This is a genomic window from Chryseobacterium sp. HNCC26DJ241 (genome assembly GCF_057180505.1).
On sequence record NZ_JBXUGL010000020.1, the window covers coordinates 1 to 57671 of the forward strand.

A 57671-nucleotide genomic window follows, 5' to 3' on the forward strand; every position below is an offset into this window, starting at 1 on the left:
TTATAATGCTAAACTATTTTTCGTCCTCAGGAATTATTAGATTTTGGTAATTTTTATTTCCAGCCCTGAATTTATCATGCATTCTCAGTCTTAATTTTCTCGGTTTGTGAACAGTAAGACTATCACCAAAACCAAGTAAAAGCCGTTCCAGCTCAAAATTAATTTGTACACAAATTTTAAATAATGTTCCTTCTTCCGTTTCTTCTACAATTTCTTGGCTTTTATGTAGAGGTTTTGTTTTTACATAAGGCGCATTGGAAGCGTCTACAAAGAAAACCACATTTCTCGGAGCCATTGTTTCCGAAACCGTAACTCCTACTATATCTTTGAAATATTCGTCACCATCAAGATTTTTATCGGTATATTCGGTATGTTCTTCTATTTCAATGTTTTCCATTCTATCCAAAGCAAGATTATACATTTTACCTTTATGAAGGCAAATCAAAAACCAGCGGTTGTTATATTCCTTTAACAATTGCGGATGTACAACAAAAGTACTAAATTCTCTTGCTGTGAAACTTTTGTATAAAATATTCAAAACTTTCTTATTTAAAATTCCTTCATACAGAATATCAATATGTTCCAAACCCTTCAATTGCTCATTTTTATCTAGATGAATAATAGACTTCTGGCTGTTTATATGGATTGAATCTTCCAATTTTTGGATCACCCCGTTCATTTCCTTGAACATCGAAAAATCTTTAAACTGCTTCAAAATCTGGATGGCATTGTTCATGGCTTTCAGATCACTTTCATTCACCGAAATATTATGAATACTGTAATCCGGATCACTGTATCGGTAATATTTTCGATCATAAACCTCAATAGGAGCTTCATACCCGAATTTTTCACTGCGCATATTTTGCAAATCAAGTTGTACCGTTCTTTTGCTTACATAAGATTCTTTTCCCTCAAATTCAAACAGCGCTTCAGAACATTCATCTATCAAATCTTCTAAAGTATATTTTCGGTATTTATTTTTAAGACATTTATCTAAAGTCTTATAACGGATCAGAGCATTTTTATTAGATGACATAGTTTTAATTTTTTTTGGTGTGTCCCTTCGTTTCCGAAGCATTCCCCTCGCTTACTTCGGGTCGGGCTTTTACAGGCTTCACTTCGTTTCGGTGCTCCACTTCGTTTTGCACTGCTCCTTTCAGTCGCACCTTTCATATCCCTCACACGAAAGTTTGGCGTTCCAATTTTTATTCATAATCGACGCTCGCTTCGCTCGCGCTATTTTTTCAATAAAAATATAAAAATATTTTTTCTACGCAAAAAGATTGCATACTTTAGATATTACTTTGCATCAACAAAATGAAAGAACAAATGGAATTTAACGGAAATCACTTAATCGAACTAGGATATAGACCTGCAAAATGGTTTAAAGAGGCGATTGCACATATCAACGAAAATAAATTAGATGAGAGTCAAATCAAAATATATTTGGAACAATTCAAACAACCCGAATTGATTCCTCTTCATGAAAATCCGAAAGACTTTATCATCAACATCAGAGCAGAACATGAAAGCGAAAATGATAACGTAGAAAAAGTGATTGATACCATGAAAGTTTTGATGAAAACTCCGACTCTGGAAAAAGGAGCAATCATGCCCGATGCTTGTCCGACAGGTCCAGCTGGTCATATTCCGGTTGGTGGAGTTGTGGTGGCGAAAAACGCCATTCATCCCGGATTTCATAGTGCAGATATTTGTTGTTCCGTTATGCTTACAGATTTTGGAAAAGCAGATCCGAAAGAAGTTCTAGATGCAGCTCATTCCGTTACCCATTTCGGATATGGAGGAAGACCAAGAGGTGAGCAAATGGAAATGTCGCAAGAACTGATGGACGCTTTCAGAGAAAATTACTTTTTGAATGATGAAAAATTAATAAGCATCGCACGTTCTCATATGGGAACTCAAGGTGACGGAAATCACTTCCTGTTTGTCGGAATTTCCAAAAACACCGGAAATACAATGTTGGTGACACATCACGGTTCAAGAGCACCGGGAGCAGCATTATATGATAAAGGAATGAAGATGGCAAACAAATTCAGAATGGAAATTTCCCCTGAAACTTTGAAAGAAAATGCATGGATTCCTTATGAAACAGAAGAGGGAAAACAATATTGGGAAGCATTACAATTAATAAGAACATGGACGAAAGAAAACCATACTTCTATTCATGATGCAGCATTAAATAAATTGGGAATCGAAAAAGAAGACCGATATTGGAACGAACATAATTTCGTTTTTAAAGATGGAGATTTGTTCTACCATGCAAAAGGAGCAACACCTTTGGATGATAAATTTCTACCGGATATTACAGGACCAAGACTGATTCCTCTGAATATGGCAGAACCGGTTTTAATAGTAAAAGGAACAACCAACGAGAGAAATTTGGGTTTTGCACCACACGGAGCCGGAAGAAATTTCAGCAGAACTCAGCATAAAAAATCTTTGGCTCATAAAACCATTGAAGAAGTTTTTGCTGAAGAAACAAAAGGATTAGATGTCCGTTTCTTCACCAACGAAATTGATATTTCTGAACTTCCAACTGCATATAAAAATGCAAAAAATGTAAGAGCACAAATTGAAGAATACGGACTTTGCGAAGTTTTGGATGAGGTGATGCCTTACGGATGTATTATGGCAGGAGATGTTCAGAAGAATGCGCCTTGGAAGAGAAAGAAAAAATTTAGAAAGGCATAGAATTTCTTTTGTCTTGAAACAAAAGAAACAAAAAATCAAGACTGGAATTTTCGGCTAAAAATGAATTCTGTTCTCTAAAAATTCTAAAACTCGTGCGGATTAACTATTGTTGTTTCAACTCAATACTAATCCCGCACTCAGACAGTAGAATTTTCTTAACGTTCACAGATTTCATTTTTTTAACGCCTCAACTTCCTAGGTCAGGAAAATGTGCTTTAATTAAGATAAAAAACAAAACAATGACACCAAAAATAATAGATAAATTAAAAGAAGTTGAAGCAAGACGTAATGTAGAAATACTTCTTGCCGTAGAATCCGGGAGCCGAGCTTGGGGTTTTGCTTCTCCCGACAGCGATTATGACATCCGTTTTATATACCGCCACGAAAAAGACTGGTATCTTTCGCCTTGGGATAAAGACGAAACCATAGAATTTATGACGGAAGACGATTTGGACGGTTCGGGTTGGGATTTACGGAAAACTTTTCATTTGCTTTTGAAGTCAAATGCTGCTTTATTAAGCTGGTTCTATTCGCCTGTCGTTTATGTAAAAAATGAAAAATTCTTTGAGCTTTTCAAACCTTTAGCTGATGAATGTTTTTCCCCAATAGCAGTATCTTATCATTACCTCAGTATGAGCAAAAAATACCTTGAAGCGTGTCGAAGTGATGAAGTAAAACTGAAAAGCTATTTTTATTGCCTTAGAACCGCTCTTACCGGAAAATGGATATTGGAAAAAGGAACGGTTCCGCCTGTTTTGTTCAGTGATTTGTTGGTTTTGGTAGATGATTTTACACTAACCAAAATAGAAAATTTGGTTGCTCTAAAATCTACCAAAGGAGAAAGCTATTACCATCCGAATGATTGGGAACTTTTTGGATTTTTAGAAAAAATGATATTGGATAATGAAGAAAGAGCAAAAAACCTGAAAGGTGGAAATTCAGATAAAAATGAGATGGAAAAGGTTTTTAGAGAAATATTAGTAAAAACTGTTTAAATTAATTTCAAAATTAACCACAAGAGTCACAAAAGACCATCATAAAGTTAGTATCAGAATATGTAAAGTTCTCAAAAGAATAAAAATCGAAGATTTTTTAAAAGCTATTGTGTTCTTTTTCATTTAAATAAAAGTTCAGGAAATCTTTTGTGTCTTTGTGGTTAATAAAAATTTATTAAGACTTTAAATTAAAAAAGAAAAACATATATTAAAATGAAAAACCTCATCGCACTGTCTCCCATCTACACGAAAGACAGCAACAACCTGAAAAAAGCATCGCTCAATTCTCCTTATGAATTGAGCCGTTTTAATGCAAAATGGAATGTTCCGGAAGAATTTCGGGGAGATGTAATTGCGGTGTATGGCGAAGATATTTATGCAGAAATTGTGGCAGAGCAATGCAATTTAACGTTGCTAAAACCCGACGATAATTGGCTTTCAAAAATTTCGGAGGAATTTACCAAACGGAAAATTTCTTACGGAAAATTAAAAAATTTCGTGAATGAAGAAAATATTTTCGTCAAGTGTTCTGATTTTAAAAGTTTTAAAGCCGGAGTTTACGAAAAAGTAACCGACATCAAAGGTTTTGAAACTTTGAATTTAGAAAGTATGGTTTTTACGTCCGAAATTGTAGATTGGGAATTGGAGGTAAGATGTTTTGTTTTAAACAGTGAAATAAAAACACAATCGTCTTACTGGCGAAACCATACTTTCGACACCAATCCGCTTTCTGAAACTGAGCAAAAGCAATTGTTTGAATTTTTTAAAGATTTTATTCAGCAATATTCTGAAACGCTGCCTAAAGCGGTGGTTTTAGATTTCGGGATCATCAAAGGAAAAGGTTGGGCTTTGATTGAAGCCAACCCGGCTTGGTGTTCCGGTTTGTATGCTTGTGATGCGGAAAAAGCGTTGAAAGTGATTGTGGAAAGTTGTATAAAAAAATTAAGCGATTACGGGAATCCGTAGTCGTTTTTTATTGAATTGAGAATATATTTGTAAATTGAATAATTATTACTAAAAAAAAACAAAAACTATGAGAATTAACAGAGGTTCTGAATGGAGAAAATGGGACTTGCATATACATACTCCAGCATCTTTTTTTTGGAAAAGCTTCCCTAAACTCTCAGAGATAACTGAAGAAAAAATTAAAGAAGATGAATTTGAAAAATTTATAAAAGCAATAAATACTTCTGACATAAGTACTTTTTGCATAATGGATTATTGGACATTTGACTGGTATATTGAATTCAGAAAATATATTCTTAAATATCCTGATAAATTAAAAAAATCAGTATTTCCTGGTATGGAACTTAGAATTGAAAGTCCAACAAACTATAGATTAAACATTCACGTAATTTTATCAGATGAATTAACTGAACAACAGTTAATTGATTTTAAATCAGAATTAACCATAAGGTTAATTTCAAGAAAGCTTTCAAACGATTCATTAATAGCTTTTGCTAAAACTCTCGATTCAAGCAAAGCAAAGCATCATGGATATGACTGTCCTACAAAACTATCAGACGAACAACTCTTGGAATTAGGTTGTAAAACAGCAGAAATAACTAAAGAATCATTACAAAAATCATTTTTACAAATTCCTGAAGGAGCTGGTTTTATAATTATGCCTTATGATACAAGCGATGGTTTAGAAAATTTAGATTGGAAGATACATCCACATGATGATAACTATTTTATGCAAAGTTCTCATATTTTTGAAACAAGAAAACAAGAAAATGTTCAGTTGTTTTCAGGAATAAAAAATTCTCAAAACGAACTTTTTTTTGATAATTTCTTTAAAACATTGGGAGAAAAAGCCAAACCTTGTATTTCAGGAAGCGATGCACATAAATATGAAGATTATGGTATTTATCCTTCAGAAAAAATTACTTGGATTAAATCTCAACCTACGTTTGAGGGATTAAAGCAAATAATTTACGAACCAATAGAAAGAGTAAAAATTCAGAAGGATGAGCCTGATTCTAATAAACTCGACCAATTAATTATTGATCAGGTGAAATTCAGTAGTTCTATAAAACACTTTTGGAGAAATAAAGATGAGAACAAGGAAGTCGAGATTTCAAACTTAGAAAATCTAATACATAAACTTGAGGAAGCAAATAATTCTGATTTGCTAAGTGAAGAGGAAAAAAGTAAAAATAATGATTTTATTAATTTAGATATTGAAGATAAACTTAAAGAAGAATATTTAGAGAATATTATTTTAATTGTTGAAGATAATAAATATAGTTATTTTAAATTCCAAAAATTCACTCCGGAACCTATTTATTTTAATAAAAATCTAAATGTAATAATAGGAGGGAAATCTTCTGGAAAATCTATTTTATTATATAATATAGCCAGAACACTTCTTAACACTGAAAAACTAGGGAAAATTTTCAAAGAAGAAGGAAAAGAAAATGAATTCAATTTTAGAATAAAAAGTGATGCAAATCCAGAACCTGACACAAATTATAATTTTGAAATAAAAACAAAAGTTCCTGATATTTCACAAACCAGATTTGATTATGACGGAAATAGTATTCTCTCTGAGGTTATTTACATTCCACAAAACTATTTGATAAAATTAGCAGAACCAGAGTATTATAAAAAAGGAGAACCTCTTAACAAACTAATAAGAAATCTTATTATAGAAAAAGAAGAATTCAAAACGATGTACAATGATATTTTTATTGCCCACGTTAAAAGAAATGATGAGATTAGAAATACTTTAATAAAAAATTATTTTGAAACCAAAGAAACAATTGATGAGTTAATTGTTAATCTTGGAGGTAAAGGGAATAAGGAAGATATAGAAAAAGTAATTAAACATAACGAAGGGAAAATTTTAGAATTAAAAGAAAAAACAGGATTAGGCAAAGAAGAAATAGAGCGTTATCAGCTAAAGCAAAAAGAGTTTGAAAAGATAGAAATAAAAGAATCAGATTTACACAGTGACAAATCCACTATCAAAGAATTCAATAGAAAAAGTATTGAGAGTTTGAAAAATTTAGTAAAAGATATTGAAACTTTAGAAATTAAAACTCCTCAAATCCAATCAGATTTTATTAATCACTATCGAGAATTAAAAGACATACTATCTTCCATAGAAAACTATAATAACAATATTGACACAGATGATAAAGATAATAATATATTCCAAACTCAATTAGAAATTATTCAGAATGAGAAAGTAAAGAAAGAAGAAGAACTGAAACCATATAAACAAAATGAAGAAACTGAAAAACAAATTAAATTGTACGAAGATTCAAATAAAATTGAATCACAAAAATTAAACAGTATCATAGAAGATGAAAAAAATATAGAGCAAAAAAGAAAAGATTTGTTGGATATTAAAAAACAAATATTTAGACTCTACAAAGAAACCTATTTAGAATATGAAAATGTTATTAATCTTTTAAAGCCAAGAACTGAGTCATTTAGAGAAGATAATCTAGAGATAAAAGGAAAAGTTAAATTTAATTTTACAAAACTAGAAAAATCGATGCGGGACATAAGTAATGGAAAATCAAAATCATACGATAATTGGGATATTTTTGATAAAAATCTAAAAGCAACGTCTTCATACCCTATAAAGAGTTTCATAAACGATATTAAATCTATTTTTGAAGCTATTGACAATGGAAGTTATAAGCTACTTAGTAGTTTTTCAAAAGAATATGCAATGGAAGTATTATTAGACGATTATTTTTATGATTATTGGGAAGTTACCTATAAAGGTGATAAAATAGGAAGTATGTCAACGGGAAAAGCAAGTTTTGTTATCTTAATGATTATTATTGGATTGAGTGAATCTCAAGCTCCAATATTAATAGATCAACCTGAAGACAATCTAGACAATCGTTCAATTTCTGATGATTTAGTGAAATATCTTAAGAAAAAGAAAAAAGAAAGACAAATTATATTAGTTACACACAATGCTAATATTGCTGTGAATGCCGATGCTGAAAATATAATCGTTGCTAATCAAAGAGGACAAAATGATAAGGATAAAAATTCTGACTGTACTTATCAGTTTGATTATATTAATGGTGCATTAGAGGACATAAAACCATTAGATACGAGTATAAAAAGTTTACTTCCAAATATGAGTATTAGAGAGCATATTAAAGATATTTTAGAAGGAGGAGAAATAGCTTTCAAAAAACGCGAAGAAAAATATGGATTCTAAAATAACCATCCAAACCCTAAAATCCCGCAACCTCATCCTCCTCGAAGCCATCTCCGGAAGCCGTTCTTTTGGGCTTGCTACGGAAAACTCGGACACCGATATTCGTGGAGTGTATTATTTACCGAAAGAAGAATTTTTCGGGCTCAATTATATTCCGCAAGTTGCCAATGAAACCAACGATGAGGTGTATTACGAAATCGGACGTTTTGTAGAACTGTTGCAGAAAAACAACCCGAATATTCTGGAAGTTTTAGCCACTCCCGAAGACTGCATTTTGTACAAACATCCGATAATAGAAAATCTAAAATTAGAAGATTTCCTTTCCAAATTATGCAAAGACACCTTTGCTGGTTATGCCATTTCACAGATTAAAAAAGCAAAAGGACTCAACAAAAAAATCCTGAATCCAATAGATAAAGAAAGAAAATCCATTCTCGATTTCTGTTACATTTTGCAAAATCAAGGTTCGGTTCCATTAAAAAAATGGCTTTCGGAACACGGAAAAGTTCAGGAAAACTGTGGCTTGGTAAATATTGACAATACCAAAGGAATGTTTGCCCTTTTCTACAACGAATCGGGAGATTTGGGCTATAAAGGAATTATCCAGAATGAAGAAGCCAATCAGGTTTCCGTTTCTTCTGTCCCGAAAGATGAAAAACCTGTTGCATATTTGTTTTGCAATCTGGATGCGTATTCTACCTATTGCAAAGATTATCGGGAATATTGGAAATGGGTTTCCGAGCGAAATGAAGACCGATATAATGTAAACCAAAATCACGGACAAAACTACGACAGCAAAAATATGATGCATACGATTCGTTTGCTTCAATCCTGCGAACAGGTTTTTAAAACAAACTCTCTGAATATCCGTGTAAAAAACCGAGAGGAGCTTTTAGACATCAAAGCCGGAAACTGGTCGTATGAAAACGTGATGCAAAAAGCAGAAAATTTGATAAAATCCATAGAAGATCATTATTCTGTTTCCACTCTTCCTGATTATCCTGATTTGAAAAAAACTGAAAAAATTCTGGTGGAGATAAGGGAAAAAATATACGGTATTTGAAATATGAATAATAGAAATCGAGGCAAAAAAACAGAAGACGATGCTCTATTTGGTTCAGATAAAGAAATTAATAAGCTGAAAGAAGCTGCACAAGATATGCAGTATTTGCTCAGTAGAAATTATCCTGAAAAAGCAAGTTCAGAATTGGTCGGAAGCAGATACAAGCTCAAAACCAGACAAATTCAAATGCTTCGTGGTGCTTCTGCGTCAGAAAATCAAATAGAAAACAGAAAACTACGCCAAATAAAAATACACGATTTAGAAAGTAAAACAGTTTATTTAGACGGTTTCAATGTGCTGATTCTTTTGGAAAGTTTACTGTCAATGGCTTATATTTTCCAAGGATTAGACGGTTGTTTTCGTGATCTTTCTGGGGTTCATGGTACGTATAAAAGAGTTAATCAAACTCACCGATCTATAGATTTGGTTGCTTCCTTTTTCAGTGCGGCAAAAATTGAAAAACTAATCTGGATTTTTGATCAACCGGTTTCTAACAGCGGAAGAATTAAACAACTTATTTTAGATTTTTCAAGAGAAAATAATCTTAATTGGGAGGTTGATCTTCAGAATAATCCGGATAAATTTTTAGTGGAAAATGCCGAAATTATAGTTTCTTCAGACGCTTGGGTTTTGGATCATTGTAAAAAATGGTTCAATCTTATAGAGTTTTTGATAGAAAAAGAACAGCTTTCTGCTAATCTGGTAAAACTGTCTTAAATGAATTTGTTTGAAAAATATATTCCATTATTTTCTGATGAATGGAAGGAAAAATATCAATTAATTTTAGCTGAAGAACACCTCGAAAGTTTAAGTGAAAATATTCGGAAATTTAAAGATCATGCTTTAGATTGGGATGTTCCTTTTTTTAATGAAGAAGTAAAAGCTGACCGCAGCGAAAGTTTCAGCCTATTCATCGCTATTTTAGAAAGCAATGATTCTGATGAGATGAAAGTCTGGAAATTGGAGGCAATTTCTTTTGAACACTGGCTTTTGGTTTTGGGACAACGGCTTACTTCGGCAAGTGAAAGAAACGAGAAAGCAATTCCACCCTTGAAGAAAAAACTGATTGAGAGTTGTTTGGTTCCATACAACAGCGAAATTACGGTTGCGCAGAGAGCTTGGGAAAAACATATTGACAGACTGGAAGATGAATTTTGGGGCAAAATAAAAGGAAACAATAAAGAAAAACAGGAAAAAATGATGGAGAAAATTCACTTTATCATTGATAATAAAACCTGGTGGAATGTTTTCTTTCATTACAAACACGGATTGGTTTATGAAATCAGAGAAAAAGACGGTCATGGAATCCGCTGGAGTCAAGAGGGAACAAAACTGATCGGTTTTTTGGAAACTTTTATCAATGAATAAATTTCTGCGTAAAAAGATTGCGCACTTAGAATATAATTTTGTACCAACAAATTGAGAGCAATGGAATTTTCTAATCAAAAATTTTCGCAAAACGAATGGGAAATATGCCTTAAAGTATTGGATGCTTTAAAGGATGACCCTTTTCATAACCCCGACAATAATACCTTTTCGGGATTGATTACAAAAATTCATAAAAACGCAAAAAAACAAAACCGTCAGGAAAGCTATTCGGAAATGAAAACCCACGATTTGGAAATCAATTCTAAATCTGTATTGATGAAAAAGGCTTTAGCAGGAGTATCAGCTTTCTACGATGACCAAAAAGACGAAACACAACTTACAAAACTGCAAATTCCAAAAAATTGCTACTGTTGCAACCAAAGCTATCAATACGCCCATTCTTTTTACACAAGATTATGCCCGAAATGTGCCGAAGAAAACTATGAAAAACGCTTTCTTTCAGCAGATTTAACAGGGCGAAATGTAATCTTGACGGGAGGTCGGGTAAAAGTAGGCTTTGCAACTGCCTTGAAATTATTGAGAAACGGAGCCAATTTAGTTTTAACGACCCGTTTTCCCGCTTTGGCATTGGAAACTTTGCAACAGGAAACCGATTATAACAATTGGAAAGACAGACTTTGGGTATATGGTTTGGATTTGAGAAATTTAAAAGCAATTCAGGAATTTATACATTTTTATAAAACCAATTTTGAGACGCTGGATATTCTCATCAATAATGCAGCACAAACCATTAAATATCCTGATGAATATTATTTGCCCATCATAAAACGGGAAAACGAAATGTTGGTTGAATTTAAAAATAATCAAAACTTAATTCCCAACCAGACGGAAATTTCCACAGAAATAGGAAAGTTGGAATATGCTCAAAATGAAGAAACCATCACTTTGACACGTTTCGGGCAACCTGTAGATAACCGTGACAAAACAAGCTGGAATTCTACCCTGGAAGAAATTTCTATGTACGAATTGGTAGAGGTGAATTTGATAAACCATATTGCTCCCTACTTTCTGATTAAAGAATTAAAACCTTTGATGAAAAATTCAATATTCAAGGAAAAGTTTATCATTAACGTAACATCTTCGGAAGGAATTTTCAGCTACGAAAACAAAACGATTTTTCATCCGCATACCAATATGACGAAAGCAGCTCTTAATATGATGACGCTTACCTCAGCAAAAGAATTTGAAAAGGATCAAATCTATATGAGTGCTGTAGATGTAGGATGGATTTCCACTGGTGCAAAGGAAAGTCTCAGAAAAAAACAATTTGAGCAGGGGTATATTCCACCATTGGATTCTGTGGACGGAGCTGCAAGAATTTTACATCCGATTGTAGAAGGACTCAAAGGAAATTATTTTAGTGGAGTTTTATTGAAAAATTACAAAATACATAGTTGGTAAAATATGGAAAGCATTAGCTCAGCTGGAAGAGTACCTGCATTGCACGCAGGAAGTCATGGGTTCGAGTCCTATATGCTTTCCAAAACGGAGACAATAGTAATAAAATTGGAAAAATACATTTCTGCCAGAATGAGTTGCAAGTTCGAATCTTGCTTGTCTCCCAAAGAAAACGTTAGTTCAAATGGAAGAACGCTTGGTCGACAACTAAGAGGTTGCAGGTTCGAGTCCTGCTGTGTTCACAAAACGGAGTGTTATAATTTAATTGGAAAAATGCACCGAAAACCCGTTATACAGGTTCGAATCCTGTTGACACTCCATTTTAATAAAAAAAGATTAATATGTTAAAAAATATTTTTAATTTTTTTCGAAAAGAAAAAAAATATTTCCCCGAAAAAAGCAAAGAATTTACTGAAGTACCAAAAGTAAGTACAGAAAAAGTGTATTTCAAAACAACTACAAAATCTAGAGAATCTGCCAAAGAAGAAATTGTAGATCTTACATCTTTGGTAAAAAATTACAAAGAATATTGTTTGGAAAAAACCAGCAATCAGCATAATATGAAGGTTTCTAATTATAAAATTCTTGACAAAGATGGTGTTGTAGAAACATTTAAAATTACAGATGATGCTTTTATTTTTCATAACGAACATCAAGTAATACGCATAGAAAGTGAATACTTTGTAAAATACATACAGCAGGAATATAATCCTTTAACCCAACTTTTAGAAAATGCATACGATTAATGACATAAAAATATACAAGATATATTCTGCTGAGGATTTTAAAAACATTGCAGATAATGAAAATGCACAGATAGAAATTTATTTGAAAAATGGGGTTTTTGATTCAACGGAAATTAAAGGAAGTCTTTATTTAAGAGGTGAATATTGTATTTTTCCTAACTTGAAATCCATTGGAGGGCATCTTTCTGTGGACGCACTTTTTTGTTCGCTAGAAAATTTAGAAAAAATAAACGGAAATTGCACTATTCATAATGAAGCTAACCTCAATCAACTCAAAGAAATCAGAGGGAATCTGAAATGTATAGTCGACTTCAATTTCAAAAATTTAGAAAAAATAGGAGGAAACTTACAATCCAAAAAAGCGAAGGTAACAGCAAAAAGCAAGCATCTAAAAGAAATCCGAAAACCTATCGCCATAAATTATCAGTATGAAGTTGATAAGCTGCCTAAAGATGGAATTTTTGATATAGAAGTATATGGAGAAAACATCATATTTCCGCATCAATACATCTCTGGAAAAATAATTTTGAAATGCCAGAAAGTAGATTTTCCTAATCTAGTAAGTTTATATGGTAGCCTGTTCTGCGATCCCAGACTGAAAGAAAAAGAAAAATCAACCCCATATTTTCCCCTATTAGAAAACATTGTGGGAACAATAGAAATTAAAAATTCGACTGTAGTTTTTGAAAAATTAATTACCGTAAAAGGAAATATCAGTTTAGAAAAATCTGAAATAGAATTTCCTTTATTGAAAAAATCGGGTTCTGTAAAACTTAATTCTTGTGCTATTGATAGTTTTCCCGAATTAGAGGAAATAAACGGTAGCCTAACAAACAATGGCTACACAAATGCAAAAAAGTATTATTTCCCAAAATTAAAAAAGATAAAAGGAAGATTTTTTAAAAATGAAATAGAAGCTCCATATTTGGAGGAAGTTGGAGATTTGTCATCAAACGAAAATTTCGAACTGAATTTTTTGCAAAAAATAAATGGTAATTTTAATATTCCAAAATATTTCAAATCCGATTCGCTCAAACATATCAACATATTAGAAATAAAGAATAGTGTTTTTTATTCCCCCTCATTGGAGTCCATAAACTATTATTTGTACAAGAAAGAACAGCATTATGAAGCTTTAGCAAAAAATATTTATTTTCAGATAACTGATCAACTTTATGTATCCAAAAATTCGTTTATAATTTCTAGATTTGGCTTCGAATTGGGTTTAAAACAAAATAAATTTCCGATTAAAGAACTTATAAGGGTTTTAAAAATGAGACATAGCAGTTTTCAAAATTTTGAAACCCGAGAATTAAAAAGAGAATGGCAAAGAGAAGAACATCCTGAATTTGAGAAAATTATTGGGAAAATTAAAAAGTTATGGAATCAAATGGAAGCTATTTCGTTTCAGGAATTTTTTACTTCTGAGAATAGAAACTTCAGGTTATTTTGTTTCAATTATATTGGTGTAGGAACTTTAATGAAGGAACTGAACGCTGAAAAAATAAATTCTAATAGTATTGATGTTAGCTATATAGAATATGATATAAATGGAAATAGAAAGCCAATAAAGAAAACGAATATTTACGAAGTATATAAAATTGAAAACCAAAAACTGGGAATTTGGAGTTGGAATTCAAGAAACAATTTTTCTTATGCCGTAAAATGTTGGTGTCCATCTACCCAAAAAGAACACTGGCTTTGGATAGAAGAACAGTATAAAGATAATGCATTAACAGCAATTGCATCTACATTTAGGGTACACGAAAATATTATTCCGCACATCAAATGCTTAAAAAGACAAGGCGATTTGCTTTTTTGTGAAACGGAGAAAGAAATAATTCCAAAAGGTTTTACAAGACCGCTTACAGCAAAAGAATATTTCAACCTTTTGGAGGTAGAAAGCTAAATAAAGAAACAATAGTTTAATTTGGAAAAACGTTCCACTCAAAGGAAAGTTGCAGGTTCGAAGCCCGCTTGTTTCTATTTAAAGATTCAAAAAATTAGACGAAATAGTAGTTTAATATGGAAAAACACTTTTAGCTAAAAAGAATTACGGGTTCGAATTCCGTCTATTTTCCTTTTAAAGAAATGAAACAAAAATGAACACTTATATAGACATTGGTATCAACCTTACCAACAAACAATTCTACAACGAACAGGAAGAAATCATCAATCGAGCTCTTGCTAGTGGAGTTCACTGGATGATTCTCACAGGAACAAGCATACGAAGAAGCAAAGAATCCGCAAAAATTGCTGAAGATTATCCCGAAATTTTATTTTCTACGGCAGGAATCCATCCACACGATGCAAAATCTTTCAACCATGAAAGTATTAACGAACTTAGAAAACTCTTAAAACAAGATCATGTAATTTCCGTTGGAGAATGCGGACTGGATTTCGATCGGGATTTTTCACCCAGACCCGTTCAAGAAAAATGTTATCAAGCCCAACTGGAATTGGCAATAGAAACTCAAAAACCTCTTTTCCTCCACGAAAGAGCAGCTTTTAAAAGATTTAACGAAATTACAGATGAATATCTCCCAAAACTTCCTGAAGCTGTGGTTCATTGTTTTACAGGAACATTAGATGAAGCAAAAATCTATCTGGATAAAGGGTTTTATTTAGGATTTACAGGAGCAATTAGTGATCAGAACAGATTTAAACATTTGGAAGAGGTGATAAAATATACTCCACTTGACCGAATGATGATAGAAACCGATGCACCTTTTATGTTGCCTAAAAATATGCCGAGAATGCAAAACCGTAGGAATGAGCCTACATTTCTTCCTTACGTTGCACAAACCATTGCACATCTAAAGAAGATAAGCCTCTCCGAAGTTGCGGATGAGACTACAGAAGTTGCAAGAAACTTTTTCAGAATATAAGAAAAGACATTTTTTATGAAAAATGATTGAATAAAAAAAAGACTGTCCCAAAAGACAGCCTTATTATTTTTATCCTAATTGTTCCGGATTTTTATTTTCCTGAACCGGAGCTTCAGAATTTTGCTTTGGTTTTTGACCTTCCGGTTTTGGAGGTCTTGGTAAAAGCACTTTACGGGAAAGTTTCATTTTCTTACGATCATCATATCCCATGAATTTTACTTCTACTTCGTCACCTTCTTTGTATGGAACTTTATCAAGTCTTTTCCATTCAATCTCAGATATGTGAAGAAGACCTTCTGTACCTTTAGCCAACTGTACAAATGCTCCGAAATCCATTACTTTCACTACCTTTCCTTTGTAAATTTCTCCTACTACCGGAACAAAAGTAATTTCGTTGATTTTAGCAACAGCTTCGTTGATTTTCGCTCTGTCAGTTCCTGCAATTTCGATACGTCCGATCTCGCCTTGTTCTTCAATAGCGATCACTGTTTCAGTATCTTTCTGTAATTGTTGAATGATTTTTCCACCAGGTCCAATTACAGCACCGATGAAATCTTTCGGAATTTCCATTACCACCATTTTCGGAGCGTGAGGTTTTACGTCTGCTCTTGGTGTTGCAATAGTTTCTGTGATTTTATCTAAAATGTGTAATCTTCCATCTCTTGCCTGCATTAAAGCCTTTTCCATGATATCCATAGAAAGTCCCTGAATTTTGATGTCCATTTGGCAAGCTGTAATACCTTCTGCTGTACCCGTTACTTTAAAATCCATGTCTCCCAAATGATCTTCATCTCCTAAGATATCGGAAAGTACCGTCCATTTTCCGGATTTTTTATCTGTAATAAGTCCCATTGCAATACCGGAAACAGGTTTGGTAATTTGCACACCTGCATCCATTAACGCTAATGTTCCAGCACAAACGGTTGCCATTGAAGAAGAACCGTTAGATTCCAAAATATCGGAAACAATTCTGATTGTGTATGGATTTTCAGCCGGAATAACAGCTGTTAAAGCTCTTTGAGCAAGATTTCCGTGTCCTACTTCTCTTCTTGAAGTTCCTCTTAAAGGTCTTGCTTCACCGGTTGAGAATGGAGGGAAATTATAATGAAGGAAGAATTTTTCATCGTGCTGAGTGATTACACTGTCAATCATATTGGCATCTTTGATGGAACCTAAAGTTACTGCCGTCAAAGACTGGGTTTCTCCTCTTGTAAAAATGGCTGAACCGTGAGCTCCCGGAAGATAATCAATTTCTGACCAAATCGGACGGATTGTTTTAGGATCACGACCGTCAAGACGGATATTTTCTTCCAATATCATCTGGCGCATTGCCTCTTTTTCTACATCATGATAATAGATTTTTGCGAAAGGAGTTACTCTTTCCAATTCTTCTGCATTATCTACATATTGTGCTAAAAATTCATCCAGAACGGCTTTGAATTTTTCTCCTCTTTCTTCTTTGTTTGATGGAGTTTTAGCTACTTCATATACTTTGTTGTAGCATTCTTTCCATACTTTTTCACGGATGGCTTCATCGTGAACTTCGTGAGAATATTCTCTTTTAGGAAATGCTTTTCCTACTTTTTCAGCTAATCTTTCCTGAGCTTCGATCTGTTTTTTAATTTCTACATGAGCAAATTGAATAGCTTCCAGCATTTCCTGTTCAGAAATTTCTTTCATTTCTCCTTCTACCATTACAATGGAGTCTTTTGTAGCTCCCACCATAATGTCGATATCAGCTTTTAATAAATTTTCATAGCTTGGATTAACAGATAATTCTCCGTCAATTCTTACTACTCTTGCTTCAGACATTGGTCCATCAAAAGGAATATCTGTAATAGCAATAGCTGCAGAAGCTGCCAAACCAGCCAGAGCTTCCGGCATTACTGCTTTATCATAAGAAATTAATGAAATCATTACCTGTACTTCTGCGTGGAAATCTTCAGGGAAAAGCGGACGTAATACTCTGTCTACCAATCTCATTGTAAGAACTTCATCATCAGAAGGTTTTGCTTCTCTACGGAAGAAATTTCCCGGAATTCTTCCACCTGCGTAGAATTTTTCTCTGTAATCTACTGTTAATGGTAGAAAATCTACTCCCGGATTTGCTTCTTTAGCGGCAACTACGGTTGCTAAAAGCATGGTTCCGCCACATTTTACTACTACGGATCCGTCTGCCTGTTTTGCCAGCTTCCCCGTTTCAATAGTGATTTCCCTGCCGTCTGCAAGTGTAATCGTTTCTGTAAACGCTTGAGGTATACTCATAAAAAATTGTAATTCAGTGTACTCCGTATTGAGTACGTTATTATTTAAACTCTTTAAATTTTCGGTTGCAAATTTAGTGTAATTATTTGATTTATATGAAAAACGTTGAATTTTTAGAGCAGATTAAAACTGAATTGAATTTAGAAAAACTAATCCTCTCCATTATTTTTCAGGTTTTCAATCTGATTTTGCAGTTCGTTGATTTTATCTTTTAGAATTTTGATTTCATGCTTATTATTAGAAACCTTGCTTTTCAGCATTACAGTTTTTGCTCTTTCGTTATGGTCATTTTCATCATCGTCATCATTAATTTCTTCTACATCTTCTTGGATTTCGTCAATATCTTCTTGGATTTCGTCAATATCTTCCTGAATTTCTTCAATATCTTCCTGAATTTCTCCTACATCTTCTTTCAAAACTTCAATATGTTCTGAACTTTTGTTTACAGACATTTGGATAAAAATTGCTAAATAAATAGCTTCAAGGGAAACCACAGTAGTGAGCACCAGTAGCATGTGGTCAAACTCAACGATTTTGAAAATAGGAAGTACAAAACAAATAATGAAAAAAACAGTATGGAAAATAAGCGAAGGAATAGAGCCTATCCATCTGATAACTCCATTAGCTATATCTTCCAGTATAGAAAGTTTTTCCTGATTTTGTTTTGTGATTTTCATGAGCCTGAATTTAGATAAAATTTTTGAAAGACATTTAAACAATATAAAAAAAAGCGTAAATGTTGTATTAGTTACTATGTTGATTTGAGGTAATTTTGATAAAGAAACAAAAAGGCTATGAAAACTTAAATGATGAAAAACATTATTTGATAATTTTTTTCTAACAAAAAAGCAACTCGAAAGAGTTGCTTTGTTTTTGACATACTGAAGGTTATTTTCTCAAACCAAGTTCAGCAATGATTGCTCTGTATCTTGCAATATCTTTATTTTTAAGATAATCCAACAATCTTTTTCTTTTTCCTACCAGTTTTACCAAAGATTTTTCTGTAGCATAATCTTTATGATTACTTTTCAAGTGGCTAGAAAGATGATTGATTCTGAAAGTGAAAAGCGCAATTTGTCCTTCAGCGCTTCCTGTGTCTTGTGCAGATTTTCCATGTTTTGCGAAAATTTCTGCCTTTTTTTCTGATGTTAAGTACATGCCAATATTATTTAATGATTATTATGTATCGCCTGCAAAGATATGATATTTTTTTGATATTTATCCGCTTGATTTCTATTTTTTAGAAAAAGAAATGATTGTCAATGGCTTTAGTCTTGTTTTTTTGAAAAAAAGAGTGATGTAATAATTTTCTTAAGTTAAAGCAGTATTATGTAGTAAATATAATTTGAAGCCTATAAATTGTTAAAAAAATCTTAAATATTATAATGTGAATTAGAGAATTAGATGTATTTTTGCAGTGGTAAACGTGAATGAAAAAAATCTTAATTTTTGCTGGTGCCTTAGCTTTATTATTTGTAGGTATTACTAAACTTAATGCTCAGAAGAGTGATGTTATAAGACCTTCAGAAATTAAAGAAAAGAAAACCGTTTATTTCAATCCGGAAGTGTATCCTGACGTAGAAGAAATTAAGGAACCTACCAATCTTGCATTTTTCAGTGCAGTTTCTGATAAGATCAATGATTATAATAATAATAAAATGATCCGTGCTGATGTTCCGATGGAGTTCGACAGTGTGGATGCTCATACCATTGAAGAATACTGCAAAAATAATGAAGCAGATTTCGCTATAGTTCCGAAGGTAAAATATTTTAAGGTGGGATTAGGAAAATATGTTTTTTCCAATCAGGTAGTGGTAAGTATGAAGTTGTACGATTCAAAGGGACATCTGATTACAGAAACAGATTATGATACGTACAAAAAAAATATGAGATTGCTGGGATCTGCCGAAAATTCCATAAAAATAGGAACCAGTGGAGCCATGAAACGCATCCTTAAAAATCTTAGGAAAATGAGAAATTCCGAAGAAGCTGCTTTTTAATCCTTTAATTTAATTTTAAATAGTCTTTCACTTCTTCAATTTTGAAAAATTGAAGTATTTTTGTGATGCTAAAATTTTAGACATTTGAGTACTACAGATGAATTAGTTTTTAATCCGGCGGATATTGCCGAAACTCTGAGTGAAATGCATTCAGATGAACGATTATTGGCTTTTCTGAAAGTACCAAAACAATACAAAGCCGAAGTGTTTTCTCATCTTGATCCTGATTTTCAGGAAGAAACGATCCGAAGTATCGGAAGTGAGGAAATGGCGGAAATTCTAAACGGGATGACTCCCGATGATAGAACTTCGCTTTTTGAAGATTTTCCTGATGAACTTATCAAGTATTCTATTAATCTGCTAAATCCTCAGGAAAGAAGAATAGCTCTTAAACTTTTGGGGTATAATGCGGATTCCATTGCACGTTTGATGACACCATATTATATCCAGATCCGAAAAGAATGGACGGTAAAAAGATGTCTTCAGCAAATCAAAAAAGTAGGAAAAAAAGTAGAAACCATGAATCATCTTTATGTGGTAGATGAAAGAAATCGCCTCATTGACGATATTACTATTGGTTCTTTGCTTTTAGCGGATGAAGAGACACTGGTTTCTGATATTACGGATAATCACTTTGTGGCTATAACAACTACAACTTCTAAAGAAGATGCCGTTTCTTATTTTGAAAAATATGATCGAACTGCACTTCCAATTGTAACAGAAGCCGGAGTATTAGTAGGAATTGTAACGATTGATGATATTCTGGATCAGATTGAACAACAAAATACTGAAGATATCCAGAAATTTGGTGGGGTAGAAGCCTTGGATGTTCCGTACACGCAGACTTCTTTGTTGGAAATGGTAAGAAAAAGGGGTTTTTGGCTTGTTGTTCTATTTTTTTCTGAAATGCTTACCGCATCTGCAATGGGATATTTTGAAGATGAAATTCAGAAAGCTGTGGTTTTGGCGTTATTTGTCCCGCTTATTATTTCCAGTGGTGGAAATACAGGATCACAAGCTGCTACACTTATTATTCGGGCAATGGCACTTCAGGAAATTACACTGAAAGATTGGTGGTATGTAATGAGGAAAGAAATTTTGACGGGAATTTTTTTAGGCGGAATTTTAGGAATTATTGGTTTTTTCAGAATTCTGATCTGGCATAAAGCGGGTTTTTTCAACTACGGAGAACATTGGTTTTTTGTTGGGTTGAGTATTGGGTTTTCATTGATGCTCATTGTACTTTGGGGAACAATTTCAGGCTCCATGGTTCCTTTCGTTCTTAAAAAATTAAAACTCGATCCCGCTACTTCTTCTGCACCTTTTGTAGCTACTTTGGTGGATGTGACGGGTCTGATTATTTATTTTTCAATTGCAGGTTTGTTTTTAACTGGGAAATTGCTTTAAGGTTTATGAAATCTGTTTTACATTTTTAGCTCAATACTATTTTATTTACAAAAAAATGAAGTTTTTTCCGCTTTTCTGTATTTTATACATTGTTTTTAAGTCAATTAATTTTACACTAAAGGAGAATTTTTTATATAAAATTTAAAAAAAAACGATTGTTTTTGATTTTTTTATAAAAAAAGTGGTAATATTGCATGCAAAAATTAATAGTATGAGTATGAAAAACAATCTTCTTTTATTTTCAGCTTTTTCTTTGTTTTCCATAATGGATGCTCAAATACACAAAATAAGCAATCTGCTGAAAACTGGATTCGCGAAAATTCAAAAAAATTAGGAATTCAGGTGGATTCCAAATTTAATTTGGAAAAAGTCAGAAAAGGAAATGCAGGAGAAACACTTCGTTTTAAGCAAATGTTGAATGGTGTTCCTGTATACAACAGTGAAATTGTAATTAATTACAATAAAAATAACGAAATTGCTTACACAGATACCGAAAGTATCAAATCTATAGAAAAAATAGATACAACACCTTCAATTTCAAAAGATGAAGCATATAATAAGGCTTTCGTTGCATCCAAATCTTCAGGAACTGTAAGTTATTCTGAAAATAATCTTTATGTTTATAAAACAGATGACAATAGTACAAAACTTGTTTATCGTGTCGTTATTAGTAGCTTTGATAATCCTGGTTCTTGGGAAACCATCGTTGATGCAAAATCCGGAGAAATAATTAGTGTAAAAGATATCGCTATTTATCATCATAAAAATCATAAAGATGATGAAGGTAAGCCAAAAAAGAAAAATCGCAGTAATTTTGTTGAACTAAACAATCTTCCAAAAAAAGCAACAGGAACAGGTTATATTTTTGATCCGGATCCTCTTTCTTACACACAATCTGCTTATGCAGGACAATATGTAGATAATAGTGATGCTACGAATGCAAGTTTTGATGCAGCTAGAAAATTAGTGAATATTCCGGAGCTAGAATTTGCAGGTGGAGTATACAAACTAAAAGGGACATATGCTGAAATCAAAGATTTAGAGACTCCTTCAAAAGGATTATTTACTCAAGCTACCAATAATTTCTTGTTTAACAGAGATCAAGATGGTTTTGAAGCTGTCAATGCATATTGGCATATAGACAATAGTCTTCGTTATATCAATCAAATTTTAGGAATTGAATGTATTTCATTATACAATAGTGGAGTTGTGCATTTTGATCCGAGTGGTTTGGACGGTGATGACAATTCTTATTACAGTGCTGGTAAACTTGTTTTCGGAGAAGGAGGTGTTGATGATGCAGAAGATGCAGACGTAGTTTTGCATGAATTAGGACACGGAATCCATGATTGGCTTACCAATGGAAGCCTTTCTCAAGTTCAGGGATTAAGTGAAGGTTGTGGAGATTATTGGGCACAATCATATAGCAGAAGTTTAAATCAATGGCCTTCTACAGCTGCCGCTTATCATTGGATGTTTAGTTGGGACGGACACAATGAATTTTGGACTGGAAGAACAACAAATTATTCAGGAAACTATTCCTCGGCAAATTCTTTGTCAATCCATACTGCCGGACAAATTTGGGCAACTGCTTTAATGAAAATTTATAATGCCATCGGAAAAGAAAAGACGGATCGTGCATTTTTGGAAGGTTTAGCCATGACTTCTTCCAGTACCAATCAACAAAATGCGGCTATTGCAGTAAGACAAGCTGCTCTTAATATGGTTGGTCAATTCGGATTTACGTGTGCCGATATCGCTACAATGACTACACAATTTACATCAAAAGGATATACACTTCCGGCATACACTTGTACTAATTTAGCCGTGTCAGATGTGAAAAAAGCAACTATTAGTGTATTTCCAAATCCTGCTAATGATAAAATTAATGTAATGATCAATTCAGGAAAAGAAGAATCTGTTGAAATTTATAGCATTGATGGCCGGAAAATAATGAATGCGGCAATTGGTAAAGAAAAAAGTTCAGTGGATGTATCCAATCTTGCAAAAGGAATTTATATTCTAAAAGTAAAAGGAACAGACCTGGTACAAAAATTTATTAAGAATTAATTACATTTTGAAAAATAAAAAATAAGGCCTTTTTTTAAAGGTCTTATTTTTTGCTGTTAATTTGCGAAAATTAAATAGCTTTGTTTTAATATCGTAACGTATGGAAATTTTAGCAAAAATATTGACTGCTATCGTAGCTATAGAACATCTTTATATTCTATGGTTAGAGATGTTTGCATGGGAAACTGCCGGAAAAAGAGCTTTTAAAGGCTCGCTTCCGGATGAAATGTTTAAGCCTACTAAAAAATTAGCGGCCAATCAGGGACTTTACAATGGATTCCTTGCGGCAGGACTGATTTGGTCTTTTCTTATTTGCGATGAAGTTTGGTCTTACAATATAAGAATCTTCTTTTTGGGTTGTGTAATTGTTGCGGGAATTTACGGAGCTTTGACAGCCTCAAAAAAAATATTTTTTGTTCAGGCTTTACCTGCAATTTTAGCATTAGCTTTTGTATTACTTTCGAAGTATGCATAGTTTCGGCGGAGCTTTGCTCCGCCGAAACTATTTTACAGGAATTCTATTTCATAAACAACCACTCGAAGGCAGCCGGAAATTCTTTTGCCCAGTAATTTTCAGAGTGCGTTCCATAGTCATCAAATTTGGTATGGATATTTTTGGAAGGGACGCCTTTTCTTTTTAATAAATCTATAATTTCATTAATATCGGAAATCATGTCTTCGGATTCTTTTTTCCCGGCAAGGAAATAAAATTTCGTATTCCCTAATTTTTTTGAATTCTCATTCAGAAATTTTTTCAGATCACTTTCTACAAACCAAAATGCAGGACTGAAAATTCCGAGTTTTCCAAATGTTGAAGGATATTTTGCACCCGCATAAAGAGAAATCAATCCTCCCATCGAACTTCCAATTAAACCCGTATTTTTTGCCTGCGAAAGCGTTCTGTATCTTTTATCAATGTATGGTTTTAAAGTTTCGGCTAAAAATTGTGCATACTTTTCGCCTTTTCCACCACCATATTTTTCATTTTTCCAAGGAGAATATTCGTTTAGCCTTTCGCTTCCACCGTTATCAATTCCTACAATAATAGCCTCTTGTTTTCCATTTTTAGAAAACATATCCATCGTTTCGTCCACTTTCCATTCACCGGAAAAAGAAATAACATCATCAAAAAGATTCTGTCCGTCTTCCATATAAATAACAGGATATTTTTTGGTGGAATTTTCATAGTTAGGAGGAAGATAAATCCAGATTCTTCGAGTGGTATTAAGTTGAGGAATTGAAAAATTTTCACTCAGGATTTTTACATTTCCAGAAGCTGTATTCTGTTTTTTTGTTGGTTTTGTCCAAGATAAAATCTGATTTTCAATTTTCTGAGGGCTTTTATTAAAGATAAAACTTCTATTGCTAATGGCATTTCCATTGATGTCTCCCTCTGCTGTCTCCCAATTTCCTTGTGTAAATTTGTATTCTACTTTTTCTTCACTTTCAAAAATTTCTATAAAATAATTTCCTTTTTCATCTTTTTTCAATTCAAATTGGGAATCTTTGGGATTCCAATTGTTCAATGAAGAGGCCATGTAAATTTTAGTATTCGGATCAGTATTTTTTGGTATTGAAGTTATAATAATCCTAACCTGGCTTTGCACAGCACAAACAATAAAAGTAAAAATGAAAAATAATCTGTTCATAATGTGAAAATACAAAAATCTTTTAAACGATTATTTCTATCTTTGCACTTCAAAATTTTACTGTATTATGAACGCATTTATTGAAGAATTACAATGGCGCGGACTTTTTTCCGATATGATGCCCGGAACTGATGAACAACTGAATAAGGAAATGACGACAGCCTATATCGGATTCGATCCGACAGCGGATTCTTTGCATATCGGAAGTTTGATACAGATCAAAATTTTAGCACATTTCCAAAGACATGGTCATAAACCGATTGCTTTGGTTGGTGGTGCAACAGGAATGATCGGTGATCCTTCCGGAAAATCGGCGGAGCGTAATCTTTTGGACGAAGCTACTCTTAATCATTATGTTGAATGTCTTAAAAAACAACTTTCCAGATTTTTGGATTTTGAAGGTTCTGAACCTAATAAAGCCGAACTTGTCAATAACTACGACTGGATGAAGGAATTCAGCTTTCTTGATTTTATTCGTGATATTGGGAAAAATATTACAGTGAATTATATGATGGCAAAAGAATCCGTGAAAAAAAGAATTACCGGAGAAGGTGGCGCAGAAGGAATGAGTTTTACGGAATTTACCTATCAATTACTTCAAGGATATGATTTTTTGCATTTATATAAAGCTAAAAATGTAAAGCTACAAATGGGAGGTTCGGATCAATGGGGAAATATAACAACCGGAACTGAATTAATCAGAAGAAAAGCTCAGGGAGAAGCATTTGCACTGACGGTTTCTTTGATCACAAAAGCAGATGGTTCAAAATTTGGAAAATCTGAAAGTGGTGAAAATTATTGGTTAGACAAAAAGAAGACTTCGCCGTACAGATTTTATCAGTTTTGGCTGAATTCTACTGATACGGATGCAGAAAGATTTATTAAATTCTATACATTTTTGGAAAAAGATGAAATTGAATCTTTAATTGCTGAACACCAAGCAGCTCCACATGAAAGAAAACTTCAGAAAAAATTAGCAAAAGAAGTGACGATTTGGGTGCATGGAAGGGAAGAATATGAAAAAGCAGTGAAAGCTACGGAAATACTTTTTGGAAAATCTACAACGGAAGATCTTATTGGTCTGGATGAAGAGACTTTTTTAGATATTTTTGATGGTGTTCCTCAAAAAGAGGCTCAAAAATCTGAAATTTTAGGGACAAATGTAGTGGATTTATTCTCTGAAAAATCCAATTTTCTAAAGTCCAAAAGCGAAGCGCAAAGAGAACTAAAAGGAAATGCGATTTCCGTAAATAAAGAGAAAGTAAACGATACCTTTACAGTAAAAGAAACCGATCTTATTGATGGGAAATTCCTGCTGCTACAGAAAGGAAAGAAAAGTTACTTTATTGTTAGAGCTATATGATAAAAAATCCCGAAATTTTCGGGATTTTTTATTTTAAATATGAGAAAAATTGATTTAGAATCTATAATTTTTTGTAAAATCTGAGCCATTGCCTTTCAATGTAAGATTCTCGTTTATCTGAACTTGCCCATTTTTTTCAATTTTGTAGCTTATTTCTAAGTCTGCACCGTAATTAATAATCTGAATAGCTGCAGCTACTCCATATATAGGTTTTATGGTCTCAATTACATACGTTTTTGTTGTTCCCGTAAAATCATCTTCATCTAAACCTATAGCTTGCTCACCAGTTTGTGCATTTCCATTTAATTTCCATAACGTAGTCTCACCTGTAGTAGTGGAACCGGCAGTAACTACGGAAACATAATCATCAGTAGAATTTACATTATTCAGATTTACTGTTATTTTATAAGAATTTCCGGATTGCTGAGGATTGTCTTCATCATCATCACTTTTGCAGGAATTAGATATGGAAACGAATCCAACGAAAAGCAAAAACAGACCGATTTTTTTGATGTTGAGTTTTAAAAAGTTCTTTTTCATGTGTATTTTTTTAATTTATGATACCGTATTTTTATTTCAATTTAATTTCAATGCTTCCTTCATCAAATCCTTCAATATTTTTATCTGTAAAAATATTTTGTGCTTTCGCCTGTATTTTTTCAAGAAGGTCTTCTGTAGTTCCGGAATGATTGATGGTAATGATAGATTTGCTTGTACTGAATTTCATTTGTGTATCGCTTACATTTTTAATACCTTCAATGATAGAATTCAGGTTTTTCACACTGGTTAAATTTCCGTTCATAATCGTAAGAACGGTTTTATTCGTTGAAGCCGAAACATCCTCGTTTTTCTCCGCATTATTTTTGTTTTTTTTGCTAAACAAAGAAAGTACTTTACCTCCCGTTTGTGACGCTTTATCTGCAGAGTTTGCAGCTTTGTCCATTTTACTTACAGCGTTGTCTATTTTGTCGAAAAGACTTTGTGCTTTTATCGTTGAGATACTGAAAGATAATATAGCAGCACCTAATAAAGTAATCTTTTTCATTTTGATTTGTATTTAAGGTTAGACGTTTATATTGTAAAATTCTCAAATTGAGGAGAGTATTGATAAAAATATCTATGAATAGTTCTTAAAAATCTATGAATTACATTTATAAGAAATGGAAAAATATTCTTAAATGATATTTTACTTTTTGACAAGCTTTTTCACTATAGATTTCCCTGTTTTTAGCTCAGCTGTAAGAATATAAACTCCCGAAGAAAGATTAGAAATATTAATATTGTTAGTTTTTTCAGATTGCAGAATTAGTTTTCCATCTGTACTGCTTATTTCTATATTTCTTATTTCTTTCTTGGATTTTAAGCTAATGAAGTCTGAGCTTGGGTTGGGATATATGTCCACTTGAGCATCCGTTTCCAGATCTATGGTTGATAATAAGCTGTTATTTCCATAAGTGAAAGAGCAGGTATGGCTTGATGGAAGTCCATCTAATAGTATATCATTAAACGAGATCAATAGCAAAGCACCTTTATAATTAGGAGATATCCACATGTAAGATTCACTATTAACAATCATTGTTGGAGAACCTACTATATTTATTGTAAAATTTTGGATTCGTTTAATTCTTAATGTATTGGGGAAAGTTCCCAAAGGAGTTATTAATGTTCCATATGCGTCAGCTTTAACTGTTTGGCTTCCAGATTCTATATTTCCTATTGGATCAGAATGTGAGTTCCAAGAATCTGCAAATGTTTGCTGATAAGTAATGGGATATTTCATATCAATTCTGTAGTCATCAAAAATCTGTTTGACTACATTATTATTAATATCAATACTTTTGCTTCCAATAGTTGAAATTTCATTATTTAAAGAAAGTGTATAGGTATAATAATCTTCTTCGGTAAATCCAACGACTCTATTTGCCATTGGAAAATCTGAGCAATTTGCATTACCTAAGCAATCACTTGTAATTTGTGAAGTGGTACCTGCAGATGTATATTGGGAAAAATCCCATGTTACATTTGCTCCGGAAGCTCCCGGATCCAAACTGTTGAGAGTACTAGCATCTGCATGATTGTATAGTAATATTCCCAATTGATCTCCATGACTTGCAGAGATTACAGGTTGTGCAAAAATAAATATAGAATTGAATAGTAAGATGTAGGAGCATATTATTTTCATAGGTGTTTTTTTAGTATTCTTTAGCATATAAACATTCACAGTTTATATCCACAAAACTATCTTGGCATACCTCAATAAACAATCCTTAAAACCCAGTGTTTTTTTCTACCTATTTTTAGGTATTTTTTTATAATTTATTAATTTTAGTATACTGTAACATAAAAAAAAGTTTTTGTAGTATTTTTTTCTTCAAACAGTATTTTTTATTTTTGATTAAAGCAATCCATTATTTCGACATGATAAAAAAAATCATATTATTACTTATAATAGTATTTTTTGGTATACAAAAAGTCAGGTCTCAGTATTTTTATTATCTTGAGAAAAAAAACAACAAAAATTTTGACAGCTTGGTGATCGCTACAAATAAAGAAACGGTAGATACATTGAAAGCTATTAAATCCTATCAGATTGCCGCTACCTATATTATGAGACAGGATTTGGAAAATTACCAAAAATACCTGAAACAAGGGCTAAAATTTTCCGAAGGTAACCCAGTATACAAAGACATAGGACTTTATTATCAGACTCTTATAAATTTTACAAAACCGGATGGATTAAGTATTCTTGAAAATGATTTTGTAAAAATTGAATCTGCTTTGAAAAAATATAAAAGTAATGAGGCAAAAAAAATAAGAATCATCATGTTTCAAAACCTTTCAATATTGAGGATTATGCAGAATAAGGAAGTAGAATCCATGAATATTCTCATTAAAAAGGCTTTGCCAATAGCAGAATCTATTGGAGATCATGAGCTTACAGGTAGTTTGTATAAAGGTGTTGGGATTTTATTTTATAATTCTAAAGATTATAGTAAGACCATTGAGTATATGAATCTGGCTGAAAAATCTATAAATAAACTGAAAAATCAGACGCCACAGTCCAAAGGAATAATGGGAGAAACCCTTTTAGTAAAGGCAGATGCTTTGATTAGACAAAATAGAATGAATGATGCAAAAGCAGAATTGGATAAAACCTATTCTATGATTAAAGATTATCCCGAATCCAATTTTTATTCTCTATATTATAGCACTTTAGGATATTATAATATGAAATTGGAAAACTATCCTGAAGCTATACTTTTTTTTGACAAAGGAAAGGCTAATGCTGAAAAATACAAAAATACTGTTATTGCAGAAAGAATAAAATTGTTTGAAGCAGATCTCAATAAAAGAATGAAAGAATATAAAAAGTCTAATGAATTATTTAAGGACGTTTACAAAAGCACTTTCTTTCAAAAAAATAAGCAAGAAGCGTTGAGAGAGATTTCCTCCAATTATACCGCTTTGAAAGACACAGCAAAAGCTAATTTATATGCAGAACAATATTTAAAATCTGTTGATAGTCTTAATACCATTTCAATTCATAAGAATATAGCTACTCTTGAAGCGAAATATAAAAAAGCTGAAAGAGAAAGGGAATTGGTAAAAAACCAATTAGAGATCAATAAAAAGAATAAATATATATGGATTTTAGGGCTTACATCTATTCTATTTTTATGTCTTGTGTTTTTGATCTTTCTGAATTATAAAAAGAATAAAAAATTTTCAGAGCAAAGAGAAATTAATCTTCAACAGAAACTAAAAGAAATACAGCAGGCAGAAGAATTGAAAATGGCAAAAGCGATTTTAGATGGCGAAGAAAGGGAGAGAGAACGTGTCGCAAAAGATTTACATGATGGTTTGGGTGGGATGCTTGCCGGCTTAAAAATTAATTTATCCAGTTGGTCTTCTAATAACCTCGCTGAAAATCAATCTCCAGGTTTTAAAAAAGTATTAACTCAGTTGGATAATTCAGTCTCAGAATTAAGAAGAATAGCAAGAAATATGATGCCGGAAAGTTTGCTCAATTTTGGTCTGGAAGCAGCATTACAGGATCTTTGTGATTTTTATACAAAAGATAATCTTGTTATCGATTTTCAGGCTATTAATATTCAAAAGGATCTCCCTATGTATTTTCAGACCAATGTATATAGAATTATTCAGGAGTTACTTTCCAATGCGGTGAAACATTCTGATGCCAACAATATTTTGTTGCAATGTTCACAATCTGATAATCAATTTATTATTGCAATAGAAGACAATGGAAAAGGAATAAAAAAATCGGAAAATACACACGGAATGGGAATGAGCAATCTCCGAAATCGTGTACATTTCCTTAAAGGAAAAATGGAAATAATTTCCGAAGAAAACGAAGGAACTGCTATAAATATAGAACTTAATATCAATGCAGCTTAAATGAATATCAGTATAGCTATAGTAGATGATCATCCTATTGTAATTGAAGGTTTAAAATTAATGCTGATGCATGAAAAATACTTCAGAGTATTGGGAACTTTTTTAGACGGAAGAGGAATATTATCATTTATCGAAAATAATTTTGTAGACATAATTTTGCTTGATATTACATTACCGGATATCAGTGGTATTGATCTCTGTCTTGAAATCAAAAAAAAATCTCCGGAAACTTCCATTATTATCTTGAGTAATCATTCAGAAAGAAGCATTATTATCCAATGCATTCAGAATGGAGCTAATGGTTATCTTCTGAAAAATGCCACTGTGGAAGAACTTACAAATTGTATAAAAGATGCTCTTTCAGGAAATATTGTTTTTTGTAATGGAGTCAAAAAAATTATTAGCAAACCTTCACCCAGTGAGCTTCATCCTATACCAAGACTTACCAAGCGTGAGAAGGAAATTCTGAAACTTGTAATGGAAGGTAAAACCAGTAATACAATTGCAGAAGAATTATTTCTAAGTCCTTTAACAATAGATACACATCGCAAAAACCTGATGCAAAAATTCGGGGCAAAAAATACAGCAGAGCTCATTCGTATTTCAGTTCAGAATAAGATGATCTAATCAAAGCTGGTAACATTTTCTAATTTTTCAATTATCTTTGTCTAATGGAATTACAATATCTCGTTCGCGAACCTGCGACAATCACACCTAAAACTCCCATTTTATTTATGCTTCACGGATATGGAAGCAATGAGCAGGATCTCTTTTCTTTTGTTCCCACACTTCCCGAAGATTGGATTGTTGTAAGTTTTAGAGCTCCACAAAATACCGACTTTGAAGGCTATTCTTGGTATGATATTGATTTTATGGATATTGAAAAAGTGGTAGATGTTCCGCAAGCCAATAAATCGTTAAATGCATTGCTGAAAAATATTTTAGAAATTTCTAATAAATACGGACTCACGGAGAATGAAACTCATCTTTGTGGTTTTAGCCAGGGTGGAATTCTGAGTTATGCATTGGCTTTGTCTCAGCCTCAGTTGTTCTCAAAAGTAGCCTGTTTAAGTTGTTATCCTGAGGAAAAACTTTTGACAAATATTGTGAAAGAGAAAAAGAAATTAGAACGTTTGAGGTTTTTTGTTTCTCATGGAACGGATGATGCTGTAATTCCTCTGGATTGGTCAAGAAAAGCGGCGGATTTGTTGTATGATTTGGGATGCTATTTTACTTTCCGAGAATATATGAGCGGCCATGCAGTCAATCAGAAAAATTATATGGATTTAATGGAATTTTTCAAAAAATAAACCTTTGTTAATTAATGAAAAAGCATGAACTTCATAATACCATCATTTCTGCTAAAAACAGAGATCAGAAGGCGCAAACCAGACTCATCAATGAATTTTGGGTAGATGTTTTTTCCTTTGTTATCAAGAAAGTTCATGACCAGAATGTAGCTGATGAAATTACCGTAAATGTATTTTCAAAGGTTTTATCTAAATTGGAATTATACGATTCCGATTTTCAGTTTAAAACCTGGATTCTTACAATTGCTCAAAATACCATTATTGATTATTGGCGAAAAAAAAGCAGGGACAATGAAGATGCTCAGGAAGATTTTGAAGATGTAAAGAATCAGTTTGCTAAATCTCCAGAAGAATTATTGATCTCCGAAGAAGACCAGCAAAAACTGCAAAACATTGTAGAATCTATGGATGCTAATTATCAGGATATTATTCGTTTGCGTTTTTTTGAAGAGAAAAGCATCAAAGAAATTGCAGAAGAATTGGGAATTTCGGTAGCCAATACCAAAATCAGAATTATGCGTGCAAAGAAAGTACTGGCTCAGCTTCTGAAAGACAATGATTTTGAAATAGAATAACGTGAACTCGATAGCATTTTATTGAAAATGAGCTGTTGGAATATGTTGTTTTGAAAAAATAGATAAAGACTTATTTTGAAATAAAATTAATACTTTGCGTTAAATGATATTGCCTATTTTCCGCCGAGTTTATGTTAAAATAATGCATTTACAGTTTTTTTCAGTAATAGAAAAAACAAATCAATCCGATTTTTATAGTCTTTATACACCTAATAAAATATTCCGTAATTTTGAATTTTATTTTTGAAGATGGAAGGTTCAGTAAAAGAAACATTGGGACAAGACACCATTACTAACAAACCAAAATGGATTCGCGTAAAACTTCCGACAGGAAAAAGCTATCGCGAACTCAGAAGTTTGGTAGATAAATATAAGCTCAATACCATTTGCCAGTCCGGAAGTTGCCCGAATATGGGCGAATGTTGGGGAGAAGGTACGGCAACTTTTATGATTTTGGGAAATATCTGCACCAGAAGTTGCGGATTTTGTGGTGTGAAAACGGGAAAACCTTTGGATGTCAATTGGGACGAACCGGAAAAAGTAGCACGTTCCATCAAATTAATGAAAATTAAACATGCGGTTCTTACTTCTGTGGATCGGGATGATCTGAAAGATATGGGTTCCATTCTTTGGGCAGAAACCGTGAATGCAGTTCGCAGAATTTCTCCGGGAACAACAATGGAAACGTTGATTCCTGATTTTCAAGGAATTCATAAACATCTGGACAGAATGATAGAAGTAGCTCCGGAAGTAATTTCGCACAACATGGAAACGGTGGAACGATTGACTCGCGAAGTTCGGATTCAGGCAAAATACGAAAGAAGTTTAGGTGTTTTGAAATACCTGAAAGAAGCAGGACAACGTAGAACCAAAACCGGAGTAATGCTTGGTTTGGGCGAAGAAAAGCATGAAGTTTTTAGAACCATTGAAGATATCCGAAATGCAGATGTGGACATCATTACGTTAGGACAATATTTGCAGCCTACCAAAAAACATCTTCCTGTAAAAAGATTCATCACTCCGGAAGAATTTGAAGAATTTGGAGAGTTTGCAAGAAATCTTGGTTTCCGCCATGTGGAAAGTTCACCACTTGTAAGAAGTTCTTATCATGCGGAAAAACATATTCATTAAGAATAAATTATATTTTTTAAGAGCGCACTTTTTTAGTAGCGTTCTTTTTTTTGTTAATTTTCTTTACTTTTATATAAAAAATCAAAATTGATGAAACATGTATTTTCTTTAATTCTTTCTTTGTTTTTTAGCTTTTTTTATTCGCAAAAAATTGACTTTCAAAAAATTAATGCAAATCTGGATAATGATTGTATATCGAATGCAAATGAAGACAAAGCAAACTTCCGTACAAATAAAGCGGTATATTCCATAAGTCTCTACAAAGCTGAAAATGAAAGAGATAATTTCAAAAAAGTGAAAAAAAGTAATGACAAAGATTTCTATTTGCAATCGTACACAGAATATTTAGAAGATGGCCGAAAACGCTATAAAGAATACATATACGATCATATAAAAAGAGAAGAAAAATTTTTCTATGATAAAGATTTTCAGAATCTTACATTGCAATATTATTCGGAAAAAGGAAGCGATACGTTTGTGGAAAATTATTTCTTGTTATATTATGATTCTCAGAAAATTTTAGATGAAGAATTTCAATATCGTACGTATAAAAATGAAGATTTTGATTATGAGGGTTACACAAAATATTCAAAAGAGAATGATGAAAGCGGCTTAAAAATTAAAGTCAATGAAATTGGCTATGACAGTATTCCTTCTCCCACAAAAGTCTACACATTTGGAGAATCCGGATTGGTGAAAATTAAACCTTTGTATCAGTCTAAAAAAGAGAAGTTCAGTTGGATTTCAGGAAAGTATTTACCTGTAGAAATTGAAGATTATATAATTGAAGGAAGAAATGTAAAATATGATTATGACAAAAACGGATTTATAAAATCTGAAATATGGATGAAATCCGGAAGTCTCGAAAATAAAACGGAATATGAATACAACAGCGATTATTCCGAAAGAATTGAACAAGATTATCATATGCTTGGAACCGAAAAATCTTCAAAAATTGTTAAAAAATACAATAAGCAGGGCGATATTATTTTCATGCAAACTACAGAATATACAGGAAATAAATTGAATCCGACGGTTTACGAATATAATTACGATGATTTCGGAAATTGGATAGAAAGAAAAACATTTTACATTTCAGCAGATAAGGGAAATGCAAAAGAACTAATGGAACATGAAATTCGTGAAATAAGATATTTTGACGCAGAAGATAAGATCCGAGATTTTGATTTTCCGAAAATTTCCGAAAAAATAAAAGAAGTAAGAAACGAGATTTCAAGAATAGCAGCACAGAAACAGAAAAATATAGACGAATTCAATACCGCTGTACAAGAAGGAAATTATGAAACGAAAATCACCAAATCCGAAGCCAAAAGAATTGCAGATTTTGCCCCAAAATTCTGGAAGCTAAAAAAAGAAGCCTATGGAAATCTGGATAGTGACCCGGAAGAAGAAGCGGTTGCAGTTTTTGAAACTCCGGTTTCACTGGAATTTGGCTTTGGACAGGCTTTGGCAATTTTCAAAAAAACAGGTAATGGTTGGAAACTTTGGCATCAGTCTTTTGCACCTGTTTTATGTACGGAATGTGGCGGAATGATGGGCAATCCTTTCGATGGAATTTCGATTTCTAATAGAACGATCATAATTAATCATTTTGGTGGAAGTCGGCAAAAATGGAACTATACCCATCGTTATCGTTTTCAGAATAATGATTGGTATCTTATTGGAGCTACAGTAAATTTTGGTGCACCTTGCGATTATTTTTCAGGTTTGGATTATAATCTTTCTACAGGAAATGTAGTCGCCGATTACTCACAGGAAATTTGTGACGAAGAAGATTCTGATAAGCGTGAAAATAAAGACTGGCAAAAAAAATTCAAAAAGAAAATTCCTCTTCCTTTGATGGATGATTTTTTACCGGGAGAAAATAAAATTATGATTCCGGAACAAAATTATGAAATGTATTATTGATATTATGCATTTTTATATACTGGGAAACAGAATTTTATTGTTTAAATTTATATGATTAAAAATACAGAATATGAAACTTTCAATAAGATCTATGCCAATCCTGATTTTTTGTTTTATCATATTATTTTCATGTAAAAAGAATGAACAAAAATCAAATGAAAAAACAAAAGTAGAGACACAGACACCAAAAGTAACAGAAAAAGAGATCACTTATTCTTCAAAAGGTAAAAACTACAAATCTTTTGTCGCATACAAAGAAGATTCTAAGCAATTGAAACCTGTAGTTTTTGTAATTCCTGAATGGTGGGGATTGAATGATTATGCAAAATCCCGCGCAAAACAGTTAGCAGAATTGGGATATTTTGCAATGGCTCTTGATTTTTACGGAGACGGAAAAACGGTTGAAAATCCGGATGATGCAGGGAAACTTTCAGAACCTTTTTATAAAGATGCCTCAATAGGAAAAAACGCTTTCGATGCCGGAAAAGCTGAACTCAAAAAATTTGCAAATGCCGATCAATCAAAAATAGCTGTAATTGGATATTGTTTTGGAGGAGCACAAGCGTTAAATATGGCAAGACAGGAACAAGATTTGAAAGGAGCTGTCGTTTTTCATGGAAATCTGATGACAGGTGTAAAACCCAACAATAATAAAGTAAAAGTTCTTGTATTGAACGGAGCAGCCGATACTTTCATTCCTCAAAAAGAAATTGATGCCTTCAAAAAAGAAATGGATTCTGCAAAGATCAGTTATAATTTCATCAATTATCCGGGAGCTTTGCATGCATTTACAAATCCTGCTGCTACGGAAATGGGGAAAAAATTTAAACTGAAAATTGCGTATAATAAAGAAGCCGATGAAAAATCTTGGGCTGAACTCCAGAAATTTTTGAAAGAAATTTTCAAATAAAAAAATCGCTTGGAAAAAGCGATTTTTTTAATCAATTTTTTTCATCTCCATTGGCACACCAAAATAATGCATTAGCGAGATTTTTTTTGGGAAAAGCCTTGAATTCTCCCGGCATCAAAACGCTAAAAATTTCTGTGAAATTTTGCACTCCTTTTTTATCGGTAACGATGGCACATCGATTCCATCGTATCAGATTTTTAATTCCTAACAAAGCATCTTGCAGCCATGCTCCCCAAGTAAAATTTTCCAGATCAGTATCCAAATATAACAAATAATTTAGTTCATCATAAATATTTACTTTCACCTTTACATAAGGAATTACCAGATTTTCAAAATCTTCTTTCGTAACTTCTCCTTGTGCATGAAATGCAGCAACATTATCAGGAGCATCAGAAAGTAGAGTAATCATAATTTGCTTTTCATTAGGGTGATAAAGGTAGATATTCATGTTTTTTAATGCTTTACACATTTTGAGGGATAATTTATATGATTTCTTTTGCAAACTGTAGAAAGAAAAAGCGTGCATGATTTTGGTTAAAACAGTTACATAACTAATTGCGAAAAAGATTTCTTTTTTTTGAAAAAATAATCACATTCTTTTTCAGAATATTTTAAATTTGATATTCATGATTAAAAATTCTTTTATTCAATTTACATCAAAAGGAATATACTGTGTTCCCGGAAAATTTTATCTTGATCCGTGGAGACCGGTAGATTTAGCTTTGATTACTCACGGACACGGCGATCATGCAAGATGGGGAATGAAAAAATATTTGTGTCATCATTTTACAAAACCGATTTTGAAGCTCAGAATTGGTGACGATATTAATGTCCAAAGTGTTGAATATGGAGAAGAATTGAAAATAAATGATGTAAAAGTTACTTTTTTTCCGGCTGGTCATATTGTAGGTTCTTCCCAGATCAGGATGGAATATAAAGGGAAAATTGTTGTTTTTTCCGGAGATTATAAAGTTCAGGATGATGAAATTTCCACACCTTTCGAATTGGTGAAATGCCACGAGTTCATTACCGAAAGTACATTTGGATTACCCATTTATAACTGGCTCGAACCACAAGATTATTCCGAAAAAATGAAGACTTGGGCGGAAAAAAATCGTGATCATGGAAAAACTTCCGTTTTTGTAGGATATTCTTTGGGAAAAGCTCAGCGAATTATGAAATCTTTGGAAGGTTCTGGGAAATTATTTGTTCACTCTTCCATCGCAAAACTAAATGAAGCCATTGAAAGTGTCAGAATCAATCTTCCGGAATATGAAACCATTGATTTTTATGGAAATATAAAAGAAACTCAAGGCGAAATTGTAATTGTTCCGCCAGCTTTGTTGGATAGTAACGTTATCAAAAAAATTCCGGAACGTGCAACTGCTATTTGTAGCGGTTGGATGCAGGTTCGTGGTTCCAGAAGATGGCGATCTGCGGATGCGGGATTTGCTATTTCGGATCATGCGGATTGGAAAGGTTTGCTTGAAACCGTGAAAGCAACCGAAGCCGAAAAAATCTATGTAACACACGGACAAACCGAAGTTTTTGCAAAATATCTCAATGAAATCGAACTGAATGCAGAACCGGTGTCTACTATTTTTGGGGATGAAGAAATTGAGGAAAAGGAAATCCTTCAGAATGACGAAGAATAAAAAACCATTAAGACATTGCGTTAATACTTCATCAACTTAGAAGCTGTTTGAATTATATAATCATTATTTAAAACCACAAAAACACAAAGGTTTTGTTAAGTTTAAAAACGTTGAAGATAAAAGTTCGCATAAGAAAATCTTTGATTTTCAAAACTTAAATGTTCTTTAATGAGCTTTTTAACAGTTTTAAATTTAACTTAAATGTTTAAAAATTTTGCACCTTTTGTGGTCTTATTTTTGTCAATTTTAAATCTTTATTGAAACCAATTACTGACTATAAATCCAAAATACAGAGAACAATTCAACAGTGAGTTTACTCAAGAAAAATCTTGACAAACTTAAAGAAAAAGGCGGAATAAGATATCTTTTCCGTGTTTCTGAAAGTCCGGTTTTTATGACAAAAGATTTTAAAGAAAAACTGAATGATATTTGTAAAAGCATTATTACTCAAATTAAAAACATGGGTGATGAAGAACTTCAGAAAGCCATTCCAGAAAACTGTAATGTTCTGAATGATACAAAACAGCCTCTTAATTCCTTAATGGTGTAAAATAAATATCGATATTTATTACTCTAAAATAAATTTCTTAGTAAACGTTTTCCCATCTTTATTTTTGAAAACAGCAAGGTAAAATCCTTTTTGCAAGCCTCCCAAATCTACTTTTCCTACAGAGAGAAGATTGTTTTTTTCTAAAATTTTTCTTCCACTGGTATCTACAATCTGGATTTGTTGTATTAATCCGTAGGTAGATTTGTAGTTCAGCGTTTTGTTTTCTACAAATATGGTAAAATCATTTATTGCAATTTCATTGGTAGCAAGCGTAACGGATTTTGCCGTTTCAATAATGAATTCCAGACCGAGTTTTGCAAATTTTGCAGCATGAGTACTACTGTTTCCCATATTTGCTAATTTATCCTGGCTGGAATGGATGTACGGATTGTACTGCGAAAAATCGGCTTCGAAAGGAAATGCAGATTCATATCCATTTTCTGCCCAACTGTAATGATCGGAACATCCATAATTACAGATCGTATTTCCGTATGTTACTTTATGCGTTCCGGAAGCATTGTAATGTTCCATCAATTCAATTAAAAATAAATTCAAATTATTACTGTTGTAATCATCGGTTGTCAGATAAATATCATTGGGTGAACCTTTATAGTTTGTCATGTCAAACTGAACAAATGAAACCACGTTTTTATTTTGCGAAGCATATTCGGAAGCAATTTCGTATGAACCTACCAATCCTATTTCTTCCGCAGCAAAAGCCATGAATTCTACCGTTTTTTCAGGTTTATAATTCATATTAATAAGAATGCGGATCATTTCCGTAATTGTAGCAATTCCGGAAGCATCATCATCTGCACCGGGAGCTTGAGAAGTATTGGAAATAGAATCCATGTGTGCACCTACAATTACATATTCATTGGGTGCAGTATTTCCGTTAATCGTTAAAACTAAAGAAGGCATCGTCGTTCCGGAATGATTGACTGTTCGTACGGAAATATCCGTTCTTCCGGCAGCAGTTATCATATTTTGCCATTTCGTTTTCAGATCCTGAACTGCAGTTTTTGCTTGTGCAGTAGTATGTCTTCGTGTTCCGTAATTTTCAAGAGTCTGAATATGATTTTTAATATTTGTGGCATTCACCTGATTGATGGCTGTATTCACCAAAGCATCTTGTGAAATGGTAAAATCTAAAACTTTGTTTACTTTTTTAGCTTTGCTAATGGAAGAGAGTGCATCTTCTTTCGAAGATTTGTACACGTAACCCGGTCCATGTGTAATTACATTTTTATGAAGATGATGAGCTGCTTTTTCGGTAATATATACTGCTGCCTGATTATTTTTAATATCAAGAATCTGAACTTCCTCAGGAAAGATATTTTTTAGTTCTTTTGCATTTTCTGCATCAGTAGTAGCATAAATTTGCTTTTGCTGTGCATAAATTTGAGCCGATAACAGAACTACGGAAATTATTGAAAATAGTTTTAATTTCATATCTGGAAAATTTTTAATAATTTGAATTATGTAAAAGTAATTAATTTATACAAAACATAAATCTAAAATTTTGACTTAAATTTTTAGCAGTAAAACCATATTTTTACATAGTAATGAAATTTTTTTCCCGGCTTATCTCATCTCTGGAAAGCACCAATAAAACCAATGCGAAACTGGATGCTATAATTCAATATTTGGAAATAGCTCCGGATAACGATAAGCTGTGGTTTCTGGCTTTATTTACAGGAAAGCGTCCGAAACGTCCCGTTAATACTAATTTTCTAAAACAATGGGCTTTGGAAATTACCAATCTTCCGGAATGGCTTTTTCTGGAAAGTTATTCTTCAGTTGGAGATTTGGGAGAAACTTTGTCATTGCTACTTCCGCCTCCGAAACATCAGATTGAAAAATCTCTTTCGCAATGGATGAAGGAATTAATTGAATTAAGAGAAAAATCCGACGATGAAAAGAAAAACTATGTTTTGGAAAGCTGGAACGGACTGGATTATACCGAACGTTTCATTTTCAATAAATTGATTGGTGGAAGTTTTCGGATCGGTGTTTCAAAAAAATTGCTGATTAATGCTTTGGCGAAATTTTCCGAGCAGGAACAAAGCCAGTTGATGCATTCCATTATGGGAAAATGGGAAGTAGAAAATATAGATTTTACAGAACTTATTGCAGGAACCAATATCAATCCGGACAATTCCAAACCATATCCATTTTGTCTGGCGTATCCGTTGGAAAAAGAAATTCAGGATTTGGGAGAAAAAAAAGATTGGCAAATTGAATACAAATGGGACGGAATTCGTGGACAATTGATTAAAAGAAATGACGAAATTTTCGTTTGGTCGAGAGGCGAAGAATTAGTAACTCCACAATTTCCGGAAATTGAAAATGTTCTGGAAAAATTCAGTGAAAATTTTGTGGTTGATGGTGAAATTTTAGCCGTGAAAAATAATGAAGTTCTCAATTTCAATGAATTACAAAAACGACTAAACCGAAAAAACATCACCAAAAAAATGATGGAAGAAATTCCGATTCACGTTTTTGTTTATGATATTTTGGAATTTGAAAATGAAGATTTGCGAGGAAAACCTTTGCACGAAAGACGGAAAATTCTTGAAAATCTGATTCAGAAAAATCCGAATGAAAATATTTTTTTATCACAAATCATTGAATCTGAAAATTGGGAAGAATTACCTGAAATTCGGGAAAAATCCAGAGAAATCAATTCCGAAGGTTTGATGCTGAAACACAAAGATTCCGAATATCATTCCGGAAGAAAAAAAGGCGATTGGTGGAAATGGAAAGTGGATCCTTTAACGATAGATGCGGTTTTAATTTACGCTCAGAAAGGAAGCGGACGAAGAAGCAGCTATTACACCGATTATACTTTTGCTGTGAAAGACGGCGAAAAATTGGTAACCATTGCAAAAGCATATTCCGGTTTAACAGATAAAGAAATTATGGAAGTCAGCCGATTTGTTACCAAAAATTCTCTGGAAAAATTCGGACCAGTTCGTACTGTAAAACCTGAACTCGTTTTTGAAATCGCTTTTGAAGGAATTGGTTTCAGCAATCGGCATAAAAGTGGAGTAGCATTACGTTTTCCAAGGATTGTACGTTGGCGTCGCGATAAAATTGTAGATGAAATAGATCATCTTGAAGAGGTAAAAAAATTAATAAAGTAACAGAATTATTTTAAAAATTTATAAACAGATAGTTTGTCATTCCGTAGGAATCTGTATAAAGAAAAACTTAAACTATTAATAACCATAGATTCCTACGGAATGACAAACCAATACTTAAAATCCTGAATTTTGAAAAATTTCCAATCTTCACAAGGCTTTCAAATCATCCAAAACTGGATGAACAGAAAAGGCATTTCTCCTTTCGGATTTCAGTTGGAAACTTGGGAAAAATTTTCAAAAAATTATAGCGGAATGGTGATTGCGCCAACTGGTTTTGGGAAAACCTTTTCTGTATTTCTGGCTGTGGTTTCGGATTTTATGAACGATCCTGAAAATTATGGAGACGGAATGAAATTGCTTTGGATCACACCGCTTCGTGCGCTTGCTAAAGATATTGCGAAAGCGATGAGTGAAGTTTTGGAAGAAATCGGTTTGGATTGGGAAGTTGCGGTACGAAATGGAGATACTCCAAAAGAAGAACGAGCAAAGCAGACCAAAAAAATGCCGGATATTTTCATTATTACTCCGGAAAGTTTACATTTACTATTAGCTCAGAAACAGCATCAGAAATTTTTCAAAAATTTGAAATGCATTGCCGTGGATGAATGGCACGAACTTTTAGGAACAAAAAGAGGAATTCTTACGGAATTGGCCATTTCACGGATTTTCAGTTATCAGCAAAACATAAAAATTTGGGGAATTACTGCAACCATCGGAAATCTGGATGAAGCAATGGAAGTTCTGATTCCTTACAAAATCAAGAAAACAAAAATCATTGCGAAAGAAAAAAAGAATCTGGAAATTATTCCTATTTTTCCTGATGAGGTGGAAGTTTTACCTTGGGCTGGACATCTCGGAGCAAAACTCGCAGACAAAGTAGTTCCTATTATTTTGGAAAGCAAAACCACTTTGATTTTCACCAATACCAGAAGTCAGGCAGAAATGTGGTATCAATTGCTTCTTCAGCAATATCCGGATTTTGCGGGACAAATTGCCATTCATCACAGTTCTATTGATAAAGAGTTAAGAATCTGGATCGAAGAAAATCTGAGTTCAGGGTATTTAAAAGCAGTAGTTTCTACTTCATCTTTGGATTTAGGTGTGGATTTTAAACCTGTAGATACAGTGATTCAGATTGGTTCCAGTAAAGGAGTTGCCAGATTTTTACAAAGAGCAGGAAGAAGCGGACATTCGCCTTTTGAAATTTCTAAAATTTATTTTGTTCCCACTCATTCTCTGGAATTGATAGAGGTTGCAGCTCTTAAAGAAGCCATCAAACAGAAAATAATCGAGCCAAGAGAACCGATGATTTTAACATTTGATGTTTTGGTTCAGTATCTTGTTACGTTGGCTGTTGGCGATGGTTTTGAGGAAAAGGAAACTTTTAAGCAAATTAAAAATACTCATGCTTTCAAAGATTTAACAAACGAAGAATGGCAATGGTTTTTAAAATTTATAACGACTGGAGGTTCATTGAAAAGCTATGAAGAATTTCATAAAGTTGTAGTGGAAGACGGAATTTACAAAGTAACCAGCCGAAGAATTGCTATGCTCCACCGAATGAATATCGGCGCAATTGTGAGCGATGCCATGATGAAAGTGAAATTGGTAGGTGGTGGTTATGTCGGAATGATCGAGGAATATTTTATTTCAAAATTGAAAAAAGAAGACCGTTTTATTTTGGCAGGAAGAGTTCTGGAAGTTTCATATATTAAGGAAATGACGGTTTACGTTCGCAATTCAAAAGGAAAAGCGATGGTTCCCAGTTATTTAGGAGGAAGATTGCCGCTTACTTCGTACTTGTCACAGTTTTTAAGACAAAAATTATCGGAAAGTCTACAACCAAAATCTTCGGAAAAAGAACTGAAATTTCTACATCCGTTATTAGCTAATCAGGAAGAAAACTCCCACATTCCGAAAGAAGACGAATTTCTGGTGGAAATGATTAATACAAGAGACGGTTTTCACCTTTTTATGTATCCTTTTGAAGGACGTTTGGTTCACGAAGTAATGGCTGCTCTTATTGCGCATCGTATTTCAAAAATTTCTCCTGTTTCGTTTTCAATGGCGATGAATGATTACGGTTTTGAACTTTTGGCGAATCAGGAAATTCCGATCAATGAAGAAAATCTGAAAGTAATTTTATCGAAAGAAAACCTGATTCGTGATGTGATGGAAAGCATCAACGCAACAGAAATGGCAAGACGGAAATTTCGTGATGTAGCGGTAATTTCTGGATTGGTAGTCCAGGCTTTTCCGGGACAGCAAAAATCCAATAAAAATTTGCAAGCAAGTTCCGGTTTGATTTTCAATGTTTTGGAAGATTATGATCCCGAAAATTTATTGTTGAAGCAAGCATATTCCGAAGTTTTCAACCAACAGATTGAAGAAGCCCGATTGATGGAAGCCTTTAAGCGAATCGAAAATTCTAAAATTATCCTGAAATTTGCCACTGCTTTCACGCCTTTGAGTTTTCCTATAAAAGTGGATAGTTTGCGAGCCACTTTAACCAGCGAAGATCTGGAAACCAGAATCCGGAAAATGCAGGAAGAAGCCATGAAAAGAAAAGCTAAAAATCAGATAAAAACTAAAAGGAAGAATAAATTGTAAATTTTTGTTTTTCAAAAACTTTTGTGACTTTTGTGGTTGAAATGATAAAAACATTATCCAAAAATATTCAAAATGAAGCCTTGATTTTCACGAATCAAAAAGCGATATTTTGGGATCGTGAAAAAGCATTGATTATCAGTGATATTCATATTGGAAAAGCAGCGCATTTTCGGAAAAACGGAATTCCAATTTCTTCACAAATTTTGAATGATGATTTAAAAATTTTGGAAAATCTTATTCACCATTTCCATGCTGAAAAACTGATTATTGTCGGCGACTTTCTTCATGCAGGAAATAATTCTGATGTTGAAATTTTCTGCAAATGGCTAGAGAATTTTCCGGATTTGAAAATCATTTTAATTAAAGGCAATCACGACCGTTTTTCAAATGAATTTCTGAAAGAGATCTGCATTGATGTAATAGAAAACGAACTGAAAATTTCTCCATTCACTTTCATTCACGAACCACAATATTCTGAAGGAAAATTTGTAATTTCAGGACACATTCATCCCGGAATTGTTTTAGAGCAAAAAAAAATCCAGCGCCTGAAACTTCCATGTTTTGCCTACTCGGAAAGACAACTTATTTTGCCGGCATTTTCAAAATTTACAGGCTTGGATTGCAAAACCCTCAATGAAAATTTTGTAAAAATTGTCATTCACAAAAATTTTATTTTTGAAGTTTGAAAGGCGCGAGCGAAGCGAGCGTCAAAAGAGTTTAGTATTAGAGATTTTATTCTGTGTTTGTCGAATTTTTTTTTTAATTTAAATCAAAAATTCAAAAAAATGAAATCTATATTTTTAAAAATAGCGATTCCTGTTTCTTTAGGGTTTTTGGGTATTTTGCTTTACAATTCCTGTTCTGTAGGAATTCCCAAAAATGCAGCTGCAGTTCAGCCTTTTGATTCGGAAAAATATCTTGGAAAATGGTATGAAATTGCCCGTTTCGATTATCGTTTTGAAAAGAATCTTAATAATGTTACGGCAACTTATTCCAAAAATGCAGACGGAACTATTAAAGTGGACAACAGAGGTTTTGATTATGTAAAAAACAAATGGAAACAAAGTGTTGGACAGGCAAAATTTGTACATTCCGAAAATGAAGCTCGGTTGAAAGTTTCTTTTTTCAAACCTTTTTGGGCAGGATATAATGTTATCGATATTGATTCCGATTACAAATACGCTTTGATCGCTGGAAACAGCCTTGAATATTTGTGGATTCTTTCTCGCGAAAAAACAATTCCTGAAAATATAAAAGAGCGTTTTCTTCTGAAAGCAAATGAATTGGGATACAATACTTCAAACCTGATTTGGGTGCATCATGATTAATTTTTTTTTTAAATAAATTCTGTATTTTAGATTAAATTCCGAAATTCGAATAAATTTTTTTGAATGAATGCAGTTCTTATTACCATTGGTGATGAAATTCTCTCTGGAAATACAGTAGATACCAATTCCAATTTTATAGCAACAGAACTTAAAAGTGTAGGAATCAAAGTAATACAAATTTTTACGATTTCCGATGAAACAGAGATCATTAAAAAAACGTTGAGATCTGCTCTTGAAATTTCCGATCTTGTAATTACAACTGGTGGTCTTGGTCCAACTCGTGATGATATGACGAAGAAAGTTATTACTGAGTTTTTTAATGATGAATTGGTTTTGGATGAAAAAACCTTTGAACATCTCAGAGCGTATATCGAAAAAAGAGGGAGACTGGATATTTTGGAAAGAAACAAAGAACAGGCTTTTGTACCTTCTAAATCTAAAGTTTTTCAAAATTTTTACGGAACAGCGCCTTGCATGATGATGGAGGAAAATGGGAAATTGGTTTTCAATTTACCGGGAGTTCCTTATGAAGTAAAACCTTTGATCAAAGGTCAGATTATTCCTTTTCTGAAAGATAAATTTAAATTAAATTATATTTCCACAAGAATTGTATCGGTGGTCAATTTTCCGGAAAGTACGCTTTCGGATACTATTGAAGACTGGGAACTTTCGTTGCCATCCAATATTTCTTTATCCTATTTGCCTGTCGGAACAAGAGTAAAACTTAGATTAACAGCAACTGGAGATAATGAAAAATTTTTAGAACAGCAGCTGGAAAATGAGATTCAGAAACTATTTCCTTTAATTGAAGGGCATATTATTGCGACATCAGAAGATGGAATAGAAAAAATTTTAGGCGAAATTTTAAATGAAAAAAAATTAACGATTTCTTCCGCTGAAAGTTGTACAGGAGGTGGTGTTTCAAAATTAATAACCTCAGTCTCTGGAAGTTCAAATTATTTTGCAGGTGGAATTTGTACATATAAAACAGAAACCAAATCTGAAATATTGAATATTTCTTCAAAAATAATTGAAGAAAACACAGTGGTTTCAGAAGAAGTAGCAAAAGCAATGAGTCTCGCTTGCAAGAATTTATTTAAAACAGATATTGCGGTTTCTACAACAGGAGTGGCCGGTCCGAAAACGGATGAATTCAGCAATGAAGTAGGATTAGTGTATTATTCTGTAAGGTATAAGGATTTTGAAAAAACGACGAAGCTATTCCTTCCACATTTGGAAAGACAGGATTTTATGAATTTTGTTTCTCAGAAAGTTTTGCAGGAAGTGGTGGAGATTTTGGTTCATCAGAAATAAAAATTTAGAAACTAAAAAGCGTTTAATTATTTGATGTAATAAATTCCTTTTTCAGTTGTTTATATTTATAATAAAAGTTTTAAAAATGAAAAAAATAGTATTAAGTTTTCTTGTTTCGGCTTCAGCATTTTCTTTTGCACAAACTACCAGAAATGTTGGAGATTTCTCCCTTTTGAAAGTATATGATAGGATAAATGTAGAACTTATTCCTTCTAACAAGAATAAAGTGGAAATTCTTGGGAAGAATGACTCAAATGTACAAACCATTAATAAAAATGGTGAACTGAAAATCCGAATGGCAGCCACAAAAGTATTGCAGGGAGAATCTACCAAAGTGAAAGTATATTATGAAAGTTTGACAGATATTCAGGGAAGTCAAGGCGCTGTAATTACATCTTCAGAAACGTTGGAAAGCAGTATGCTGAATCTTACTTCTAATGAAGGTTCAAAAATTAATCTTAAAATTGATTCTGAAAAACTAAATGCAAAAGGAAATTCCGGGGGTGAAATTTCTTTAACAGGAAATGCAGATAGTCAAGATATTGTAATGAATTCCGGAGCGCAGTTTCATGGTAAGGATTTGGATTCAAGAAATGCTTCTGTTACGGTAAATGCGGGTGGTTACGCTCAGGTTTTTGCAGATGATACTGTAGAAACTACCACTCGAGCTGGCGGAACTATTGAAGTTTACGGAGATCCTGCCAATAGAAACAGCAGCAAAATAGCTGGAGGAAAAGTAATTTTCAAATAGAATTTTTTGAGAATATTTCTTCGGAGATTATTTTTTATTTCTACTGGTAACATTTTCTAAAATAGTAATACTCATTACTATAAATTATAATTTTATGAAGAAACTAAATACAAGTGTCCTTGCATTAGCAGGAATTTTATCATTAAACTTCTTCGGATCTGTGATGATGAAAGCACAGAATGCAGATAAAGGTTTAGACCTTAGTTTGATGGATAAATCTGTTCGTCCGCAAGATGATTTTTACAATTATGTAAATGGAACATGGATGAAAACCGCCAAAATTCCATCGGATAAATCTACTTGGGGAAGTTTTAACAAACTTGCAGAAGACACCGATAATAATTGTATGACAATTCTTAACTCTCTTCTGAAAGATGAATTTGCAGAAGGAAGCGAAGGGAAAAAAATCCAGAATCTATATGCTACATATATGAATATGGATAAAAGAAATGCGGACGGAATTGCACCTATCAAGGCTAATCTTGCCAAAATAGATGCTATTAAAAACCTTGCAGATTTGCAAAAATTTCTGATTTCTGCTACCAAAGATGGTGAAAACGTTTTCTACAGTTGGGGAATAGGTGCAGATATGAAAGATTCTAAAATGAATGCGGTTTATTTGGGAGAAGCTGCATTAGGTTTGGGAAGAGATTATTATCAAAAAGTAAATCCTAAAAATACAGAAGCCTTAGCTGAATATGAAAAGTACATAGCTTCCATGCTTCAAGTTTTAGGATATAAAAATACTGCTGTTGCTGCAAAATCTATCGTTAATTTTGAGAAAAGCATTGCTCAGACTTATTTGACCAATGAACAGATCCGTGATGCTACTTTGCAGTACAATCCAAGAACAATGGCAGAACTTACTTCTACAGTTAAAAATATAGATCTACCGACATATCTGAAACAAGTAGGGGTAAATACAGACAAAGTAATTATAGGAGAAATCAATTATTATAAAAATTTAGATAAATTTATTAATGCTAAAAATCTTCCGGTAATTAAAGATTACATGAAATTTCATTTATTAAGCGGAAGTGCTCCATATTTAAGCAAAAGTTTAGATGAAATGCAGTTTGGCTTTTATGGAAAATATTTAAGAGGACAACAAGAGCAAAGAGCATTGAATAAAAGAGGTTATGAATTGATAAACGGTGTAATTGGTGAAGCCTTTGGAAAATTATATGTTGAAAAATATTTCCCGGCTGAAGCTAAGGCTCAGATGGTAGAACTTATAGATTATTTAAAGAAAAGTTTTGCTCAGCACATTCAAAATCTAAATTGGATGTCTTCTACAACGAAAGAGAAAGCACTAAATAAACTAAATAAATTTACCGTAAAAGTTGCTTATCCGGACAAATGGAAAGATTATTCTAAACTCAATATCTTATCCGAAAAACAAGGAGGAACGTTGTACAAAAACCTTCAAAACGTTACTCAATGGCAATATCAACAAGATTTGGATAAAATAGGAAAACCGGTTGATAAAACAGAATGGGGAATGACACCTCAAACTGTAAACGCATATTACAATCCGATGAATAACGAAATTGTTTTCCCTGCTGCTATTCTACAGCCACCATTTTTTAATCCTCAAGCTGATGCTGCGGTCAATTTTGGCGGAATTGGAGCGGTAATTGGGCACGAAATGACTCATGGTTTTGATGATTCAGGATCTCAATTTGATGCAGACGGAAATCTTGTAGATTGGTGGACTCCGGAAGATAAAGCCAATTTTGAAAAATCTACACAAGCACTTGCTGCACAATACGATAAGTACGAACCTATAAAAGGAAATTTTGTAAATGGAAAATTTACAAATGGTGAAAATATTGCAGATTTAGGCGGAGTAAATATTTCCTATGACGCTCTTCAGATGTATTTGAAAGATAAAGGAAACTCTGGAGCAATCAGCGGTTATACACAAGATCAGCGTTTTTTCCTAAGCTGGGCAACAGTTTGGAGAACTTTACATACAGAAAAAGCATTGATTAACAGGCTGAAAACAGATGAACATTCACCAGGTTTGTATAGATCGTTTGGTCCGTTGGTGAACACGGAAACTTTCTATAAAGCATTTGATGTAAAAGAAGGAGATAAACTATACAAAAAACCCGAAGACAGAATAAAAATCTGGTAAAATACTACGAAGTCACCTCATTTCTTGGGGTGATTTTGTTTTATTCTTAAAACTAAATTTATTAAATTTAAAATCTTAATTTTTTACTGATGAAAAAGATAACAATAAGTATTTTGGCATTCTCGGGATTGATTTATCTTAATTCTTGTGGAACTACAAAAACTACAGCAAATACAGAGACCGAAACCGCAACGGAAGCAAAAGCAGCCGAACAATCGCAGCAGCCTCAAATTTCTGAAGAAGGATTAAATCTCAGTTATATGGATACTTCCGTTCGTCCACAGGATGATTTTTTTAATTATGTGAACGGAAATTGGATGAAAACCACACAAATTCCTTCTGATAAGGCAAGTTGGGGTTCTTTCAATAAACTTCGTGAAGATGTGGATGTAGCTTCGTTAGAAATTTTAAACAAAATTTTATCAGAAAAATATCCGGCTAATTCCGAAGGCGAAAAAATTCAGGCATTGTACGGAACTTTTATAGACTGGAATAAAAGAAATGCTGAAGGAATCAATCCATTGAAATCTCAGTTTGCAAAAATTGATGCTCTGCAATCAATAAAAGATTTACAAAAATATCTTATTGAAATTACGCGTACAGGAGATAATCCGTTTTATGATTGGAGAGTCTCTCCGGATATGAAAAATTCTGTGATGAATGCGGTCTATATTGGAAGCCCAAGTCTTGGTTTGGGAAGAGACTATTACCAGAAAGTAAATGATGCTAATACCAAAACTTTAGCTGAATATAAAAATTATGTTTCCAAACTTCTGAATCTTTTAGGAACTAAAAATGCAGATCAAACAGCACAGCAAATCGTAGATTTTGAAAAGAAATTAGCAGGAGATTTATTGACACTGGAGCAGAATAGAGATGCCAATCTTCGGTATAATCCAAAAACGAATGCCGAACTTACTACTTTGGTGAAAAATGTAGATCTTCCACAATATTTGAAAACAGTAGGTGTAAATACAGATAAGGTGATTATTGGAGAACTGAAGTATTATCAGAATATGGATTCTTGGATGACTGAGAAAAATCTTCCATTAATTAAAGCATATATGAAATATGACTTGCTGAATAACAACGCTGCAAATCTGGATCAAAATCTGGACAATATGCGTTTTGATTTTTATTCTAAATATTTGCAGGGACAAAAAGAGCAGCGATCTATGGACAAACGTGGTCTTGGAGTTGTGAATTCGGTTTTAGGTGAAGCATTCGGGAAACTATATGTAGATAAATATTTTTCGGCAGAAGCTAAACAAAAAATGGAAACCTATATTGGTTATTTGAAAAAATCGTTCAAAACCCACATCGAAAATGTGGATTGGATGTCTCCTGCTACAAAAGAAAAAGCCTTGGAAAAACTTTCCAAATTTGGGGTGAAAATTGCATATCCGGATAAATGGAAGGATTATTCCAAACTTCAGTTGCAATTGCCTTCCGAAGGAGGTTCTTATTTTGGAAATCTTGAAAAAATTTCGGCTTGGCAATATCAGAAAAATTTAGATAAAATTGGAAAACCCGTAGATAAAGCTGAATGGGGAATGTCTCCACAAACCGTAAACGCATATTACAGTTCGTCCAACAACGAAATTGTTTTTCCTGCTGCTATTTTGCAACCGCCTTTCTTTAACTTCAAAGCTGATCCTGCCGTAAATTTTGGTGGAATCGGAGCTGTAATTGGTCACGAAATTTCTCACGGATTTGATGATAGCGGTTCTAGATTCGACGGAGATGGAAATCTGAATAATTGGTGGACAGACTCTGATCGCAAAAATTTTGATGCAAAAGTAGCTCAACTTGCCGCTCAATACGACAAATACGAACCTGTAAAAGGAAGTTTTGTAAACGGAAAATTTACAAGTGGTGAAAATATTGGCGATTTAGGAGGTGTTGCTGTTGCGTATGATGCTTTGCAAATGTATCTGAAAGACAATGGAAATCCCGGATTAATCAGTGGTTATACTCAGGATCAGAGATTCTTTTTGAGTTGGGCAACTGTTTGGAGAACAAAATCTACAGATCAGTTTATGACGAACCAAGTGAAAACAGATCCACATTCACCAGGATATTTCAGAAGTTTTGGTCCATTGGTAAATCAGGATTCTTTTCAGAAGGCTTTTGATATTAAATCGGGAGATAAATTGTATGTTTCTCCTGAAAACAGAATAAAAATCTGGTAATTTTTGAAATAATATAAATAAAATTCGTCTCAAAATTTTGAGACGTTTTTTTGCGGCGGCGAAGCCGCCGCAAAAAAAAACTAATAACCAAATAATCTTTGAAAATACTCTAAAGATAGTTTGCTCCGTAGGAGCAATATCTGTTTAGTAGCATAAAAATGAGTAAATTTGAAAAAGCCAAAATTTATGAAAGTCATCAAAGAAATCAATGCTATTCTCAACAATCCGGAAACTCGTCCTTTTTTAGCGGATGCTTTTTATCCTGAAACAAAAGAAAAGTTACCATTGATGATTTTTGTTCATGGTTATAAAGGATATAAAGATTGGGGAGCCTGGAATTTGATGGCACAAAAATTTGCCGAAGCAGGTTTTTATTTTGTAAAATTTAATTTTTCGCATAACGGAACTACTTTAGGAAGTCCGAAAGAATTTATGGATCTGAATGCATTTGCAGAAAATAATTATTCCAAAGAACTTTCAGATTTGAGTGTCGTTGTCAATTATTACAATCAAAAAGAAGAAGTGGAAAAAGATAATGTTACATTGATCGGACATAGTAGAGGTGGCGGAATTTCAATTATTAAAACTTTTGAAGATGAAAGAGTTCGAAATCTTATTACTTTGGCAAGTGTGGATACTTTGGATCGTTTTCCCAAAAATGAGAATTTTGAAAATTGGAAAAATGAAGGTGTATTTTATAGTTTAAATGGAAGAACGAAACAAAATATGCCCCATCATTTTCAGTTTTTTGAAGATTTTGACAAAAGCAGAAAACGCTTCGATGTAGAATCTGCAATGGAGCAAATAAAAGCCAGAATTCTTATTATTCACGGAACAGAAGATGAATCGGTAGATGCAAATTCTGCGGAAATGCTTCACATGTGGAATCCGAATTCAGAAAAATTTTTGATTGAAAAAGGCAATCATACTTTCGGAGCTAAAGAACCTTGGACAGAAACCGAATTGCCGATAGATTTAGAAACGGCAATTCAGAAATCTATTTCTTTCCTAAAAGAATAAGATTATTTGATTAAAATATTCCAGGCTTCGGTAATTTTACTTTCTATTAAATAATTTTGAGCTTTTTTATGAACAACTTCATCTTCATGAAAATTTCCTTCCGGTAGTTGTTCTATATTGGCAAGCATTCCTAAATCATTTCCGGTAAAAATTTTTGAATATTTAATTTCATTTGGCAAAAGATCAAAGCCAATTCCTTTCGTAACCAATGGTTTTGGAACTTCAAAAAGATTTTGTTCCGTATTTCTGGAATACCAGTTTTCACCCAATCGTGCTACCAGATCCAATTTTTTTTGATCGAGATTTCCTTTTTCATTCAGATATTCTTCACGAATATGAATTTTTACTACTTCACAAATTACCAAATTTCCGGCTCCTCCTTCATTTCCCAAAGGTTTTACTTCTTGAACTTTACATTCAAAATTTACGGGACATTCTTCAATCAGTTTTGGCTGAACCAAATCAGCATCTTTCATCGTCAATCCGGCTTTAACAAATTCATTGACACCTTCTTCGTATTCTGTAGAAGCTAAAGAAGTTTGCTGTACAATCGGGAAATTAACTGTTCCGATAACTACTTCCGGAACTTCCAGAATATTTTCCAAAGTATGTTTTGTAGTATTATCCCGAACCCGTCTTGCCGGAGAAAAAATTACAATCGGCGGAACTGTACTGAACATATTGAAAAAACTGAACGGAGATAAATTGCTATTTCCATTTTTATCAATAGTAGAAGCTAATGCAATCGGTCTTGGAGCAATTGCTGTTTGCATCACAGCTTGCAATTGAATGGGAGAAATTTCGGATGGGATTATTGTTTTCATTTTTTTGTTAAACACAAAAGTTACTGATTTTATGGATTAAGGATATTTAAGATTAAATTTTTTTTAATCTTTTGGTAAATTTTGGAAAAATTTTGAAACAAAGGTTTCATATCCTTCATGATAAATGTTGTTTACATTAAAATTTATTAAAATGGAACGTGGTGATTTTAAAAGATTCATATAATTCATTGTTTGTGCCTTATGAATAGGATGAATTTCAGCAACAGATTTCAATTCCAAAACAATTAGATCTTCAATTAAAAAATCACATTTTAATTTACAGTTTATATTTTCTCCTTTATAATAAAATGGAATTTCAAGTTCACTTTTGTAATTCAATCCTAATAGTGAAAATTCTTTTTTCAAACATTGATGGTATACATCTTCATATAAACCGGGACCAGCAAATTTATGTACTTCGATACAAGCACCAACAATTTTATAAGATAGATCATTTAAATATTTTTGAGTAACCATTTTACTATTTTTTAAATCAAAAAAACACTTAAGTTTAATTTTTGCAAAGTGAAAAGAAGTTCATTTGAGAACACCTTAGTTTTAAAAAACTTTGATTTTCAACTTTAGTGAACTTTTTATCTTTTAATACTCTATTTTTATGTGACTTAGGTGTTTTTTTTTGAATAATCATTTTACTATTTTTAAATCAAAAAACACTTAAGTTTAATTTTTTCACAGTGAAAAGGAGTTCACTTGAGAACACTTTAGTTTTAAAAATCTTTGATTTTCAACTTGAGTAAACTTTTTTATCTTTTAATACTCTATTTTTATGTGACTTAGGTTTTTTTTTTGAATAATCATTTTACTATTTTTTAAATTAAAAAAACACTTAAGTTTAATTTTTTCACAGTGAAAAGAAGTTCATTTGAGAACACTTTAGTTTTGAAAATCTTTGATTTTCAACTTGAGTGAACTTTTTTATTTTAACGCTCTATTATTATGTGACTTAGGTCTTTTTTTTCGCCATCATTTTACTATTTTTTAAATCAAAAAACACTTGAGTTTAATTTTTTCACAGTGAAGAGAAGTTCAGTTGAGAACACTTTAGTTTTGAAAATCTTTGATTTTCAACTTGAGTGAACTTTTTTATCTTTTATACTCTATTCTTATGTGACTTAGGTGTTTTTATAACATTATTTAAGTTTATAAACTAGACAATACTTTTCCCCTCACTTCCCCAAAACCAACTCTGATTCCATCTTTTTCAGCAAAGCCTTTCATAATCACAGTATCTCCATCTTCCAAAAATTTACGTTCTTCTCCGTTGGAAAGTTTTAGTGGATTTTGTCCTCTCCATGTCAGTTCAAGCATCGAACCGAAAGAATTTTGTTCCTTTCCGGAAATAGTTCCTGAAGCATACAAATCACCAACTTCCACATTACAGCCATTTATTGTGTGATGAGCCAGTTGTTGAGCCATATTCCAGTACATATATTTGAAATTGCTTTTGCAGATAAGGTTTTCACCAGAATTTTCAGGTTGAAGATAGACTTCAAGGTTAATATCAAAATTTTTATTTCCTTCAAATTTCAGATAATCTAAAACTTCCGGTTCTTGGTTTGGAGTTGGTACTCTGAATAAGTCCAGAGCTTCAAGAGTTACAACCCAAGGAGAAACAGAACTACAGAAATTTTTCCCCAAAAACGGACCAAGCGGAACATATTCCCAACTTTGGATGTCTCTTGCTGACCAATCATTGAAAAGAACCATTCCGAAAATGGTATCTTCTGCTTCTGATGTGGAGATACTTTCGCCCAATTCCGTATTTTTATTAACAATAAATGCCATTTCCAATTCAAAATCCAATTGTTTTGTAGCGCCAAAAATGGGTTTATCAGAATCTAAAGGTTTCATCTGACCTTTCGGACGATGAAAATTAATTCCCGAAACGACAATGGAAGAAGCACGACCGTGATATCCGACAGGAAGATGTTTCCAATTCGGAAGAAGTGCATTTTCAGGATCGCGGAACATTTTTCCGACATTGGCAGCGTGTTCGATACTGCTATAGAAATCGGTGTAATTTTGAACATGAACAGGCATCATCATTTCTACTTTATCCAAATCATAAAAGCACTCCTGAATCGTTTTTTCATCTTTTCCCAATGAAGAATTTTCCTGAAATAGTTCTTGTAATTTTAATCGAACAGCATTAGTTACGGGTTTTCCTAATTCAATGAATTCATTCAAAGTATAAGCTTCAAAAACATTTTCTTTGAGTCCGTCTATTTCTTCAAAATATCCAAAATCATAAAGTGTAGCCAAATCAACGACCTGATCCCCGATTCTGGTTGCACAGGCAATATATTCTTTATTAAAAACGGCTACTCCGAATGGAATGTTATAAATGGAAAAATCCGAGTCTTGGTTATAGTTTACAAAAGATTTCATAATTATTTAATTTTATAAAAAAGGTTCAAAAATTTTTTTCTTTGAACCTTGAAAATGGGTGTTTATTTATTTTTTCCGAATGATTTTTCGTCTATCCATCTTTCTTTAGAATTGATGTCTACGAGATAAATAATACTTTTCTGTTTTGTGAGTAAAAGAGTTTTAGTAATAGGAAGTGGCAGCTTTTTACCTTCCAGTTGGTCGCATCTTACAGAAATTATATTTTTATTGCTTCTTACTACATCACCACTGAAAACATTAGAGGTGCTTTCTCCCGATTTTTTGTCATCAAAAACTTCTACATAAGTAGCTTTATTTCCTTTGATTACAATAAAATTACGTTCTGTATGATCTTCAAAATCTTTTACGAGAACAAATTTTTTATCATCAATATGTACATCTTTCAGATTTTGATTGATTCCTTTACGTTCTTCCAGACGATCAAGTATTGCGTCCAGATAAGAGTATTGCGCTTTTAGTCCACAAGATGCAACCAACAGCATTAAAGCAAAAAATAGTTTATTCATTTATTTTAATTTTCTGAACCGAATTGCAAAATCCAATCCAAAATTATAGATTTCCTCTTTTAGCTTGTTCTCTTTCCAATGCTTCGAACAAAGCTTTAAAATTTCCTGCACCAAAACTTTGCGCTCCATGTCTTTCGATAATTTCAAAGAAAAGAGTAGGGCGGTCTTCTACAGGTTTTGTGAAAATTTGAAGCAAGTAACCTTCTTCGTCGCAATCAATGAGTATTCCTAATTCTTCAAGTTTTTTAAGATCTTCATCAATGTGTCCGACTCTTTCAGGTACCATTTCATAATAGGCTTCCGGTGGTGGTGACAAAAATTCTACTCCACGTTTTTTTAATTCTGAAACGGTAAAAATAATATCACTTGTAGCAACCGCAATATGCTGAACGCCTTCTCCTTCATAAAAATCCAGATATTCTTCCACTTGGGATTTTTTCTTTCCTTCTGCAGGTTCATTGATCGGGAATTTTGCATATCCGTTTCCGTTGGACATTACTTTCGACATCAATGCAGAATATTCGGTGTTGATTTGTTTGTCATCAAAACTCAGAATATTTACAAAACCCATTACTCTTTCATACCATTCTACTACAGGAACCATTCTGTCCCAGCCTACATTTCCGACGCAATGATCGACGTATAGTAAACCTACATCAGTCGGATTATAGTTGCTTTCCCATTTTTCATAACCCGGCATAAAAATTCCTGTATAGTTTTTTCTTTCTACAAATACATGAACGGTTTCTCCGTAAGTATGAATTCCGGACATTTTCACTACTCCGAATTCGTCTTCC

At 32.9% G+C, this 57671-nt stretch carries 50 protein-coding genes and 5 tRNA genes (1 of these 55 running past the window's edge); 39 read left to right on the forward strand and 16 right to left on the reverse strand.

Annotated elements, in window-relative coordinates:
* Window positions 1–13 precede the first annotated feature (13 nt).
* Window positions 14–1036: a helix-turn-helix transcriptional regulator gene (locus tag AC2A1C_RS10320; RefSeq protein ID WP_484025632.1), complete on the reverse strand. Its 1023-nt coding sequence runs from the start codon at window positions 1034–1036 to the stop codon at window positions 14–16.
* Window positions 1037–1040: 4 nt separating this feature from the next.
* Window positions 1041–1166 (reverse strand): hypothetical protein, encoded by a 126-nt coding sequence (locus tag AC2A1C_RS10325; protein WP_484025633.1) that lies wholly within the window; start codon window positions 1164–1166, stop codon window positions 1041–1043.
* 163 nt (window positions 1167–1329) lie between these two features.
* Between AC2A1C_RS10325 and AC2A1C_RS10330 the strand changes: the two genes are divergently transcribed.
* The 16 genes from AC2A1C_RS10330 to AC2A1C_RS10405 all read left to right on the forward strand — a co-directional run bounded on the left by AC2A1C_RS10330 (window position 1330) and on the right by AC2A1C_RS10405 (window position 15383).
* Window positions 1330–2712, forward strand: a complete 1383-nt coding sequence (locus tag AC2A1C_RS10330; protein ID WP_484025687.1) for an RtcB family protein — start codon at window positions 1330–1332, stop codon at window positions 2710–2712.
* Between the two features lie 239 nt (window positions 2713–2951).
* Window positions 2952–3707, forward strand: a complete 756-nt coding sequence (locus AC2A1C_RS10335; protein ID WP_484025634.1) for a nucleotidyltransferase domain-containing protein — start codon at window positions 2952–2954, stop codon at window positions 3705–3707.
* Between the two features lie 213 nt (window positions 3708–3920).
* Window positions 3921–4673, forward strand: coding sequence for an ATP-grasp domain-containing protein (locus AC2A1C_RS10340; protein WP_484025635.1), 753 nt, complete (start codon window positions 3921–3923; stop codon window positions 4671–4673).
* A gap of 67 nt (window positions 4674–4740) precedes the next feature.
* Window positions 4741–7899 (forward strand): TrlF family AAA-like ATPase, encoded by a 3159-nt coding sequence (locus tag AC2A1C_RS10345; RefSeq protein ID WP_484025636.1) that lies wholly within the window; start codon window positions 4741–4743, stop codon window positions 7897–7899.
* Between the two features lies 1 nt (window position 7900).
* On the forward strand, window positions 7901–8962 hold the full coding sequence (locus AC2A1C_RS10350; protein ID WP_484025688.1) for a nucleotidyltransferase domain-containing protein: 1062 nt from the start codon (window positions 7901–7903) through the stop codon (window positions 8960–8962).
* 3 nt (window positions 8963–8965) lie between these two features.
* Complete coding sequence (locus AC2A1C_RS10355) at window positions 8966–9679, forward strand: DUF434 domain-containing protein (protein WP_484025637.1); 714 nt, start codon at window positions 8966–8968, stop codon at window positions 9677–9679.
* Window positions 9680–10330, forward strand: a complete 651-nt coding sequence (locus tag AC2A1C_RS10360) for a hypothetical protein (protein ID WP_484025638.1) — start codon at window positions 9680–9682, stop codon at window positions 10328–10330.
* Between the two features lie 60 nt (window positions 10331–10390).
* Complete coding sequence (locus AC2A1C_RS10365; RefSeq protein WP_484025639.1) at window positions 10391–11752, forward strand: SDR family oxidoreductase; 1362 nt, start codon at window positions 10391–10393, stop codon at window positions 11750–11752.
* A 7-nt stretch (window positions 11753–11759) separates the two neighbouring features.
* Window positions 11760–11830: transfer RNA gene (locus AC2A1C_RS10370), tRNA-Ala, on the forward strand.
* A gap of 9 nt (window positions 11831–11839) precedes the next feature.
* Window positions 11840–11913, forward strand: a tRNA-OTHER gene (locus AC2A1C_RS10375).
* A 4-nt stretch (window positions 11914–11917) separates the two neighbouring features.
* A tRNA-Val gene (locus AC2A1C_RS10380) sits at window positions 11918–11991 on the forward strand.
* A gap of 6 nt (window positions 11992–11997) precedes the next feature.
* A tRNA-OTHER gene (locus tag AC2A1C_RS10385) sits at window positions 11998–12069 on the forward strand.
* 21 nt (window positions 12070–12090) lie between these two features.
* Window positions 12091–12495 carry a hypothetical protein gene (locus AC2A1C_RS10390; protein ID WP_484025640.1) on the forward strand — a complete coding sequence of 135 codons (405 nt, stop codon included), beginning with the start codon at window positions 12091–12093 and terminating at the stop codon, window positions 12493–12495.
* Window positions 12482–14404: a hypothetical protein gene (locus AC2A1C_RS10395; RefSeq protein WP_484025641.1), complete on the forward strand. Its 1923-nt coding sequence runs from the start codon at window positions 12482–12484 to the stop codon at window positions 14402–14404. Before AC2A1C_RS10390 ends, AC2A1C_RS10395 begins: the two co-directional genes overlap by 14 nt.
* A gap of 5 nt (window positions 14405–14409) precedes the next feature.
* A tRNA-OTHER gene (locus tag AC2A1C_RS10400) sits at window positions 14410–14480 on the forward strand.
* Window positions 14481–14597: 117 nt separating this feature from the next.
* A complete protein-coding gene (locus tag AC2A1C_RS10405) occupies window positions 14598–15383 on the forward strand; it encodes a TatD family hydrolase (protein ID WP_484025642.1) in 786 nt (261 codons plus the stop codon).
* Between the two features lie 69 nt (window positions 15384–15452).
* On the opposite strand, the gene AC2A1C_RS10410 is transcribed toward AC2A1C_RS10405, so the two are convergent.
* From AC2A1C_RS10410 to rpsO, 3 genes are all read right to left on the reverse strand, one after another.
* Entirely contained in the window at window positions 15453–17648 is a 2196-nt protein-coding gene (locus tag AC2A1C_RS10410) for a polyribonucleotide nucleotidyltransferase (protein ID WP_484025643.1), read from the reverse strand.
* Window positions 17649–17797: 149 nt separating this feature from the next.
* A complete protein-coding gene (locus AC2A1C_RS10415; RefSeq protein ID WP_484025644.1) occupies window positions 17798–18325 on the reverse strand; it encodes a DUF1003 domain-containing protein in 528 nt (175 codons plus the stop codon).
* Between the two features lie 211 nt (window positions 18326–18536).
* Complete coding sequence (rpsO, locus tag AC2A1C_RS10420; RefSeq protein WP_484025645.1) at window positions 18537–18806, reverse strand: 30S ribosomal protein S15; 270 nt, start codon at window positions 18804–18806, stop codon at window positions 18537–18539.
* 272 nt (window positions 18807–19078) lie between these two features.
* Between rpsO and AC2A1C_RS10425 the strand changes: the two genes are divergently transcribed.
* The 4 genes from AC2A1C_RS10425 to AC2A1C_RS10440 all read left to right on the forward strand — a co-directional run bounded on the left by AC2A1C_RS10425 (window position 19079) and on the right by AC2A1C_RS10440 (window position 23600).
* Complete coding sequence (locus AC2A1C_RS10425) at window positions 19079–19648, forward strand: pyruvate decarboxylase (RefSeq protein WP_484025646.1); 570 nt, start codon at window positions 19079–19081, stop codon at window positions 19646–19648.
* Between the two features lie 84 nt (window positions 19649–19732).
* On the forward strand, window positions 19733–21055 hold the full coding sequence (gene mgtE / locus AC2A1C_RS10430) for a magnesium transporter (protein ID WP_484025647.1): 1323 nt from the start codon (window positions 19733–19735) through the stop codon (window positions 21053–21055).
* Between the two features lie 342 nt (window positions 21056–21397).
* Window positions 21398–23125, forward strand: a complete 1728-nt coding sequence (locus AC2A1C_RS10435; RefSeq protein WP_484025648.1) for a T9SS type A sorting domain-containing protein — start codon at window positions 21398–21400, stop codon at window positions 23123–23125.
* A gap of 100 nt (window positions 23126–23225) precedes the next feature.
* The gene (locus AC2A1C_RS10440) at window positions 23226–23600 is read left to right on the forward strand and encodes a DUF1304 domain-containing protein (protein WP_484025649.1); all 375 of its coding nucleotides are present in this window, start codon (window positions 23226–23228) and stop codon (window positions 23598–23600) included.
* A gap of 43 nt (window positions 23601–23643) precedes the next feature.
* On the opposite strand, the gene AC2A1C_RS10445 is transcribed toward AC2A1C_RS10440, so the two are convergent.
* On the reverse strand, window positions 23644–24774 hold the full coding sequence (locus AC2A1C_RS10445; protein ID WP_484025650.1) for an alpha/beta hydrolase: 1131 nt from the start codon (window positions 24772–24774) through the stop codon (window positions 23644–23646).
* A 67-nt stretch (window positions 24775–24841) separates the two neighbouring features.
* On the opposite strand from AC2A1C_RS10445, the gene tyrS reads away from it, so the two are divergent.
* Window positions 24842–26137: a tyrosine--tRNA ligase gene (gene tyrS, locus AC2A1C_RS10450; RefSeq protein WP_484025651.1), complete on the forward strand. Its 1296-nt coding sequence runs from the start codon at window positions 24842–24844 to the stop codon at window positions 26135–26137.
* A 54-nt stretch (window positions 26138–26191) separates the two neighbouring features.
* Here the strand turns inward: tyrS and AC2A1C_RS10455 are convergent, their stop codons facing one another.
* The 3 genes from AC2A1C_RS10455 to AC2A1C_RS10465 form a co-directional block, all read right to left on the reverse strand.
* Complete coding sequence (locus AC2A1C_RS10455; protein ID WP_484025652.1) at window positions 26192–26677, reverse strand: hypothetical protein; 486 nt, start codon at window positions 26675–26677, stop codon at window positions 26192–26194.
* Between the two features lie 31 nt (window positions 26678–26708).
* The gene (locus AC2A1C_RS10460; protein ID WP_484025653.1) at window positions 26709–27182 is read right to left on the reverse strand and encodes a hypothetical protein; all 474 of its coding nucleotides are present in this window, start codon (window positions 27180–27182) and stop codon (window positions 26709–26711) included.
* Window positions 27183–27323: 141 nt separating this feature from the next.
* Complete coding sequence (locus tag AC2A1C_RS10465) at window positions 27324–28319, reverse strand: T9SS type A sorting domain-containing protein (RefSeq protein ID WP_484025654.1); 996 nt, start codon at window positions 28317–28319, stop codon at window positions 27324–27326.
* 350 nt (window positions 28320–28669) lie between these two features.
* Here AC2A1C_RS10465 and AC2A1C_RS10470 point away from each other — a divergent pair, with 350 nt between their 5' ends.
* The 7 genes from AC2A1C_RS10470 to AC2A1C_RS10500 all read left to right on the forward strand — a co-directional run bounded on the left by AC2A1C_RS10470 (window position 28670) and on the right by AC2A1C_RS10500 (window position 36408).
* Window positions 28670–30553, forward strand: a complete 1884-nt coding sequence (locus AC2A1C_RS10470) for an ATP-binding protein (protein WP_484025655.1) — start codon at window positions 28670–28672, stop codon at window positions 30551–30553.
* Window positions 30554–31180 carry a response regulator gene (locus tag AC2A1C_RS10475; RefSeq protein WP_484025656.1) on the forward strand — a complete coding sequence of 209 codons (627 nt, stop codon included), beginning with the start codon at window positions 30554–30556 and terminating at the stop codon, window positions 31178–31180.
* A 44-nt stretch (window positions 31181–31224) separates the two neighbouring features.
* Window positions 31225–31863 (forward strand): alpha/beta hydrolase, encoded by a 639-nt coding sequence (locus AC2A1C_RS10480; protein WP_484025657.1) that lies wholly within the window; start codon window positions 31225–31227, stop codon window positions 31861–31863.
* Between the two features lie 14 nt (window positions 31864–31877).
* Window positions 31878–32438 (forward strand): RNA polymerase sigma factor, encoded by a 561-nt coding sequence (locus tag AC2A1C_RS10485; protein WP_484025658.1) that lies wholly within the window; start codon window positions 31878–31880, stop codon window positions 32436–32438.
* A gap of 249 nt (window positions 32439–32687) precedes the next feature.
* Window positions 32688–33569, forward strand: a complete 882-nt coding sequence (gene lipA, locus AC2A1C_RS10490) for a lipoyl synthase (RefSeq protein ID WP_484025659.1) — start codon at window positions 32688–32690, stop codon at window positions 33567–33569.
* Window positions 33570–33659: 90 nt separating this feature from the next.
* Complete coding sequence (locus tag AC2A1C_RS10495) at window positions 33660–35498, forward strand: hypothetical protein (RefSeq protein WP_484025660.1); 1839 nt, start codon at window positions 33660–33662, stop codon at window positions 35496–35498.
* 70 nt (window positions 35499–35568) lie between these two features.
* Window positions 35569–36408 (forward strand): dienelactone hydrolase family protein, encoded by an 840-nt coding sequence (locus AC2A1C_RS10500; protein WP_484025661.1) that lies wholly within the window; start codon window positions 35569–35571, stop codon window positions 36406–36408.
* Between the two features lie 31 nt (window positions 36409–36439).
* Here the strand turns inward: AC2A1C_RS10500 and AC2A1C_RS10505 are convergent, their stop codons facing one another.
* Window positions 36440–36856, reverse strand: coding sequence for a SpoIIAA family protein (locus AC2A1C_RS10505; RefSeq protein ID WP_484025662.1), 417 nt, complete (start codon window positions 36854–36856; stop codon window positions 36440–36442).
* A 178-nt stretch (window positions 36857–37034) separates the two neighbouring features.
* Here AC2A1C_RS10505 and AC2A1C_RS10510 point away from each other — a divergent pair, with 178 nt between their 5' ends.
* Window positions 37035–38063 (forward strand): ligase-associated DNA damage response exonuclease, encoded by a 1029-nt coding sequence (locus AC2A1C_RS10510; RefSeq protein WP_484025663.1) that lies wholly within the window; start codon window positions 37035–37037, stop codon window positions 38061–38063.
* Between the two features lie 307 nt (window positions 38064–38370).
* Window positions 38371–38613, forward strand: coding sequence for a hypothetical protein (locus tag AC2A1C_RS10515; protein ID WP_484025664.1), 243 nt, complete (start codon window positions 38371–38373; stop codon window positions 38611–38613).
* Between the two features lie 18 nt (window positions 38614–38631).
* Here AC2A1C_RS10515 and AC2A1C_RS10520 read toward each other — a convergent pair whose 3' ends face one another.
* Window positions 38632–40065 (reverse strand): M20/M25/M40 family metallo-hydrolase, encoded by a 1434-nt coding sequence (locus tag AC2A1C_RS10520; RefSeq protein WP_484025665.1) that lies wholly within the window; start codon window positions 40063–40065, stop codon window positions 38632–38634.
* Window positions 40066–40178: 113 nt separating this feature from the next.
* On the opposite strand from AC2A1C_RS10520, the gene AC2A1C_RS10525 reads away from it, so the two are divergent.
* From AC2A1C_RS10525 to AC2A1C_RS10565, 9 genes are all read left to right on the forward strand, one after another.
* Window positions 40179–41759 carry an ATP-dependent DNA ligase gene (locus tag AC2A1C_RS10525; protein ID WP_484025666.1) on the forward strand — a complete coding sequence of 527 codons (1581 nt, stop codon included), beginning with the start codon at window positions 40179–40181 and terminating at the stop codon, window positions 41757–41759.
* A 129-nt stretch (window positions 41760–41888) separates the two neighbouring features.
* Window positions 41889–44369: a ligase-associated DNA damage response DEXH box helicase gene (locus AC2A1C_RS10530; RefSeq protein WP_484025667.1), complete on the forward strand. Its 2481-nt coding sequence runs from the start codon at window positions 41889–41891 to the stop codon at window positions 44367–44369.
* A gap of 41 nt (window positions 44370–44410) precedes the next feature.
* A complete protein-coding gene (gene pdeM, locus AC2A1C_RS10535; protein WP_484025668.1) occupies window positions 44411–45055 on the forward strand; it encodes a ligase-associated DNA damage response endonuclease PdeM in 645 nt (214 codons plus the stop codon).
* A 99-nt stretch (window positions 45056–45154) separates the two neighbouring features.
* Complete coding sequence (locus tag AC2A1C_RS10540; RefSeq protein ID WP_484025669.1) at window positions 45155–45697, forward strand: lipocalin family protein; 543 nt, start codon at window positions 45155–45157, stop codon at window positions 45695–45697.
* A 63-nt stretch (window positions 45698–45760) separates the two neighbouring features.
* On the forward strand, window positions 45761–47011 hold the full coding sequence (locus tag AC2A1C_RS10545) for a CinA family nicotinamide mononucleotide deamidase-related protein (protein WP_484025670.1): 1251 nt from the start codon (window positions 45761–45763) through the stop codon (window positions 47009–47011).
* Window positions 47012–47096: 85 nt separating this feature from the next.
* Window positions 47097–47762, forward strand: a complete 666-nt coding sequence (locus AC2A1C_RS10550) for a head GIN domain-containing protein (RefSeq protein WP_484025671.1) — start codon at window positions 47097–47099, stop codon at window positions 47760–47762.
* A gap of 94 nt (window positions 47763–47856) precedes the next feature.
* A complete protein-coding gene (locus AC2A1C_RS10555) occupies window positions 47857–49902 on the forward strand; it encodes a M13 family metallopeptidase (RefSeq protein WP_484025672.1) in 2046 nt (681 codons plus the stop codon).
* 89 nt (window positions 49903–49991) lie between these two features.
* Window positions 49992–52094, forward strand: a complete 2103-nt coding sequence (locus tag AC2A1C_RS10560; protein WP_484025673.1) for a M13 family metallopeptidase — start codon at window positions 49992–49994, stop codon at window positions 52092–52094.
* Window positions 52095–52280: 186 nt separating this feature from the next.
* On the forward strand, window positions 52281–53114 hold the full coding sequence (locus AC2A1C_RS10565) for an alpha/beta hydrolase family protein (protein ID WP_484025674.1): 834 nt from the start codon (window positions 52281–52283) through the stop codon (window positions 53112–53114).
* A 2-nt stretch (window positions 53115–53116) separates the two neighbouring features.
* Here the strand turns inward: AC2A1C_RS10565 and AC2A1C_RS10570 are convergent, their stop codons facing one another.
* The 5 genes from AC2A1C_RS10570 to hppD all read right to left on the reverse strand — a co-directional run.
* Entirely contained in the window at window positions 53117–53938 is an 822-nt protein-coding gene (locus tag AC2A1C_RS10570; RefSeq protein ID WP_484025675.1) for a flavin reductase family protein, read from the reverse strand.
* Between the two features lie 63 nt (window positions 53939–54001).
* Window positions 54002–54415: a GxxExxY protein gene (locus tag AC2A1C_RS10575; protein WP_484025676.1), complete on the reverse strand. Its 414-nt coding sequence runs from the start codon at window positions 54413–54415 to the stop codon at window positions 54002–54004.
* 684 nt (window positions 54416–55099) lie between these two features.
* Window positions 55100–56347, reverse strand: coding sequence for a fumarylacetoacetase (gene fahA / locus AC2A1C_RS10580; RefSeq protein ID WP_484025677.1), 1248 nt, complete (start codon window positions 56345–56347; stop codon window positions 55100–55102).
* Window positions 56348–56409: 62 nt separating this feature from the next.
* Entirely contained in the window at window positions 56410–56874 is a 465-nt protein-coding gene (locus tag AC2A1C_RS10585) for a hypothetical protein (protein WP_484025678.1), read from the reverse strand.
* A gap of 43 nt (window positions 56875–56917) precedes the next feature.
* Window positions 56918–57671: the 3' portion of a 4-hydroxyphenylpyruvate dioxygenase gene (gene hppD / locus AC2A1C_RS10590; RefSeq protein ID WP_484025679.1), read on the reverse strand. Its footprint extends 377 nt past the window's final position; the window shows 754 of its 1131 coding nt (coding positions 378–1131); its start codon lies beyond the right edge, outside the window; the stop codon is at window positions 56918–56920.

Coding starts and splice junctions, on each gene's coding strand:
- AC2A1C_RS10320 (WP_484025632.1), bottom strand. CDS start 1,036: ATGTCATCTAATAAAAATGCTCTGATCCGTTATAAGACTTTAGATAAA.
- AC2A1C_RS10330 (WP_484025687.1), top strand. CDS start 1,330: ATGGAATTTAACGGAAATCACTTAATCGAACTAGGATATAGACCTGCA.
- AC2A1C_RS10335 (WP_484025634.1), top strand. CDS start 2,952: ATGACACCAAAAATAATAGATAAATTAAAAGAAGTTGAAGCAAGACGT.
- AC2A1C_RS10340 (WP_484025635.1), top strand. CDS start 3,921: ATGAAAAACCTCATCGCACTGTCTCCCATCTACACGAAAGACAGCAAC.
- AC2A1C_RS10345 (WP_484025636.1), top strand. CDS start 4,741: ATGAGAATTAACAGAGGTTCTGAATGGAGAAAATGGGACTTGCATATA.
- AC2A1C_RS10355 (WP_484025637.1), top strand. CDS start 8,966: ATGAATAATAGAAATCGAGGCAAAAAAACAGAAGACGATGCTCTATTT.
- AC2A1C_RS10360 (WP_484025638.1), top strand. CDS start 9,680: ATGAATTTGTTTGAAAAATATATTCCATTATTTTCTGATGAATGGAAG.
- AC2A1C_RS10365 (WP_484025639.1), top strand. CDS start 10,391: ATGGAATTTTCTAATCAAAAATTTTCGCAAAACGAATGGGAAATATGC.
- AC2A1C_RS10390 (WP_484025640.1), top strand. CDS start 12,091: ATGTTAAAAAATATTTTTAATTTTTTTCGAAAAGAAAAAAAATATTTC.
- AC2A1C_RS10395 (WP_484025641.1), top strand. CDS start 12,482: ATGCATACGATTAATGACATAAAAATATACAAGATATATTCTGCTGAG.
- AC2A1C_RS10405 (WP_484025642.1), top strand. CDS start 14,598: ATGAACACTTATATAGACATTGGTATCAACCTTACCAACAAACAATTC.
- AC2A1C_RS10410 (WP_484025643.1), bottom strand. CDS start 17,648: ATGAGTATACCTCAAGCGTTTACAGAAACGATTACACTTGCAGACGGC.
- AC2A1C_RS10415 (WP_484025644.1), bottom strand. CDS start 18,325: ATGAAAATCACAAAACAAAATCAGGAAAAACTTTCTATACTGGAAGAT.
- rpsO (WP_484025645.1), bottom strand. CDS start 18,806: ATGTACTTAACATCAGAAAAAAAGGCAGAAATTTTCGCAAAACATGGA.
- AC2A1C_RS10425 (WP_484025646.1), top strand. CDS start 19,079: ATGAAAAAAATCTTAATTTTTGCTGGTGCCTTAGCTTTATTATTTGTA.
- AC2A1C_RS10440 (WP_484025649.1), top strand. CDS start 23,226: ATGGAAATTTTAGCAAAAATATTGACTGCTATCGTAGCTATAGAACAT.
- AC2A1C_RS10445 (WP_484025650.1), bottom strand. CDS start 24,774: ATGAACAGATTATTTTTCATTTTTACTTTTATTGTTTGTGCTGTGCAA.
- tyrS (WP_484025651.1), top strand. CDS start 24,842: ATGAACGCATTTATTGAAGAATTACAATGGCGCGGACTTTTTTCCGAT.
- AC2A1C_RS10455 (WP_484025652.1), bottom strand. CDS start 26,677: ATGAAAAAGAACTTTTTAAAACTCAACATCAAAAAAATCGGTCTGTTT.
- AC2A1C_RS10460 (WP_484025653.1), bottom strand. CDS start 27,182: ATGAAAAAGATTACTTTATTAGGTGCTGCTATATTATCTTTCAGTATC.
- AC2A1C_RS10465 (WP_484025654.1), bottom strand. CDS start 28,319: ATGAAAATAATATGCTCCTACATCTTACTATTCAATTCTATATTTATT.
- AC2A1C_RS10475 (WP_484025656.1), top strand. CDS start 30,554: ATGAATATCAGTATAGCTATAGTAGATGATCATCCTATTGTAATTGAA.
- AC2A1C_RS10480 (WP_484025657.1), top strand. CDS start 31,225: ATGGAATTACAATATCTCGTTCGCGAACCTGCGACAATCACACCTAAA.
- AC2A1C_RS10485 (WP_484025658.1), top strand. CDS start 31,878: ATGAAAAAGCATGAACTTCATAATACCATCATTTCTGCTAAAAACAGA.
- lipA (WP_484025659.1), top strand. CDS start 32,688: ATGGAAGGTTCAGTAAAAGAAACATTGGGACAAGACACCATTACTAAC.
- AC2A1C_RS10495 (WP_484025660.1), top strand. CDS start 33,660: ATGAAACATGTATTTTCTTTAATTCTTTCTTTGTTTTTTAGCTTTTTT.
- AC2A1C_RS10500 (WP_484025661.1), top strand. CDS start 35,569: ATGAAACTTTCAATAAGATCTATGCCAATCCTGATTTTTTGTTTTATC.
- AC2A1C_RS10505 (WP_484025662.1), bottom strand. CDS start 36,856: ATGAATATCTACCTTTATCACCCTAATGAAAAGCAAATTATGATTACT.
- AC2A1C_RS10510 (WP_484025663.1), top strand. CDS start 37,035: ATGATTAAAAATTCTTTTATTCAATTTACATCAAAAGGAATATACTGT.
- AC2A1C_RS10520 (WP_484025665.1), bottom strand. CDS start 40,065: ATGAAATTAAAACTATTTTCAATAATTTCCGTAGTTCTGTTATCGGCT.
- AC2A1C_RS10525 (WP_484025666.1), top strand. CDS start 40,179: ATGAAATTTTTTTCCCGGCTTATCTCATCTCTGGAAAGCACCAATAAA.
- pdeM (WP_484025668.1), top strand. CDS start 44,411: ATGATAAAAACATTATCCAAAAATATTCAAAATGAAGCCTTGATTTTC.
- AC2A1C_RS10540 (WP_484025669.1), top strand. CDS start 45,155: ATGAAATCTATATTTTTAAAAATAGCGATTCCTGTTTCTTTAGGGTTT.
- AC2A1C_RS10545 (WP_484025670.1), top strand. CDS start 45,761: ATGAATGCAGTTCTTATTACCATTGGTGATGAAATTCTCTCTGGAAAT.
- AC2A1C_RS10550 (WP_484025671.1), top strand. CDS start 47,097: ATGAAAAAAATAGTATTAAGTTTTCTTGTTTCGGCTTCAGCATTTTCT.
- AC2A1C_RS10555 (WP_484025672.1), top strand. CDS start 47,857: ATGAAGAAACTAAATACAAGTGTCCTTGCATTAGCAGGAATTTTATCA.
- AC2A1C_RS10560 (WP_484025673.1), top strand. CDS start 49,992: ATGAAAAAGATAACAATAAGTATTTTGGCATTCTCGGGATTGATTTAT.
- AC2A1C_RS10565 (WP_484025674.1), top strand. CDS start 52,281: ATGAAAGTCATCAAAGAAATCAATGCTATTCTCAACAATCCGGAAACT.
- AC2A1C_RS10570 (WP_484025675.1), bottom strand. CDS start 53,938: ATGAAAACAATAATCCCATCCGAAATTTCTCCCATTCAATTGCAAGCT.
- AC2A1C_RS10575 (WP_484025676.1), bottom strand. CDS start 54,415: ATGGTTACTCAAAAATATTTAAATGATCTATCTTATAAAATTGTTGGT.
- fahA (WP_484025677.1), bottom strand. CDS start 56,347: ATGAAATCTTTTGTAAACTATAACCAAGACTCGGATTTTTCCATTTAT.
- AC2A1C_RS10585 (WP_484025678.1), bottom strand. CDS start 56,874: ATGAATAAACTATTTTTTGCTTTAATGCTGTTGGTTGCATCTTGTGGA.